This window comes from Ruegeria sp. O5, assembly GCF_056535105.1.
On record NZ_JBQERN010000015.1, the window covers coordinates 1 to 56,512 of the forward strand.

The window sequence follows — 56,512 nt, forward strand, 5'->3', positions numbered from 1 at the left end:
CGCAACCAGAACCAACAGGCTGAGAGGAATAAATCGACTGCTTTCGGCTTCGCCAACCGGCAGTTCAAACGTCGACTTCTTCAACACTATCTCCGCAGACCGTATGTTCGAGCGGTCGTCGGTTATGCGATCGCAGCGAATGGCCGGTCTGGTGAAGCCGCGCTGCGGCGTAGTCTGACACGATGAATGGTTGGTAAGGGCCGTCCCTGTTTGGGTTTGTGGTTCTCGATGGGTAGAATGCTGCAACTGACCCAATGACCGCGAAGAGCCCAGAGTGCAAATTGCTGCGGTCGGCCCAAATACGTGCGAAGCGTGCGTCGCTGCCGTTGGTCCTACAATGGACGGCCCATTCCGGACGTTGACCGCCACTCGAAGTGCCGCAACGCAGAGTTCTTCACAATCATATTTGATCCTATTGCATGTTCTTTCTGCTCACTCAGACGCGACGGGCTGTTAACGGACCATGGACGCATCTCTTTTTCGTTGTGCGTCTCGGACCAGCGCCGCAAGCCGATAGAAGCCGTGTGCCATTTTTGTGTAGGGCGTCAGCAGGAAGAAGGTCAGGACCGATCCGAGGTGGATGGCCAGCAGTGCGGGCATCAGAGGTGTTGAACCGAGGGCGTAAAGAACCAGCCCGCTGAGCCCCACAAACCCGAGCAACAGGATGAAGCCGATATCCCCGCCCCAGGCCGACGGATCGCCGAGGTCTCGGTCTGACTTTAGCTTGAGCAGCGCCATCGCACCGCACCCCACCGTCAGCAGAAGCCCCCCGGAAATCCCGAACAGTTTCGGCAACGACCAGAACCCGTAAGGCGCGTACATTCCGAAGACATAGTGCATGATCGTCGCCACCGAGGTCGACGCAAAGCACAGCAGAAAACCATACATAACAGCGTGGTGGATGTGACGTCGGCCCTGACTGAACCGGTCTTCGTCCTCGAAGTTACAACCCTCGCCATGGCCTGCGGCCAGATCCTGCATCTTGCCCGCGCGTTTGAGCGCAACCGTCAGATCAGACATCTGGATCGGTTTGCCACCAACCTCTGCCCAATAGCGCCTCAGGCTGAAGGCGATACTGAACAGAGGAAGCAGGAATGCAGGCGCAAAGATCGCGACCATCGCGTTGTGGGGCAGGACGGCATAAAACCCTTCGCCTCCACTGGAACCGATGGCGCGGGTCGCCCAGAACAACAGGGCAAATCCGACCACCAACGCCAGGGCGATGGCTCCGCCATGGGTGTGGAACCGGCGTGCCAGCGGCTGCGGCCAGGCGAAGCTTTCCCAACTGTCGCGCCGCACTTCAGCCAGCGCCTTGGGCAGGTTCAGGTCAAACGCGTGCGGGGCGGTGTACTGACAGGCGTAGTAACAGCCCCGGCAGTTGTGGCACAGGTTGGCCAATTGCGTGATGTCCCCATCCGAGAACGCGCGCGCTGCGCGCAGCGACGGGAAGACCGAGCAATAACCCTCGCAATAGCGGCAGGCGTTGCAGATCTCGGCCTGGCGGCGGGCTTCCTGAATAAGATCAGTTTGCATAAGCGGCGGCCTCTCGTCCTGCGATGCGTCCAAAGACAGTTCCGATGGTCATGCCAAAGCCCGCCAGATAGCCTTGCCCAAGGATGGACCCGGCCATCGTTTCCCCGGCCGCCCAAAGGTTTTTGATCTTGCCGCTTGGGGTCGAGCACTGGGCTGTCTCGTCAACCTTCAACCCAAGATAGGTAAAGGTCACGCCGGTCCGCATCGAGTAGCCGTAAAACGGCGGTTCGGTAATTGGGCGCGCCCAGTTGGTCTTGGGCGGGATCAGGCCCGAGGTCGCCACCCCGTCCAGTTCGGTCGGATGAAACCCGCTGGTGTCACCGCAGGCGGCGTTGAATGCGCTGACGGTTGCTTTCAGTTTCTCCGCGGGCAGGTCCATCATCCCGGCCAATTCGTCCAACGTGTCCGCCTTTAGCGGAGGGAACACGGACGGCATGAACAGGTTCAGCGATTTGGCGTCGATGATGGCATATCCCACCTGATCCGGCTGCGCCGCCACCAAACGGCCCCAGATCGCGTAGCGTTTGGGCCAGACGTCTTCGCCCTCGTCATAGAACCGCTCGGCATGTTTGTTCACGACGATGGAAAACGGAACGCAGTCCAGACGGGTGACGATGCCGCCGTCGAATTTCGGCGCGCGCCCGTCGATGGCAACGGCGTGGCATTGGGTCGGGTCGCCAACGCTTTCTACTCCTTGGTCCAGCAGATCAGACAGGACAACGCCTCGGTTGTAAGGCGTTCCCCGGATCAGGAAGTTCTTGGCAGGTTCACCCCAGGCTCGGGTGAGCCAATCCGTGTCGGCCTGAAAGCCGCCGGAGGCAACGATGACCGCCTTGGGCGCGATGCGATGAGACTGGCCTTCATAGCTATAGTCGACCCACTCGATCCGATCACCATTCAGTTCCAAATGCGTGACGGCGGCTTCGTACAGCACATCTACACCCAAACCTGCCGCCGTGCGGTAATAGGCATTCACCAGAGATTTGCCGCCCCCCATGAAAAACGCATTGGTCTGTGCCAATGACAATGTGCCGGAAAGCGACGGCTGAAACCGGACCCCGTGTTCTTGCATCCAGGGAAGGCATTCTTCCGACGTGCGGATCGCCAACCGGGCAAGATGTTCATCGGTTTTTCCACCGGTGACTTTCAGCAGATCCGAGAGGTATTCGTCTTCGCTATACGCCTCGACGAGCGGACCCAACGGGCCCGAATGCATGCAGCGAAAATTGCGCGTATGGCGTGAGTTTCCGCCGCGATAAGGTTTTGGCGCCGTTTCAAGGATCAGAACACGGGCGCCTGCCTCGGCTGCAGTCATCGCAGCGCAGAGAGCCGCATTGCCGCCACCGATCACAGCGATATCGTAAGCTTCCTTTGGGGTGGCCATATCCTGTCTACCTACTGGCTTTCGTCGATTGAGCGGTCGCGGTCCTGCAACGCGCGGATGCGCATCCGCTGCGCAGCCTGAATATGCGCGCGCATCTCTGTCTCGGCCGCTGCGCCATCGCGGGCCTTCAAAGCCGCCATGATGCGCCGATGCTCGGCCACTGCGGCCTCGGCGCGGTCGCTATCCAGCAATTGCGAAGGCCCCAGGATCAACAGCGCCTTTTGCAAGGAGAGCATGGATTTTGCCAGAAACCGGTTCTTGGTCGCATCCAGAAGTGTTGCGTGAAAGACCCTGTTGATCCGCGCCGCGTCCGGGCCGGTGCCTGCTTCTGCCAGCCGGTCATTCAGAACCTCAAGCTCATCCAGTTCAACATCCGATGCCGCGCGGGTTGCCAGACGGGCCGCTGTCCCTTCAAGCACCGCGCGCATCTCATAGAGTTCCATGACCTCAGCGTAATCCAGGCTGCGCACGGTGGCACCTTGCCGTGGCACATGTGTGACCAGCCCGTCGGCTTCCAACTGCCTTATCGCCTCGCGCACCGGGGTACGGCTGACGCCCAACCGTTCCGAGAGCTCAATCTCGCGCAGCCGGTCGCCGGGCAAAAGAGTGCCCTCGCGAATCTCGCACAGCAGGCGCTGATACGCAGAATTGCCTTGTGGGCCAGGTTGTAACGGGTCGTCCTGAAGGGTCATCGCAGGCTCTCTTGTCATCTTGCGTCCAGTTGTATACACATGGATACATTATAAGTCAACGAAGCTGGAACGCTTACCTTGCACAGCCAAACCGATACCCCCTCTCTTCTGACGAAACGGGCCGTCACGCTCGGCCTGGCGGTGTCGGGCACTGGGGTATTTTGGGCGCTAAACCTGCCGCTACCTTTTCTGTTCGGGCCAATGAGCGCATGTTTGATTGCAGCTCTTGCGCACGCACCGATGGAAGGCTTTGGAAAGGTCTCGGTTGCCGCCCGCACTATACTGGGCGTGGCGGTAGGGGCATCGATTACGCCGGCTCTGTTTGCTGAATTGCCAAAAATGGCCGCGTCAATTGCGCTGATCCCGTTCTTCATCCTGCTAATCGCGCTGGTAGGTGTGCCATTCTTTCGCAAATTCTGGGGCTTTGACTCCACAACGGCTTTCTACGCAGCCATGCCGGGCGGTTTGCAAGACATGATCATCTTTGGCACTGAGGCGGGGGCCAATCCGCGTACCTTGTCCTTGATCCACGGTACGCGCGTGCTGATCATCGTGACGTTGGCCCCCTTGTTCCTCACCGTGCTCTATGATGCCCAACTCACCAATCCGATTGGCGAGCCCGCGCACAACCTGCCAATACATGAATTGGCGCTGATGGTTCTGTCCGCCATTATCGGCTGGAAAGGCGGGGAGCGGATCGGCCTGTTCGGGGCGTCAATCCTGGGGCCAATGATCCTTACGGCCGCCTTGTCACTGGGCGACTTCATTCATACCCGACCGCCTCGCGAGGCCATACTTGCAGCGCAGTTTTTCATTGGCTGCGGAATTGGTGTGAAATTCGTAGGTGTCACATGGGTCGAACTACGCCGGGTAGTGGCAGCGGGCTTCGCCTATGTCATTGTCCTTGCCGTCCTGGCAGCCGCTTTCACCGCCGTTGTCACCACCTTGGGACTGGGCCAACCTGTCGAGGCGTTTCTGGCCTTCGCGCCCGGTGGGCAGGCAGAGATGACGGTGCTGGCCATCGTCTCGGGCGCGGATTTGGGCTTTGTGATCACCCACCATCTGACAAGGATCGTGCTGGTGATCATCGGTGCGCCCATCGCCGCAAATCTTATTCTGCGTTGGTCCAAACCTCGGGGTTGATCATGTGGATCGGAGCGCCTTCGGCATAGGCGTTCACCTGATCGAAAATATCCGCGAATTGCAGGTCGAACTCGTCTTCAGTGACAAAGCCGATATGTGGGGTCGCGATCAGGTTGGGATGTGACAAAAGCGGGTCGGTCGGATCAATCAGTGGCTCGGAATCAAACACATCAATCGCCGCTTTGCCGGGGCGACCGACGTTCAGCGCCTCAAGCAAAGCACCAGGTGCGATCAGCCCGGCTCGCGAGGTGTTCACAAACAGCGCCTCCGGCTGCATCTGTGCGAAATCCGATGCGGTGATGATCCCGCGCGTATCCGGTTTCAAGCGCACATGGACCGAGACAACATCGCTGCTGCCAAAGAACGCTTCACGGCTGGGCGCGACCTGTGCGCCATCCGCCTGCGCACGCGCCCGGCCTTCTACGGATGACCACCAGACCACATTCATCCCAAAGGCCTCGGCATAACTTGCAATGGCGCGAGCAATGCGGCCATAGCCATAGAGCCCCAACTGACGCCCCCGCAGCGTCTTGCCCACGCCCGCCTGCCAGTGCCCTGCTTTGACCGAGGCCATTTGTGCGGGCAAATCCCGCATCCCGACCATGATTAGCGCCCAAGTAAGTTCAGCTGCAGCATAAGACGGCGTTCCGCCGTGCATGTTTGAGCACAGCAGCACGTCTTGATCTGTACAGGCTTCGACATCGACATGCGGATAAACGCTGCGCTGGCTGATAAGTTTCAGGTTTGGTAATTTCTCCAGCAAAGCGCGGGTGACTTTGGTACGTTCGCGGAACAGGACAAGCACCTCCGCGTCATGCAGTCGTTCGGCCAGAGTGTCAGTTTCTTCGACATGATCCGTCCATAACGTCACCTCATGACCGGTGAGTTTCTCAAAACAAGGCAGGCCACGCAGCGTGTCAAACCAGTCATCAAGAATGTGGACCTTCATCGGCTTTCTATACCCTGCTCGGTGTTCAGTTTTCTTGGCGTCGGCACAAAATGACATGTGTTGAGAGCGGAAAGTGCATTGCGGACCCGTTCGCTTTGATCCAGCAGATGGTTGAACTGCTCATCGCAGCCAGCAATCGGTGTCGGGTAGTCCGCGATGTCCCGCCGTAGGGCCAACTGCGCCAACATGAGTTCCTGACGCGCGATATCGAGGCATTCCGAGTAGTTGTCCATCGTGTCCCTCCCACTATGTATACAATAGTATACTATTTGGGTTGCACTTGATCAACTCCCGTTCCAAACAGACTCAGGCACATAAACATGCCCGTCCGCCAACTTGCGCGCGGTCCGCACCAAACCCGCCGCGTTCACTGTGAACCCGTCGGTGGTGGAAAAATCCACCAACACGTCGATATTGCCCGAGGCGTGTTCCAGAACGACTTCAGCCGGGCTGTTCGTGGGGCGATCCAGCAAACCGTCGGCGACGGTTCCGGGAGTCAAAGCGCAAGACGCCATGCATTGCGCGCCGGTGACCGCCATGGTCGGGTGGGTTTTCCACGGCATGAAATACCGCACTGCGAGCGTTCCGCCTTCTCTGGCCGGAGCAACAAGGCCGAACTTAGGGGTGACCGATTTGGACACATCCCCCATACCCATCCGCTGCCCTGCTTCGATCCTAACGGCCTCCATCCGGTCAAAGAACGCGCGGTTTGCGTCCAGCTCATTGGCGCTCTCATAGCCCGTCAATCTGAAGTCTGTGGCGCGGGCGATAGCCATCGGCATAGCGACATCCATGCAGGTCAGTTCGACGCCCTGAACTGCATCGCGCAGGTTGCCCGTAGGCAGGAACGCTCCGGTGGCCGAGCCCACCACGCCCATGAAACTCAACTGCACCGGCGCTGAATGACCGGGAACGCCGGCGATCTCCGCATCACCCTCATAGGTCAATTCGCCCCCGGGTGTATTCACCTTGGCCACGATCCGAGCCCCAGTGTTGACGGCCCGAATGCGAACTTCAGTTTCATCACCCTGCGGTTTGAACAAGCCCATCTCGATGGCAGCAGGGGCAACGCCAGACAGGATATTGCCGCAAGTGGGTTTGAAATCGACCAGCTTGTCCTCGACCGAGACCTGCGCGAAGAAATAGTCGATATCGGCCCAGTCATCCTCGCCGACCGACAGCATCGCGACCTTTGTGGTCACCGCCGCGCCGCCGCCGATGCCGTCGATGTTCAGCGACTGCCCGGACCCAAGAGCGGCGATCAGCACCTCGGCCAGCGCGTCCAGATCCTCAGGCAAATCCGAGCGGCGGAAATACGGGCCTTTCGACGTGCCGCCACGCATCAAGATATAAGGGATTGCGGTTTGAGTCATTTTGAACCCCTCACTTCAACGGCCAGGGCAGGCTGACCATGTCCTGCAACAGACCTGGCGGGAAATCGCGGTTCAGAGCGCCCGCCATCAGGCACATGAACCCGATGCCGCAGGCGGTCAGGATCAGAGTCATCTGCCAGCTGGACCCGGCGCGGATACGGAGAAAGGCGATCAGGAACCCTATCAGGGCGAGGATGAAGCCCACCACCCACGTGGCCGCGATCATACTGGCGAACCACGCCAGAGTGGACCACAGACCGTGGGGTGCGCTGGCGTCTTCACCGGCGATTTCCTTGTCGGAAAAGATCACGTCGCCTTCGGGACGTCGCATCATCTGGATCAGAAGGATCACGCAACAGAATAGCGAGACGCTGCCGATAACCAGCGGGATGATCTTGTCGGTCATATTGTAGTCGGGGATCATGTTGGCGTTGACCAATGCGACGATCAGATAGGCCATGATCACCAGCAGAAAGATAAGCGGCGCGCGTTTGGTACCGGCCTGAACATCACCCTCGGCCATGATCATCTTGGCCTGCCGGATACCCAGAATGACCGAAACAACCGTGACCACGATCAGCACGATGACGATAGGGCTGAAGACATATTCCATCCCCTCGCCAAAGCTTTTGCGGAACCGGAATGAGGCGATCTGGAACGCCTGATTGGTGAACTTCTCAACCGGGTTCGACAGAACGAAACCGATCAGGAAGGCCGGGCGCGACCAGTCGAAACGGCGTAAAAAGATGCCGATCAGGCCGATCACGAACAGGGCCAGCAAGTCTTCGAAGTTTTGGCCGGATTGGAACGCCGCAAAGCTGATCAACATGAACAGGAACGGCGCCAGATAGGTGAAGCGGATCGTGGTCAGCTTGGCGATCCCGCCCGATGCCGCGATGCACAGGATGGTCCCGACGACGTTGGCCAACGCCAGCAGCCAGACGATCGAATAGGTGATGTCGAGATTGTCCTTGAGCATGCTCGGACCGACCTCGATATCGCCTGACCCCAGCAAAGCCACCGCGCCGATGAAGATCGCCATCGAGCCTGAACCAGGGATGCCAAACAGCAGAGTTGGCACCAGCCCTCCACCCTCTTTGGCGTTGTTCGAGCTTTCCGGGCCGATGACGCCGCGCACTTCGCCTTTGCCGAAATTGCTCTTGTCCTTGGTGGATTGCACCGAGTGACCGTAGGCGATCCAGTCGACAACCGAGCCGCCGAGGCCGGGAATGACTCCAACAATCACGCCAATGATCGAACAACGCACCGACAGCCATATATTTGCGAACCAGTCTTTGACGCCGTCCAGCCAACCGGCGCCCAGTGAGGCCCCGTTGGCAATCGACCGATCTTGACGCAGCAGCGATACGATCTCGGGCACCGCAAAGATACCCAGGCCAACGATGACCAGCTTCAAACCGTCCGTCAGATAAGGAATGTCGTAAGTTGCCATGCGCAGCGAACCGCCTGCATCCGCCTCACCAATCGTGCCGACCATCAGGCCCAGACCGGCGGCGGCGACTCCTTTCAGCGGGATCCGCCCGGCCAAAATGGCGACCATCGACAGGCCGAGAATTGTGATCATCAACATCTCGGGCAGGCCGAAGGCCAGAACGATGGGTCGCGCGATAAGTATGAACATGGTCAGGAAGGTCGCGCCGACGAGCCCTCCGAATAGGGACGAGGAAAAGGCTGCTGACAAGGCCCGTGCAGCCTCGCCCTTTTTCGCCATCGGAAAGCCGTCCAGCACGGTGGCCTGCGAAGCAGAACTGCCGGGGATGCCCATCAAGACGGACGCAAACGTGTCCGAGGTCGGCACCACCGCGACCATCCCGATCATCAGCGCCAGACCAAGGATCGGGTCCATTCCGAACATGAAAGGCAACAGCAGGGACAGACCGGCAATACCGCCAAGCCCCGGAAAGACGCCCACAGCCAGCCCCATGACGACGCCGAGAATGAGATACCCCAGAACGATGGGTTGCAGGATCAAACCCCACGCGTCACCAAGCGCAGGTAGAGCGGTGGCGAAAACCTCCATAGCGGCCGCCTTTCATAAACTGTTTTGTATGTAGAGAAACGCGCGCCCTTCGTTGGGCGCGACGACGTGTCAGCTTAGTTCAGCTCGACGCCGTAGGCCTCTTTCAGCCAGTTCAGGACGTATTGCTTGGCATTGTCATCCACATTGGTCGCCGTCTGCAGAGCAGATTTCGAGCCGTCGCCGACGAACACCGGATACTTGCCGACGTGCTTCGAGGAGATATCAGCAAAATCACCCCGCTCGGTCACTGCTTGAAACGCTGCGGTATAGGCGTCGACGACCTCTTGCGGCGTGTCACCGGGCAGGAAGGCCAGCTTTTGAACCGGGAAACCTGCCACGAAGAAGGCTTTCCATGCGTCCCATGCCTCACCACTGGTTTCGCAGCCATCGGTGGCCTCGCAGACCTCCTTGAAAGTCGGAATGCCCGGGAAGGTCGGGTCACGAACGATATTGCCATCAGCATCCAATGCGCCCCAAGTCATCATGGGAACGGCCTGACCGGCTTCGACCAGCGGGACCGAACCACCCAGATAGCCCGAGGACGTCTGGTAATCGATATTGGCTTCACCACGTTCAAACATCAGCCGACCATCCCCGCGGCCTTTGATCCCAAATACCGGTTCCACATTCATACCCAACATCTGCCAGGCCAGCAGAGGCACAAGGTCCAAACGGGTTGCACCCTGCGAGCCGTAGATGAAATTGGTGTCCTTCAGCGCATTGGCAGAGCCGTCAAACTTGGCTCCGTCCTCGGCGTTCAGATACGCAACACCACCCGTTCCAGATGCCATTACCGGAATCCAATCGTTGTATTCATAGCGTACGCGGGGATCGCTCAGCAGATACGGGAACTGAGTAGACCCGGACGTGCCAAACAACAGGGTACCGTCATCATGGCTTTTTTCCTGAAACCAGTTCGCGCCTTTGGTTGATCCCGCGCCCGGCATGAACTTGACCACCACAGTCGGCTGACCGGGCAATGCCTCGGATAATAGTGGCGCGAAGAAGTTGGCCCATTTAGCCGACCCGCCCGTTTCCGAGAACGGAATGACCCATTCGATGGTCTTGCCCGAGAAATCGACCTCGGCAGCGGCAGGTGCAGCGAATCCGGCAGCGGCGATCAGCCCCACGACGGCACGACGAGTGAAGTTGGAAATGGCCATTGGTTCCTCCCTGTTGACCAGACAACCACGTCGGCGCCCTCCGCGCCACCGTGATTGCAATTAGAACTGCGGGGTTGATTCCCCCTCCCATCTGGCAATCATGGGGCGCCAACCTTGCGCGAAACTTGCGGGAGACCTGATGCGGATCGTCATCGTCGAGGATAATGAGACCCTTGCCAACGCCATTGCCTATCGCCTGCGGGATCGGGGCCATGCCGCTGACGTGCTGACAGATGGCGGCGCGGCCGATTTGTATCTGGAGCAAGAAGGCGCAGATCTGATCGTTCTGGACATCAACCTGCCGGGTCGGTCTGGGCTTGAGATTTTGCGGTCCCTTCGCAACCGGGGTGACAGCGCGCCCGTCATCCTGCTGACCGCGCGCACCGAGACCAGCGACCGCGTTTCGGGTCTGGATATGGGCGCCGACGATTACTTAGTGAAACCCTTCGAGATGGATGAACTCGAGGCCCGCATCCGTGCCCTGTCCCGCCGCAAACAACTGGATTACGGTGCGCGCGAAACGATCGGAGACCTGGAATTCGACCGCACCGCCCGGCAGGTGAGCGCAAAGGGCCAAGTTCTCGATGTGCCGCGTCGGGAAATGGCTGTGCTTGAATGCCTGCTGGAACGTCGCGGCAGGATCGTCCCCAAAAGTCAGTTGATCGACTACGTCTACGGCGTGGGAGCCGATGTCGACGATTCGGCCGTCGAGCCGCATGTGTCACGACTGCGAAAACGCCTTCAGAACCTTGGCATCCGGATCAAGACCGCCCGTGGCCTTGGATATCTGCTAGAGGTGCAGAAGTGATCCGGCACGGCTCACTCAGGCTCAGGCTTTTCATTCTGATCCTGACGCCATTGGTGCTGCTCGCAATCCTGCTTGGATACTGGCGCTACACGGTTGCTCAACAAACGGCACAGGAGCTTTTTGACGACAGCCTATTGTCCGCCGGTCTGGCCATTTCTCGCGATGTGGCGGTGTCAGAAGGCGATGCCCTGTCGCCCACCACGCGCAGCTTGATCCGCGACGCATCGGGCGGAGAGATTTTTTATCACGTGACCGGACCCGGTGGCATCTACGTCACAGGGTATGCATACCCTCCGGCCGCTGCAAACCCGTCTGAGCAAGACGCGTACCAGCCGAGGTTTTTCGAGGCGATCTATCGGGATGAGCCGGTGCGCGTACTGAAAATGACCGAGCGCGTCACACTTGATAACCTTGTGGGCGATGCGACAGTAACAGCTTGGCAACGCGTTGCGGATCGCAACGCCTTTGCCAACGAACTGTCGATCCGCGCCGCGATCCTGATGGGTATCCTGCTGGCCACCCTTGCTGTTGTCGTGTGGTTCGGCGTCGCGCGAGGGCTGCGGCCCTTGCTGGATTTGCAGGATGCGATCGACCTACGCTCACCTGACGACCTGAGCGAAATCAAACGCCCGGTCCCGGTCGAGGTTCATGGCATTGTTCAGACCTTGAACCGGCTGTTTGGACAGGTCGAGCACAGCATCAACGCCCATCAGGTGTTTATCTCAGAAGCCGCGCATCAGCTGCGAAATCCGGCGGCAGCGGTCCAGTCCATGGCCGAGGCGTTGCGGGACGCAAAATCGGATGAGGACAAGGACAAACGGATTATCGAGCTTGTGTCGGCAGCGAAAAACTCCGCCACGGTGGCCGAGCAGCTATTATCGTTGGAGCGGTTGCGGCAACCTACGCATCAGGATCAGATGGACAAGATTGATTTCCGTGCGGTTGTGGAAGAAGCCTGCGCTGACATGGGTGTACAGATCCTCGCAAAAGGGATCGAGTTTGATGTTACGATGCCGGACTCGACAATTCCGGTTTCAGGAGATCAGGTTTTTTTAACTGAGGCCATCAAAAACCTGCTGGACAACGCAGTTAAGCACGGTGGGACTAAGTTGAGCCAAATTTCAGTCGCGCTGCGTTCTGATGGCGAGAACGTAAAGCTTACCGTATCCGATGACGGAACCGGCCTTTCACCCGAACAAAGCGAAGCCGTTTTCAGTCGATTTTCGCAGCTGGAATATTCCGAAGGCAGCGGTTTAGGGTTGTCGATTGTCTCAGCTGTAGCGAAGCGCCACGGAGGAGTGGCCGCGATCAACCAAGTCGAAAAAGGAGCAAGCGTCACGCTTCAGCTTCCCATAGCCCTGTAGTTTGTTTCAATTTCTGCTCGGAACCCGAAACCTGTCACAATCAAAGAGAGTTTTTCGATTACAGCGAATGACCGGTTTCCACCCCAGGTGCCGGGCACGGTGGTCTTGATACGTCTTCACCGGACTTTGAAGCCTTTTGCAGCGAAATGGCGCTTGGTCCCGCTGCCCTGCCATCTGAGAAGCGCGTGGGAAGGTCCGGTTTGCGTGGTTTAGAGCCTTCTGCGCGAGCAAAAACTCAAAGTGCAGTTAAGGTCCGGTTGGGGCTCATAGTACCAATTCGGGCTTGTCGCAGAGAAGGGCAGATGCGAGCCTATCGCTGACCGCTAAGTAAACTCCAGGTCTCTGTTTTTGTGAGTGTTCTGGTTTTCGTGTCGGCAGTTCGATAAGTAGCGACAAGTTAAGACAAGAGTAGACAAATCATGGTGCCAACCAGATGACCGAACGTGCTCAACCGTTATTGGCGACGCTGATTGATGCCGACAACGTACCAGCCAAATTTGCGGAAGCAATTCTCAAGGAGGTCGCTTCAATAGGCGAACCCGCGCTTAGACGAGTTTATGGCGATTGGACCAGTAGTCGGTTGAAAGGTTGGTCCGAGGTAATCTTATCGCTGGGTCTTGTTGCACACCAGCAGACCGCCAATACGTCGGGTAAGAACGCATCCGATATTGGTCTTGTGATAGATGCGATGGACATCCTACATGGAGGTCGGTTCGACGGGTTTGTCTTGGTTTCTTCCGACAGTGATTTCACCAGTTTAGCCAATCGTCTCAGAGAGGATGGCTTAATGGTGATTGGCATCGGAGAGAAAAAAACTCCGGAGCCACTTCGGAACGTGTGCAACCGGTTCATTTTTATTGAAAACCTTGTAGCAGACGAAGGCGAAGCCAAGAAACTAGCTTCTGCAAAGGAGCAGCCCCAAAAAGCGGCAAAGTTACTCTTGGATGCCATGGCACGTATCCAACAAGATGACGAGTGGTTTCACCTTGGGCAACTTGGCCAGTCAGTAGTCGCTGCACATCCAGATTTTGATGCTCGGACCTACGGAAAGGGAAAACTGAGCGATCTCGTAGCTGCGATCAAAGGCTTCGAAACGAAGAGACAGGGCAACAGCCTCTTCGTTCGTTACGTCCAGCCAAGGGCAAAGTTCTGAGAATATCCACTTACCTTCAACCAGACTGACCGTTTTGTCCCGCACACTTTCAGTTTCTTGCGTTCTTGATTTTGCGGTTGCAGCGAATGGCAGGAATGGCGGGCCGCACCGCGGCGCAACCGCGGGTGGATGAACTGTGGCTAAGGGCCGTCCACGAGGGCCGAAATATAGTAGGCATTCGATCTGATGTTTAACCACCTCCAACTGCGGTTGTGAGCGGTCTTTGTAGCAGCGCCGTGATATCCCGCCATCGAACCATCTTCCATACGTGAGCGATCATTCAAGACAAAGGGCGACAGTGAAAGCTCGGTCAGGCCTCAGCTATGATGGTTTCATCTGCGAATGCTGCAACTCTCTCAGCAGCTTCCAGGGCACCTTCGAGAAATCCGCCGTACCCGCGTGCGGTTTCGGTTGAGCAGAAATGGACACCTCTTTCCGCAAGGCTGCCAAGGACAGAAGGCAAACCGTAGCTTGGGTGAAAGCGAACCGGGACGTGATCCTGCGCGCGGGAGATTTCCGCGATTGTGGCCCAATCCTGCAGTTCCAGATCAAGGGGCTGCGCCATTTTGGGGCCAAACATGGCCGTGAGTTGCGCCAGGGCCTGATCCATCATGGTGTCCTTGTGTGCCTCGCGCGTGTCGGCGGGATTGCCGACGAAACCGAACAGAGCGTAGGGGCCGCCCTCCATGGGAGACGCGTCGTGGATTTCGACCATGGGGCCGCGATGGCTCATGGCGTCACCTGATAGCCCGGCGTTGCGCCAATGGGGCTCATCGTAAACCGCGAGGATCTTGGCCTCCCCGGCCATCCAGGTCGGGATGTTCTTCAGGGCCTGAAGCTGAGCCGCATCTAGCGCCGGCTCGAATGTGACGGTATCCGCAATCACCCGCGGCGGGATGGCCAGCATGATCTGCCGGGCTTCAACGGTATAGGCCGTGCCGTCATGATCGAGAAGTGCGGTGATCTTACCGGGAGAATGCCGGACCGATCTGAGGCTGGTTTGCGTCAGGATGTGACCGGCATCCAGAGATCCGGCAAGCGCCTTGATCATGGCGCCCATGCCCCCGGCAAGTCGGTAGGACCCCTGCATCGACGCATAGCCGCGGGCGCGGTGAACCGCCCCGGATTGGTCCTGATACATCTGATCGCCGGTTGAAGACTGTTCGAACACCGGGATTCGGAAACGCCGCGCGAGCGCAGCCATGCGCGGCTGGCCAGGCCAGAACCAGGCCGGCCCAAAGTCGAACTTTCCGCCCGAGAGCTCTTTGGTCAGGATGCGCCCGCCAAGGCGATCCTGCGCCTCGATCAGTAGGAAATCTGTGCCCTGGCGTGTCAGGTGATCAGCAAGGGCGAGGCCGGACAGGCCGCCACCAACAATAAGAGTGTCGGTTTGCATCAGAATGCCTCCCCCATGGGTCTGAGATCCAGCTCGTGGGTCCAGGTGGATTGCGGCTGGCTGGCCAGATCAAGATAAACCTTTGCGATATCGGCGGGTTTCATCATCCGCGCCGGATCCATCTTGTGCAGATCCCGACTGGCCCTGGTGTCGACGATCCCGTCCAGGATCACATGCACCACATGCACGCCTTGCGGCCCGTATTCGCGAGCCAGGGATTGGGTCAATGCCCGCAAACCTGCCTTGGCCGAAGCGAAGGTGGCGAAATTCTTGCCGCCGCGCAGGCTGGCCGTGGCACCGGAGACGATGAAAGTGCCGCCCCCGGTATCAACCATTGCGGGCAGAACCCGGTGTGCCAGGTTGACCGTTGACAGGACCATGGCCCGCCAGGTCGCTTCGAAATCCTCGATGCTTGTTTCCTCGAACGGCGCGATCACGAGTTTCGCGGTGTTCTGAACAACAAGTTTCGGCGCGCCATGGGTGCAGATGATGTTGCGCAGCTTGGCCTTTGTGTGTTTCGGATCCGCCAGGTCGACTTGCAGAATTTGGTCGGCACCCGACGGGATCGTCTGGTTCAGGCCGAAAGCCGTGTAGCCTTTCTGGTTAAATTCCGAAACCAGCGTCTGCCCAAGTCCGGGACCCGCACCGGCGACGATTGCAAGTGGTTTGCCCATGGTCCTATCCTTTTCCAGGGATGACCGGCGGTTCTGCCAGGTGGTCGGATTTGACCCATAGACGGGCACCTTCCGGCCCGGCCGTGGCATCGAGCTCCATACCCGGCGGCAGACGCAGCCACGAGTTTTTCCCGAAGACATCTCCGCCTTCGGTAAAGCTGCCGTCGATCACCAGTGCCTCGAACCCCTTGTGACCGGTCACGTTCACATGTGCCGATGCGTCCCAGATCTCGATTCGGACCCGTTCACGGGAATCCTCAAAGAGCGGGATTTCGGATATGCCATCTGCAACCGGGCGCGGGTCCTGCGCGTTTGTGTCGATTGTCAGCTGTGTGCGGTCCTCCGGGTCGAACTGCCAAAGCTTGACCAGGATCGTTGCCCCGTCCGCCGCGCTTGGCGTATGCGACGTGGTCGGCGGGTTGCGCACATAGGTGCCGACGGGAAAATCCCCGTGCTCGTCCTGAAAGACGCCGTCAAGCACCAGAAACTCTTCGCCACCGGTATGGGTATGGGCCGAAAAGGCGCTGCCTGGTGCATAGCGGACAATCGTTGTTGCCCGTGCAACCTCGTCGCCGATCCGGTCGAGCATGCGACGGTCGACACCCTTCATTGGCGAGGGGACCCAGGGCTCGTTCTCCGAGTGGACGACAGCGCGTTCATCAAAGTTTGCATTGATTCCCATGGCTCATTCCCTTTCTCAAAGGTTGATCTTCATGCCGACGGCAATCGGCACAACCCGTTCGCCGTATTGGCGTTCCAGCGCGTTTGTCGCACGCCAACCTGTGCAGTGGCCGGGCATGATCAGGTCGATGTCGAACTGCGCAAAGTCGGCGACGGTCCGGTCGATGATCTTTTCGTTGCCACCGGCAAGGTGAAAGCCGCCGGTTAGGCCATGGATCGGCACTCCGGGGATATCCCTTTGAGCGGCATGAAGGACATTGACGATACCCGCATGGCTACAGGCCGAAAACACCACCAGCCCTTTGCCCGCGATGTTCACCGCCACATAGCGTTCGTCCATGAGCAACGGGTCGTCTTCCCAACCCGCGCCGTCTTCGGTGCGGCGGACATGACCCGGAAATCCGACCTCGTAATCCGTGACACGGGGAATTTCGCCCGAAATATAGAACATATCGTCCAGCACGCTGACCGGTTGATCCGTAACAACGGGTGTAGCCCCCTGCGCAGCCAGGGCTTCGGGCGTGGCGATTTCGCGAATTTCGATCAGTTCCCCCGATGAAAGCGGAAAGGCGCGTTTGCGGAACATCCCGGGATGCAGATAAACCGGTAACTCGCCGGTCTGGCCATCCTTGCGGATCAGGTCGATTGCCGCTGGAATGCCGCCTGCATGGTCCCAATGCCCATGCGACAGGGCGATCGCCTCGATGGCTGCAAAGGATTTGCCAAGGCGTGATGCGTTGAACTCGACGGCAAAATCCACCGGCCCGGCGTCAAAGAGCAATGTATGTTCCGTCACACCGCGCCGGGCTGTGATGATCAACGCCAAGCCGTGATTGGCACAACACTGACCGGCGCCCGAGATTTGCTTCATCCCGACGTTGTGGAGGTTGATCCACTCATGGGTGAACCCCTCGGGCACGCTGGACAGGCTGTCCGTCCGGTTGTCGATGAGAACGAGAATCTCGACACTGTCGATGGGTTGCAGATCGGCGGACATGGGACTTCTCCATTTCGAATTGCCGGGGCGGACAGGTGCCCGCCCCGACGTAAGGCGTCAGGCAGCCAGGCGCTGCTTGAGCGCTTCCGCGAGTGGTGGTGCCGACGCCGGGCTTTGGCCGGTCATCAGGGCGCCATCTTCGACCACGTTGGCCTCCCAGTTGGCTTTGCTGACGTAGGTGGCGCCACGGCGTTTCAGTTCATCTTCGAGAGAGAACAGAAGGTGATGCAGAAGCTCGATCTCACTGTCTTCGTCGTTCTTGAAACCGGTCAGGCTGAGGCCCTCAACCAGGTAGCTGCCGTCTGACTTCTTGATATCCCGCAGTATGGCCGGCGCGTGGCAGACCATCGCGACAGGCCGTTCGGATTCGTAGAACTCCCGGATCATCTTGATAGCATGGCTGTCCGACGCCAGATCCCAGATCAATCCATAACCGCCGGGTACGAAAAGCGCATCGAAGGTCGAATAGTCGATCTCGCGCAGTTTGCGGGTATTCTGTACCGCGAACATGGCCACCGGATCGTTGAAGAAGCGGTCAGTGTTTTCGGTAGTGAACGGAGCCTTCATCGACAGCAGGTCAATCGGCGCGTTGCCGCCTTTGGGCGAGGCAAAGACAACCTCATAGCCCGCTTCCGTCAGGACGTAATACGGGGTTGCGACCTCTTCGAACCAGGTGCCGGTTTGCTTGCCCGAGATGCCCATTTCGTCAACGGACGACATGACCAGCAAGACGCGTTTTTGTTTGTTTCCAGTAGCCATCAGCGTGATCCTTTCATCAATATCTATCTATCACTAGGTAGATAACAGTTAGAAGTTGATTCCTGGGCTGTCAACGTTTATCTATCAATCGGTAGATTGGAGGTAGTCATGCCACTGACAATGAAAGAAAAAATTCTCATCGCCGCCGAGAAACGCGTGCGCAGCGCGGGCTTTTCGGAGATGAGTTTCCGTGACCTGGCGAACGATGTGGGAATCAAAAGTGCCAGCGTACACTACCATTTCCCCACCAAACCGGATCTCGGGGAGGCTCTCGTCACCCGCTACGCCGAGCAATTCAAGGCAGAACTGGACAAGATTGACCTGAACGATCTGCAAACCGCTCTGGACTGCTTCGTTTCGCTCTACTCCAAAGCGCTTGTGCTGAACGAATCGATATGCCTTTGCGCCGTCATGGGCGCCGAGGCCATTGGACTGCCGGAAAACATCAACCAACGCACAAAAGCCTTCTTCGAGATGAACAAGGCATGGCTCCAAAATCTGCTCGTCAAGCATGGGGTCAAGGATGCCGCTGACAAGGCAAACCTCATCGTCGCCGCCCTTGAAGGGGGCATGATCGTCGCATCAGCGTCAAACGATCGATCGATGTTTGAACAGGTTGCCAAAGCTGCAATTCGCGGCGTTGGTACGATTTAGGAACAGAAGCTAGCAGTGCGTCCCATGCGCAGGGGCGGGGATCTGTTGCAAACCTTTGACTGTTGACGCTCATAAGTGCTTCGAGTGAATGGATATCGGAATATTGAAGTCGAAAATTTGCAACAGATCCCAGCGGGGTCTACACCTTCAGAACCGGGGAATACAGATCGCAAGTTTAAGTCCGAGAGGCTTCAAACGCCGCCCATGCTTTTTCGAAGGCATCGAAATCGAACCCGGTTGCGCGGGCGGGATCCAGAATCAGTTTTTCGGTTTCAAGCAATTTGATGATCGCCCGTTCAAGCTTGCCCACGACTTCGGGCGGGATAACCAGCGCACCATGACGGTCCGCGTGCACAAGATCGCCGTTCTGGATCTTCAGACCAAAGATAGAAACCGAGGTGCCGATTTTGCGCACATGTACGAACCCGTGACTGGGCCCGATTGACCCGGCAACAACCGGGAAGTTACCGGGTAGATCGCCCAGGTCGCGCATTACCCCGTTGGTCAGCGCACCACTGATGCCGAAGCCCTTGTGGATCGTCGTATTGATCTCACCCCAAAAGGCGCCGATGCAATCTGGATAATCCAAATCCTCAACCACGGTGACAGCCGGGCCGCTCCCAGTTGCCATATGCCTGTAATAATCCATCCGACGTTGGCGGATCTCCTCAGGCGGTTCTGACGGCGGGTTCACGGCGGCAATCTTCGCGGTACGGGCATATCCAACCATCGCGCCCGCATCGGGATCAGAACATAACATCGTGCCCCGGGTGAATTCATTGAATCCGCGCTTGCCCTGCGCCACTTCGATTGCGTTACAAACAGTCGGCGTGTCGATCTTTTTCAGCAGGTCCAGCAAGGATTGGTTCATATCAACTCCAGCCAGCGGATCAAAGCCGCCGTTGTTTGTCGCGGTTGTTCCAGTGTCGGCAGGTGGCCGGCGTTTTCTATGATTTCCAACCGGCTCTGTGGCATCAGATCGTGCATCAATTCATGCCTTGAAACAGGGCACAGGGCATCGTCGCGCCCGCAGAGAATGAGTGCTGCGTCGGTGAAGTTGCGCAGAGTGTTGCTCTGGTCAGGGCGATCACGCAGAGCTTTAGATTGATTGACAAAAACGTCCGGGCCAAGATCCATGGCCATATCCATGCACAGGTCCAGAATGGCGGCGCGGCGCGGACCTTCAGTCAGGTAGTTCGGTTTCATCTCTTCGGCCATGACCTTGCGTAGGTTGCCACGTCCGACCGCATCGATCTGAGGGCCGCGCCTGGCTTTGACCTCGTCCAAATCAGCAAGCGGGTTCGTGTCCATCAACGCCAAACCAGCCACACGGTCCGGTGCCTGACGCAGGATTTCCATCCCCACAATGCCACCCATCGAGAGTCCCGCCAGAGCAAAGCGTTCGGGCGCATAGGCTAACACATCGGCGGCCAGCGCCTGCATTGTGTCCTGTCCTCCGATTGGTGCGCACAGGATCGGGTATTTGCCTGACAAAGCGTCAATCTGCGGTGCGAACAACCGCGCATCGCACATCATTCCGGGCAGGAGGATAAGCGGCGTCATTTGACCAGGGCAGCCCCTTCGGCAAGCGCGCCCAGCTTGGCGTAGGCGATATCCGGATCTACCGCACCAAAGCCCGCAAAGGTGCCAAAGCCGCAATCTGATCCGGCGATTACACGCTCATTTCCAACTATGTTCGTAAACCGCTCGGTACGCTGAGCAATCAGTTCCGGGTGTTCGACAAAATTCGTCGTGGTGTCCACCACACCGGGCACAAGAACCTTGTCACCCGGAATTTCACCCTTGCGGTCACGGAACACCGTCCATTCATGCGCGTGTCGCGGGTTAGAGGTTTCGAACAGCACATAGCGCGATTTGGTCGACATCAGCGTCGAAAACACCTTGTCCATGCCGATGTCGCAGCAATGCGGCCCCTCGTAGTTGCCCCAGCAGATATGGACACGCACTTTGTCAGATGGGACATTCTGCAATGCGTGGTTCAATGCCTCAACATGCATGTTGGCGATTTTCACGAACTCGTCGTCGGACAGATCGGTGAACAGCATATGGCGCGACAGGGCCAGATCGGGGCAGTCCAATTGCAGATCCAGACCCGCACCAACGATGGTCTCATATTCTTCCTTCATCGCATCGGCCAGCGCGGCCAGATAGGCCTCGCGCGTCGGATAGAAATCATTTTGCAGAAACAGGGAAATAACTCCGGGGCTGGCGGCGTTCATAAAACCGCGCTCGACCCCGTGCTCGGCCATCGCGGCTTTGAGATTGTCGATGTCCTTCTGCAGCTCACCTTGCCCTTTTGAGCGCACCTCGCCCACACACATGGGTCGAGCATACTGGGGCGTTCCACCGTCATCGGCCAATCGTTGCAGAAAGCCCGGAAACATCTTGAGGTCAGCTGGCGCATTGCGCGCGCTGTCACCTGCAAAGCCGGTATAGCGGTCCTTGACGTAAGTGGCGTAAGAGATCTTTGAGGTCTCACCGTCCGAGGCGATATCTACCCCAGCCTTGACTTGTTTCCGCACGGTTTCGGACACGGCCGCGGTCATGCAGGCGTCAAATGCAGCCTGATCGAACGGTTCCTCTCGCTCGCGAGCAAAGATGAAGTCAACGACCTCCTGATTTCGTGGCAGACTTCCCACATGGGTGGTTGAAACGCGGGTCATGTTAGGATCTCCATTCAAATCTAGGTCCATCGCCGGGCCGGAAAGCCGGCGATGGATGTGCTGCGCGCGCCCCGATTGAAACCGGGACGTGTAATTTCGGCGTTATTCTCCTGTCCAAGTCGCCCCAGCAGGGTCGTCGGTTGCGGTGATCCGGTACAGACCCGCTTGCCCGGTCATAGACGGTTCAGCGCTGTAGCTTTCACCGGGCAGAACCAGAGCGGTATCACCGTTGGACAGGGTAACCTCGACCTCATTGATCTTGATGCGCCAATGGCCACTCGCCGGCATCAGAACCACGGGTTTGTCCGCCTTGACCAGTTCAGCCACAGCCGAACCGCGCGTCAAAAAATCAACCTCGAAACCGGGCTTGTCTTTGATCAGGCCATTTTCACCGATCACAACCGCAGGTTTGTCCGCCGCCAGCGCCATCAGGTCCCAGTAGCGAGCGACGTATTTGCCGATCACCGCATCAACGGGAACCTCAGGGTAGGCTTTCAGCTCTTCCTCGGTCAGTAGCGGCATCGGCTGCACATAGTGTGGCAGTTCCTCACCCTTTTTGCTATCGTAAAGGACGCCGTTATTGCCCAACATCAGGCCATGGGCCTGCGCATCCTGAATGACTTGCGGAGCCCAGGTCACGCCGCCACCGGCATCGTCGCCACCAAGCATCGACATGATCATCCCATAGTCCTGGCCGACATTCTCGAAGCCGCGGAAGATCCCGGTCGGGATGTTGAAGATGTCGCCTTCTTCGGCGATGAACTCGCCAGCCGTGCCATAACGACCCCAGAAGAACCGCCATCGACCTTTAGCAACAAAGAACACCTCGGCGGTGGTGTGGCTGTGCAGCGAGTTGCGGCATTTCGGCGGTTGACCCGCTGCACCGATGTTGAACCCGATCTTGTCGGTGATGTGGACGTGCTGATCCGGGCTTTCGCTGACCCCACCGCCAATGATGGTAAAATTTTCTTTCTGGTTCGAGCCCGGAGTGTGCGCGTCGATGAACGCGGTTTTACATGGCTTCAGTTCGCCATAACGGACGATGCGGCTTTCGATGGTACTCATATCTTTTCTCCTTTTGATTTGGGTTTGATCGGATCAAACCAAACCACCCGGCGGACGATTGTTCAGTCGCCGGGCGCGCAGGCTGGCGCGATGGGCGTGGTACCGCCGCAACGCCTGCCCGGCATCCAGATTTGAGATACGGTGCGACATTCTAGAGATCGCCGGTTTTCAGAAGAATCTGTTTCCAGATCGAGGTTTCGTCAAACAAGGTGTATTCCTTGCGCAGACCCCATGGACCGAACTCGGCCTGGCTGATGCCCAGCACAAAGACCTCGGCCCCTGTGGGCACGCCGAACACGCCCCAGCCGTCATGTGTGCCATGCAAAGACCAGCGGATCGCGGCGCGCGGCGGCATCATCGGGTCGTCACGGCCGATCTGGTGGTGGATCTTGAATTCGGCACGTGGGAACGCCGCGCGCAGGCCCATCCAGAACCGATCAACCGGCCCCCAACTGTGGCCGGTCTTGCCCCCGGGATATTCTGACAGAACAGCGCGGTCGTATTCAGCCTCGATCACCCTCATATCGGCATTCATGATCCGGGTCAGGATATCCGCGTATTTCTGGCCCCATTCATTGTCATTGCCACGGCCTTTATAGGGGCCGGGCTTATCGTTCGCCGGTGTGAAAGGTTGCACGCAGGCGTCAGCCCCACCTTCGCGCGCGATCAGATCGCGGGCATATTCCTTGGGGTCCCAACCCATCTGCTGCACGATCGCGCTCTGGTCGCGGATGAGCCACTCATCGTTGATCTGGTTGTTGATGGCGTGGCAGTCGGCTAAAATGCGGTAGACCAGTTTCTTGCCGGTCGCCTTGCCATACACACCGTCACCCAGATGGGTCGCTGTGGACAAAAGGCGATGCGACGACAGCATGCCCTCTTCCGGCGTTCCCGACCAGATCACATCCTCACCCAACAGCGTTCGATCAGGAAACTCCGCCAGAGTTGCCATAGTGGCAGCAATGACATTCTGGTTTCCGACAACCACCGACCCAGGTGACCGCACGACGATGTCCAGGGCGTAATAGTCGTGCAGTGTGGCAATGCCACGATCTTCCCAGATTTCCTTGGTAATCCCGATTATGTAGTCGGGGAAATCTTTGAACTTGGGATCAAATCCCTTCATGTCTTCCATCCTTCAGGTATGCGGGCGGAGCCGCGCACAATTAGCGGTCCGTCAATCTCGACCCGACGAGGACCGGCATCGGGGTCCTCGATCTTGCCGAGCAGAATATCGACAGTTTCGGTGACCATGCGATTGGCGGGCTGTCGAATGGTGGTCAGGTTGTATGCTGGCCATGAGGCGACAGTGACATCGTCATACCCGATGACCGAAACGTCGCCTGGAACATTCAGCCCCAATTCGAACCGCAGCGTGTCCATCACGGAAACGGCCATGTGATCGTTGGCGACAAACACCGCATCAGGCGGATCGGCTTCGAACATCCGCAGCGTGGCTTGCCGGGCTTCTTCCGTCGAAAAGTTTCCTACTTCGCGGGCGTGCAGCGTAACCCCGGCTTTCTGCAAGGTCGCAACAAACCCTGTTTCGCGGTCACGCTGGGTCGAAGCTCCTTCCCACCCGGCGATATATCCGATCTTTTGGTGCCCAGCTGCCAACAAGAACTCGGCAGCCTTTCGACCACCGGCAACGTTGTCAGATGTAACTGACGACATCGCCGTGTCGTCTTGTGCCCGATTGAACAACACCATCGGTATACCGGCCGTTCGGCAGCGGTCTGACAAATCCGAGGACAAAGCCACCGAAGCGGCGATAATCCCTTCGACCTGAAAGTCGAGTATTTCCTCGACCACATTGTCGATGTTTCCAGATTCATGCGAGGCCATGAATATCAGCACGTGGTATCCACGTTCCTGTAACGTGTTTGTCAGCTTCTCCAGCGCCTCGGGATAGAACTGGTTGTTCAGATAGGCCACGACAAGCCCGATGATCCGGCTTTTCCCGGACACTACAGCGCGGGCCAGAACGTTCGGGCGATAGCCCAGTTCCTTGGCCGCCTTGCGCACCTTTTCAACGGTTTTTTTCGACGCAGACGCGCCGGGGGTGAACACACGGCTGACCGCAGATTGGCTGACCCCGGCGAGACGGGCAACTTCCAGTGAGGTAACTTTTTGTGTCGCCATCAGTCTGCCGTCCAACCTCCGTCAACCATCAATGCCGTGCCCGTCACCAGCGACGATGCATCCGAGGCCAGATAAACCACCGCCCCCATGATGTCTTCAACCTCTCCGGGGCGACCCAGTTTAATCTTGTCCAGAATCCAGGCCCGCTTGTCCGGATCGTCAAAAGTCGACTTTGTCAGATCCGTCAGAATGAAGGTGGGACAAATCGTGTTAACCCGGATCTTTGCCGGTCCAAACTCAAGCGCCATCGCCTTGGTGAAGCCTTCGACCGCGAATTTCGACGCACAATAAACCGCGCGTTCGCGACCACCAACATGGCCCATCTGGCTAGAGATATTGATCAGCGAACCGGGGCGGCCAGCGTCGAGAAGGCCTTTGGCAACAGCCTGGGTCAGGAAATAAGCACCTTTGACATTGACGCCTATCACCGCATCGAAATCTTTCGGCTGTGTTTCCACGGCCTTGCTGTGTCGGGCAAGCCCAGCTGAGTTCAGCAGAATATCGAACGGCCCATTTTGCGCCACGGCTTCAGCGGTTGCCGCCACGTCCGAAACATCCAGTTCCAAAACCGTGGCAGACCAACCCTGCGCCGACATATCTTTTGCAATATCCTGAAGCGCACCAGCACGGCGCGCCGCCAAAGTGACCTCAGCACCATGTTCCGCCAGCGCCACAGCGCAGGCCATGCCTATGCCCGACGAGGCTCCGGCGACCAAAGCTCGCTTGCCGCTCAGGTCGAAACTGGGGGTGCTGGGAAAATGCGGCATATCAGACCTCGCCGACCGGGAATGGGATGGTGCCCGGTACACGTGCCTTATTGAACTCACGCAGTCGGGCAAAAACATCTACGCCCAATTGCCGATACACATCCAGCAAATCGACCAACACCCAATTCTCGCGGATCAGCCCACCTTCCAGACGCCAGAAATCAAGTGACTTCAAAGTGATCCGTTTGCCCGAAGGCGCAATCCCCATCCAGCCGTCAAGGGTGACGGTCTGGATCATGTTCGGCCAGCCGGTCACAGCGGCGTAGTCGCCATCACCAAAAAAGTGAAAGGTGATCTCGTCGGCATACTGACCACGATCGGGCATTCCGTTGAGGAAGGGAGTCTGGTGCCAGCTGCGGAATCCCGCGATACCGCGCGCTGTCCCGATCCCCGCGGGACCGTACCAGTTCATGCGCGGATGCCAGAACCGCTCCATCTCCATCACTTCGGGCCCACCCTGGCTGGGGTGTTTCTCAAGATGTTTCAGCATGTCGACGATATGATTGCACGAGGCCAGAGATTTCACCTCATCCCACGGCCCGGACACAACGCCATCCAGCGTCGCCGGGCCGGGAATGCAGAACTCCAGCCCCAGAGACGGGGCCATTGGCCAGGCATTCGCCTGCATCATGACTTCGGGAACGTCCCAGAGTGCCTGAATCTCGACAACCTTGCCATTTTCAAAGCGGTAGAATTCGTGGAACCGCATGTGGGTCAGATGCCCGGTCGGCGGGATGTCCAGCCAGGGGGCGACGAAGGTGCCGAAGTAGTGGCCGCCGCAGCCAACCCAGTCGTTGCCCTGTTCTGTCCGACCACCCATGACGATCCAATCGCGACGCTCAAGATCGGGCATGGATTTCAGAAGTGGCGCGTAACAGGTGTCATAGAGTTCCTGCGGGCCGGTCAGATCTCCGAATGGATACAACATGTGGATGGCAGCATCGGGCGCGATCACCGCCTCCAGCGCCGCTCGTACTCCGGCTTCGTCGAATTTATACATTGCCTCGCGCAGGGGCGCGATCAGGACCTTGTGGGTAGAGTGAGTATCCATTGCGAAATCTCGCATTATTTTAACTTCTTATCCAAAAAATTCTGTAGGGCCCCGGTCGAATCCCTGCGCAAGATTCGTCACGCTTACGAAGTCGCATCGGCCGTCTCGCGGTATGGTGCGCCTTCACCATAGGGCACGTTGATGCCCCCATAACGCCGGACACGGATGTTGCATTGTTCGGCATGGCCGACAAAGCCTTCCAGCATACACAGACGTGAGCCGTATTCGCCGATCATCGCTGCGGCCTCATCAGTGACGACCTTCTGATAGCTGTGGGTTTTCATGAATTTGCCGACCCAGAGCCCGCCGGTATAGCGCCCGGCCTTTTTGGTCGGCAGTGTATGGTTGGTACCGATCACCTTGTCGCCGTTGGCCACGTTGGTGCGCGGACCAAGGAACAGCGCGCCATAGCAGGTCATGTTTTCCAGGAACCAATCGTCGCGATCTGTCATGACTTGAACGTGCTCGGACGCGATGTCATCGGCCACTTGAAGCATCTCGTCATAGGTGTCGCAGACGATGACCTCGCCGTATTCCTCCCAACTGACCTTGGCAGTGCCGGCGGTGGGTAGGATCTCGAGGATACGGTCGATCTCGCTCAGTGTCTCTTCGGCCAGTTTGCGCGAGTTGGTGACCAGAACGCAGGGGCTGTTATAGCCATGCTCGGCCTGTCCCAGCAAATCGGTCGCACAAAGCTCGGCATCTGCAGCAGTTTCATCGGCGATGACCATCGTCTCGGTCGGACCCGCGAACAGGTCGATGCCCACCCGGCCAAACAGCTGGCGCTTGGCTTCGGCCACAAAGGCGTTGCCGGGGCCAACCAGCATGTGAACCGGATCAATGGTCTCAGTCCCTATCGCCATGGCGCCGATGGCCTGGATACCGCCCATAACATAGATCTCATGCGCGCCTCCTAGATGCATCGCTGCGATCACGGCCGCATTGGGTTTGCCTTGGAAGGGTGGGGTACAAGCTATGATGCGCGGAACACCGGCGACCTTGGCAGTTGCCACTGACATATGCGCCGAAGCCACCATCGGGAATTTGCCACCGGGGACATAGCATCCCACTGACTGAACAGGGATGTTCTTGTGACCAAGGATCACTCCTGGCAGAGTTTCAACCTCGATATCCAGCATCGAGTCGCGTTGTGCCTGCGCAAAGTTCGTCACTTGCTTCTGCGCGAATTTGATATCGGCCAGTTCGCGTTCAGTCAGCGAGTTTATCAACTCGTCGATCTGATCCTGGCTCAGGCGGAAGCTTTCCGGCGAGTAATTGTCGAACTTCTCAGACAGCTCGCGCACTGCGGTATCGCCGCGGGTTTCGATATCCGCCAGCGTTTCTTCGACAACAGCTCGGGTTTTGGCATCGTCTTCCGCCCGGTCAGCTTCAGGTTTGCCGCGTTTCAGGTAATCAATAGCCATTGTCTCTATCCTCAGTTTTCGGGCCGGGGTGGAGTTTTTTCTCCCCGGTCAAATGCTTCCCAGCCTTCGCCGTTGAACAGATCAACGCCAAGCTGCGCGGCGACATGGGCGAAATCGACGTTCACCCAGTTGTCAACGATCTTGCCATCGACGACTTTCCAGAAATCCATGTACCGGATCTCGACCCGCTTTCCCGTCGGAGCGATGCCCAGGAACTCGCCCGAATGAGTTGCCTCCTGTCGGCCAAAGGCCGCAGCCCATTCGCCCATGTAAAGCCGGGCCTCATCGATGCAAATCTTATCAGAAAACGCTGCCTGGAACGGGCGTTGCCAGTTGTTCTGAAACTCCTTGAGCCCAGTTTTGGTGCCGCAGCCCCGGTTGCCGATCCAGCGGAACCCTTCTGCGAAGAATTCGCCGATATCGTCGATGCGGTGATCGTTCAAACCATCGACCATCCCCTCGATCACGGCGCGGGTCTCGTCGGTTTTTCTCATGTCCGTGTTACGTGTCAGCACGGCCTGTTCGGGGCGGGAGCCCTTCATGTGTCTTTTCCTTTTATGGTTACCAAGGGGCTTTCTGTCTGGACGGGGAGGGTTGGTCGGCCGTCAGAAAATCCCTTGGCATCCGGTTGAGCGCCGGGTGGCGCGCAATGGCGTTATGTCTGGCGGAACAGCTCATCGGGTCTGTTCAGAAATTTGGGCAAAAAGGTCGTAACCCAGTTGCAACAGCAGATGTGGAATATCGAGCATGCACCAGTTCTCGATGATCTTGCCGTCTGCGCAGCGCCACCAGTCGCAGTCACGCATAAAAACGCGCTTTCCCGTTGGCTCCAGGCCCAGGAAGGATTTGACGTGGACGCCGGTGATCTGCGGCCAGCCGCACAGGAATGCATAGTCGCCATCCCCGGCCTTGCAATTCGAGCCGACCCCGGTGACGCCTGCGTCCCTGCCGTCACCCCAGCCTTCGAACGTGTCCTCGAAGGGGGATTGGAAATCGGCGAAGGCATCGACCGTGGCATAGGATCCCAGCCCGCCGGGACCGTACCACACCATTCGGTCATCCCAATAAGGCCGCCAGCTTTGGTCCTCGGTCGTTAGCTGTTTTAACATGTCCTCGACCAGATCTGCTGTGGCGCGTGACTGCGCTGAGTCTGAAGGCCCAATGACGATGCCGTCATGCGTTGCCGGACCCGGCACGACACCTTCATAGCCCTGCAGTTCCAGCGGCCAGAGGCCAAGCGCGATGATCAACTCGGCAAAGCCGAGAAAGACATAGGATTCGACGATCTTGCCATCTTCCATTCGGTGGAATTCACCAAAGCGCAGAAATGCCAGTTTGCCGCTGGGTGGAATACCACAAAGCGGTCGCTTGAAATGACCGTGGAAATACCCGGTCGAGGTGACCCACTCGCTTCCCAGGTATTCGCCACCCGTGACCACATAGTTCTGACGGGTGAGCCCCTCGAACGCTTCTGATATCGGAAAGATGACAGAGCTGATGTAGCCGTTGCCATCGGGGGCTGCATTGATCGGATGGCTCGCTTCGGTAGTGGCCGTTGCGGCGAAAATCTCGCTGGCGGCCGTCTCCATGGTCTCGCCGAGGCCCTTATCAAAGCTTTCGAGAAACTGACGATAAAGCTGTTTGTTTTCAAACGTGGTTCCGGTAGCAATACCCATCGCTGGGCGATTTGCGCGCTTGTTCATGGCGCTTTCCTTTTTAGGACGTTTTCCTATTCGCTGTGGCGGTGTGCAGGCACGAGGACCCGCGCGCATCATGGCAAATGGAATTCGTCCCGGCCGTCGGGCCCGGCGCGCAGCCAAGTTCAGGCTGGCTGCGTGCGCATGGGCAGATACGGACTGAGGATGAGTGCGCCCCATTTATGTCAGCCTTTCACAGCCCCGGCGGTCAGGCCGCCGACGATCTGGCGCTGGAAGAACATCACCAGTATGAACAGTGGAACAGTGGCTGAAACCACGGCTGCAACAGCGAACATCACGTTGCCCTCGGTTTGCGTTGTACCGAGGAATGCGGCAATGGCAGGCACCATAGTACGGTTGCTTTCAGACAGCAGCATCGCCCCCACGGCAAAGTCGTTATAGGCCAGAAGGAACGAGAACAGCCCGGTCGTGATGACGCCTGGCCACATCACCGGAATGATCACACGTCGGAAAGCCTGAAACTGGTTGCATCCGTCGACCTTGGCACTTTCATCCAACTCGCTCGGGATGTTCTTGAAGAAGGAATGCAACATCCAAAGAGTGAACGGCTGGTTGATCGCCACAAGCACGATAATGGTGGTTGGAAGAATTCCCCAAACATTCCATTCAAAGAAGGGTAACAGATAACCTGAGACCAGAGTGATTGGCGGCATTGCACGGAAAATCAACGCTGTGATCAAAAGCCAGAATGTGTAGTTGTAAGTAGACCGCGAAAGGGCATAGCCCCCTAAAGTCCCGATAGTCAGTGAGATGGTAACAACAAAGAAACAGACGATCCCGGTGTTCAGAACATTGCGCCAGAACTCTTCCTGAATCCATGCGCCCTCATATCCGGTGGTGGTGAACGGCGAGCCATAAACCGCTTCGGTTCGGGCACCGGTCAGGGCGTTGGTCCAGTCAGCGATCGAGAAGAAATCCAGCTCGACCTTGAACGACCCCCAAACCGTCCAGAGGAACGGAAAGGCGGCCAGGATAAACCATAGGAGCACAAACAGGGATGAGGCGATCCGAAGGCTTGTAGGCATTCTTTGCGCGCGGCTGGCCATATTATCTTGCTCCTTTGAAATCGCGCCAGGTGCGGACAAGCACGGGCGACAGAAGAATGGCGACCCCAATTATCGTCATCACAGAGGTAGCGGCAGCGGAAGACAGTTGCCGAGTCTCGCCACCGAGATCGTAAAAGATGAAGGTGCTGAGTGATTGCGCATGCGCTTGTGCGCTGAAGCCGATGATCGGTTCAAACACCTTGAAGTTGTCCATCAACTGGATCAGCGCAACAAATGTGACCAGAGGCATGAGGTGAGGAACAACCACAAATTTGACCTGTTGCCAGCGCGTCGCCCCGTCTATCTGAGAGGCCTCAATCTGGTCTTGGGGCAAGGTTTGCAGTCCAGCATAGAACACGACAAAGGCAAAAGGCGCAGCGTGCCAAACACCATAGACCATCAGAGCTACCCACATCAGCCCTGTTGATGCTTTCAGGCTGAAATCCGGATCTCCAGCCAGATATACGAGGGCGTTGCCGATCACCCCGCGACTGTCAATCATCCAAAACAGGATGAGCGAGCCGATCAGCGGGGTCACGATCATGGGCAGAAGAGAGAAAAAGATCATCAGACCTTTGAGTTGCCTGTGCAGGGAGTTTACTGCCAACGCAATCACCAGCCCCAATACAATTGTGAGCGGTGTCACGACAGCAACGAAGGTCAGCGTGAATGCCATCGCCCGGTAGAAGGGTAGATTACCAAGCTCGGTGAAGAAGCCGCCCCATGTTTCATTCGCGGCCCAGATTTGACCAATTTCCTGTATCGCCAGATGGCCTCGGTTAAAGTAAATGTCCAATCCCACAAATCGGCCCAGAGGTTTCTCGGCGCGAAGTGCTGCAGTGGCCTCTTGATCAACAGTGGTCTCAGTTGTGCATCCGATAAGCGGGGTGCAGTTTTCGACCTCTAACAGAACGGCCGGGTGGGGCGCGAAGATCGATTGAGTCACCACCGAGACAATTGGCATTGCAATGAACAGCAGCATCGCGAGTCCTGTGGGCAGGAAGAACCAAAGGAATGTCTTATGGCGCATGTTGCAATCCTCGCGTGAGTAGGATTGCGCGGGTGGGTATCAAAGGCACCCGCGCAATGGGCTTCTTATTGCAGATAGCCTTGCTCGATGGCGGCGGCACGATAGGCGGCTTCTACATCAGCCAACGCTTGTTCCGCGCTTTCCTTGCCCTGCATGAAATCAGCAAGTTCGTTGCCAAGTGCGCTGTGCATGAGCCCCATGTAGGGTAGCATCGGATAGGGTGGTGTGCCCATTTTGGCCGCAGCAAACACGCCCTCGGCATCTTTTCCCGGCTGGTAGCCTTCAATCAGCCAGACCGCCAACGGCGTGGTTTCATCGTTCAGCATGTCAGGACGGATGCCATGTTTCATTGCAATGAATGTGGCCTCGGCCTCTTCATCTGAGATGTTCTTTCCGACAGTCCAACCGTCCCACCACAGGGTCGTTGCAGGGATATCTCCGCCACCAACTGTCAGCGGCGCGCCAATCGCATGGCCGTCGATTACCTCCTGCAACACACCTTCGGTGGTGGTTTGCTGCGATGCGCGCGAACCCCACATATTCATGATTGCAACGTTGCCAGCACGGTATTCGGCATTGGTGGCGTTGGAGTCATGAGTCAGGAAGTCGGGGTTCATGTATTCCGACAAAGCCTTCATCATATTCAGGGCGTTGACACCGGCCTCAGAATTCACGTTGGGTTCGGCCGTACCGGGTTTAAAATGGCTGCCGCCATAACCAAGGAACATATTGTTGAATTCCTGCGCCAGGTTCCAACCCGATGCATAGGCTCCACCAACCGGGTTTTGCATAATACCCTGCGCACGAATGGCCTCGGCCACCTCGAGCATTTCCTCATAGGTAGTCGGGACTTCCACACCGGCTTGCTCAAGGATATCCTTGCGGTACATCAGATGCTGCGCGTTCGCCATAAAGGCGATAGCCATGATGTTGTCGCCAATCTTGATCAGCTGCCCAGGCTGCAGGTCCTGGCCATACTTTTCCACCAGATCATTGAGCGGACGAATAACGTCTTCGTTCATCAGTGCCACAACCGAACTATTGGCGATGATTGCGGTCGTATATTCCGACGGATTGCCCGACAGGCCAGCCACGTTGATGGTCTGGTGCTCGGATGTCAGGTTGGATTCTACCGACGCCCCGGTGCATTCCTTCGCTCCGGCTGCGACGGCCTGGATGGCCGCAAATTCATTGCCGACTATGTTGACACGTGCGCCGATTTCGCAGGCATATCCCGCGCTTGCGGCAAAGGCGGCTACCGAGCCGGCCAATGCAATTTTCTTCAGAAACATCAATATTCCTCCCTAGATGGATGGGTGCATCTTCGAAGTCTGCACCCTAGTTACCCCGTCCCAACGGGTGTTGTTTGCGGTTCTCAGCCTTCCAGGCGAGCCCCGGTTTTCGCATCAAACAGATGGCAGTGATCGGTATGGATATGAATCGAGACCTGATCGTCGATTTCGGCCCGATAGGTTTTGTCGGCCTTGACAGAGACCAGCGCTCCACCGATCCGAACCGAAACCATGGTGCTGTCGCCCAACAGCTCTTGTGTATAGATCGGTGCATTGATCTCGCCGCCGCTTTCTACAACATTGGCGTCCTCGGCGCGAAACCCCAGCGTGATAGGACCGTCGGGCGCGTTCAACCCGTGTACCTCTGTGCTTTGGGCGCGGAACACGCCACCCTGAACCTCGCCATCGACAAGGTTCATTGCCGGGTTGCCGATAAAGCTGGCGACAAAGGTGTTGGCGGGGGTGTCGTAAATATCGACCGGAGTACCGACCTGTTGCACGACACCCTGCTTCATAATCACCACCCGATCAGCCAGTGTCATAGCCTCGATCTGGTCGTGGGTGACATAGATCGTGGTGACCGCCAATTCGTGGCTGAGGTTCTTGATCTGTGCGCGGGTGGAAACGCGCAGTTTTGCGTCAAGGTTGGATAGTGGCTCGTCCATAAGAAACACGTTCGGCTCGCGCACTATGGCACGAGCCAAGGCAACCCTCTGACGCTGACCGCCAGACAATTCCGCTGGCTTGCGGTGCAGGAAGTCATCCAACTCAACCATCGCCGAAGCGCGCCGCACTTTTTCGTCATGGGTAGCAGGGTCAATACCGCGAACTTTCAGCGGGAAGCGAATGTTCTCATATACATTCATATTCGGATAGAGCGCGTATGACTGGAACACCATCGCAACATCGCGGTCTTTGGGCTCCATGTCATTTACTCGGGCGCCATCGATCAGGATATCGCCCTCAGACGCGTCCTCGAGACCAGCTATCATGCGCATTGTCGTGGTCTTTCCGCAACCTGACGGCCCAAGAAGTACCAGAAATTCCTTGTCGGCTATTGTCAGGTCAAAATTGTCAACTCCGACAAACGATCCCCAACGCTTTCCAACATTGCGAAGTTGAATTTCGGCCATTCTGTCCTCCCTGCTGCACTCGTAGTGCATACGCTTGCAAAACCATAGACAACAAAAGAAACATCTGGCAAGCTTTTTTTGCATGCGTGTGCAAAAGCCGACTTCATCTTCCTCACAATTCGCCCCTTGGCAGCGACTAAAGAACTGAAAGAAAATAATAATGTCCTATGAAATCCAAAAATCGATCATCTTGGATTACTACACGGCGCTCAGCAGCGTAAAAGAATCGGATATCGCCAACGCGTTGTCTGAGTTCTGCGCAGAAGACTACCTGTGGCGCGGTTTCCACCCGTTTGATGAGCTTCGGGGCACCCATGACGTAGCGCAGGCATTCTGGCGTCCCCTGAAGCAAAGCCTAGGGAATATGCAGCGCCGGATGGACGTTTTCATGGCCGGAAAAAACGAGATGGACGGATTCACCTCGGTCTGGGTTGTTTCAATGGGGCACCTGATGGGCCTGTTCGACAATGCGTGGCTGGGCATCGCCCCAACAGGCAAGATGGCGTTTTTGCGCTATTGTGAGTTCAACAAGATCGAGAATGGCAAGATCGCCGAGACGGCGATGTATTTCGACATCCCGCACTTCATGATGCAAGTCGGGTTACAGCCCTTCCCGCCCCAAACCGCAGCCCATCTGGTGCAACCCGGACCGATGACTCATGACGGCTTGATGTTCAACCCGCAGCCTGCCGAAGAAGGCGAAAAAACTCTCGGCACGATCAATGCCATGATTTCCGATCTCGGCCAATGGAAAAGCGGCCTGAGCCTTGAGGAAGAATTGCGCCAGACATGGAGCGAAGACATGATCTGGTGGGGGCCCGCTGGGATCGGCGCGACCTATACGATTGAGCGTTATGCAAAGCAGCACTCAGGCCCGTTCCGCGCATCCTTAACGGACCGCTCGAAGACCAAGCACATTTGCCGCTTGGCTGAGGGTCACTATGGCGGTTTTTTCGGCTGGCCGAATTTTACGGCGCGGCCCACCGGCGGGTTCATGGGTATGCCCGCCACCGACAAGGCCGGTGAATTCCGTGTGATCGACATCTATCGTCGCGCGGGTGACAAGCTGGCCGAGAACTGGGTTTTCATTGACCTGCTGCACTTCTGGAAACAACAGGGTGTCGATATTTTGGGGCGCATGTCGAAAGTACCGCGAACATGACCGGCTGGATCGATGCCCATCACCACCTTTGGGACCTTGAAGCTGTAAACTACCCCTGGCTGATGGCGCGCGGGGTGGAAAGGTTCTTTGGCGACCCGACGCCGATTCAACGGGATTATCTGCTGCGCGAGTTCCGGTCCGAAGCCGCGCCCTGCGGAGTCGGTGCCTCGATCCATATCCAGGTGGGGGCCAAAAACGGTCTGGACGAAGCCCGGTGGGTTCAAGCTGTCGCCGATACCAATCCAGACTGGCCAATGGCGCAGGTTGTGTTCTGTGACCTGACCTCGGCTGACCTACCCGCCCAGCTTGATACGCTTCAGGCCCTTCCAACTGTACGCGGTGTGCGCCAGATCGTCGGGCGCGCACCCGGAGAGGACGCGCAGACGGGCACAAATTCTCTGCTGGATGATCCGCGATTTCTGGACGGACTGAAGGAGGCTGGACGGCGTGACCTCAGCTTTGATCTGCAGCTCATTCCTGATTTGATCGTAAAAACCGCGCGAATTCTCGCTCAAGCCTCGAATACACGAGTCGCTCTATGCCATGCCGGATCACCATATGACCGCACTCCGGCGGGCCTGAAAAGCTGGGCTCAAAGATTGCGCGCGCTGTCCGATCTGCCGCATGTCTCGTGCAAACTCTCAGGCCTGGGCATGTTCGATCACAACTGGACGCCTGACAGTATTCGCCCGATCGTGGAGATTTGCCTTGAACAATTCGGACCTAAAAGGGTCATGTTTGGCTCGAATTTCCCGGTCGACAAACTCTATGGCAATTACACATCGCTGGTAAAGGCTTACCGTGATCTGGTTCCGGCTGAAGCACAATCGGCGGTTTTCAGAGAAACCGCCGCACACTTCTATAATCTCGAGGTGCCCTGAGAGTGATATTCAATGACTCGGCCCCTTGATCCGGGCCGATCGGATGTAGAATCCGTTCCCGTTTCTTTCTCGTGATTAGGTTGCGGTCAAGGCCTGCTGAGCGGAACCGTTGCGCAGCTCAAGCGAAGCAGGCCGGGCGGTACGGTTAAGATTAGCGTAAACGGCTGGTGCCAGTCCGCCGAGAGAAATGTGCGGTCGCTGTGTATCGTAGTCAATCCTCCAGTTTTTGATGATCTTTCGGGCTTCAGCCAGGTTGCCGAAGATATGTTCGTTTGAGCGCTAGCAGAAATGCGCTCGAACTGACAGGTAGGGGCGAAGTTTGCGACAGAACCTGGAACGGTTGTGTTGCAAATTTTTGGAACGATCAAAGTAAGCGTCTTACCAGGCACACATATCCTACGATCTCAGCAAACACCCGAAAGCCAGAGGTGGCTGCGCTGAAGAATTGCTGTTTCCGGATCATGTTGACGACTTTGATGCCATCCAACGTAGCGGACGCGGATGCGAATGATTTGAACCCACACATATGTCGAACACGCCGTTTTATGAACCGATGATCCTGCTCGATCATATTGTTCAAAAATTTGGACCTGATTGTCTGCACCTTGGCTTGGCAACCAAACCGCTTCAGAATCCTGTTCACTTCTCGAATGCCGGCTGCGTTGGCTCCGCTCTTATCGATGACGACTTTGTCTGGGATTCCGTTTGATGACAGCGCTTTGGTAAAGAACCTGGTTGCTGCGGGACCGTTTCTTCGCTCAGACAGCATAAAATCAAGGGTGTTCCCTGCTTTGTCGACGGCCCGATAGAGATACACCCACTTACCGCGCACACGGAGGTAGGTTTCGTCCATTCTCCAAGATTTCTGTGTTGGACGCTTTTTCGATTGCGCCCGCGCAGCGATCATCGGCAAATATTTTACAACCCATCTATTCAACGTGGCGTGATCGACGGAAACGCCCCGTTCAGCCATAATTTCTTCAAGGTCGCGATAGGAAACAGTGTGGCGCAAATAGAAAAACACAGCGTACAAAACCACATCCTTCGGGAAGTGGCAGCCTTTCAAAGAAACCATTCTGAAACCTGCTCGCGATTGATTTGAAAGCAACAAGCACCAGGGCACGCGATTTCGTCAACCTCGGTCAAAATTCGCGACACAACCAAATTTCCTATCGACAACTGCGTTCCGGAAAGACATCCCAAATTTGAGCTCTGCAAGGTCTCTACCCGGCTCTCCAGTTTCAAAAAACCAATCCAAGGGGATTGCTAGGCGCTTTCCAAACATGAGCTAAAAGCTCGGCCCTGGGCACCGAAGTTCCGGCCAAGTATCGGCTCATTTGCGTACGGTTCACACCTGCAACATCAGTCAAGAATTTCACTGACCCAACCTGTTTGGCGAGGTGGTTTAGTCGTGCTGCCAGCGCGTCCCGCATATCTGATTGGCTGGCCGTACCCCTTGTCATTTTCAACCTCTTTTCCAGCGAGAGCAGGGGAAAAGTTTACTCATCAACACGCTGTGTGTCTCCTATAATCTGAAACCAGTTTCAAACGCTTGCCCGGCATCGCAGGCCTAGTGGTTCAGAATCTTGCTCAGAAAATCCTGCGCTCGATCACTTTCCGGGTTGCCAAAAAACTGCTCGGTGGGACGGTCTTCAATTACCAGACCGGCATCCATGAACACCACCCGATCCGCCACCTTGCGTGCAAAGCCCATCTCGTGCGTGACAACCATCATTGTCATACCGTCCTTTGCCAGTTCGACCATCACATCCAGAACCTCATTGATCATTTCCGGATCAAGGGCCGAAGTCGGTTCATCAAACAGCATCGCAATCGGGTCCATAGCCAGCGCCCGGCTGATGGCGACCCTCTGCTGCTGTCCACCTGAAAGCTGCCCGGGAAATTTTTCGATATGTGGCAGGAGCCCAACCCGATTGATCAGAGCTTCAGCTTTGGCGTTGGCCTCGTCACGTGACCGGCCCAGGACTTTCTGCTGACCCAGACAAAGGTTCTCGCGCACGCTCATATGTGGGTAAAGCTCAAAGTGCTGGAACACCATACCAATGCGCGAGCGCAGCTTGGTAAGATTGGTGCCTTTTGCGGTGACATCCACGTCTTCAACCTGAATGCGGCCCTGCTGCACCGGCTCCAACCCGTTAACGCATTTGATAAGGGTGGACTTTCCTGATCCGGACGGACCGCAGACCACTACAACCTCGCCTTTTTTGACGTTGGTGGTGCAATCGGTCAGCACCTGAAAGTTGCCGTACCATTTAGAGATGTTTTCAATGCTGATCATGCTGTTTTGGCCTTCTGAAGGTGCCGGACAACAAGTGAACCGGCGAAGCAAATGCTGAAGTAGACAAGGGCGGCGAAGATATACATCTCAGCAAGCCGGCCCTCGGTTCGGGCGACAATAGATGAGGCGGTCATGAAGTCGCGCAAGCTGACAACAAAGACAAGGCTGGTATCCTGGAACAGAATGATGCCCTGCGTCACAAGGATCGGGATCATGTTCCGGAACGCCTGTGGCAGGACCACATAGCGCTGGATCTGCCAGTAGCTGAGGCCAGTGGCCTGTCCGGCATGCACCTGTCCTTTGCGGACTGACTGAATGCCTGCCCGGATAATTTCTGAATAGTAGGCCGCCTCGAACATGACAAAGGCGATCAGCGCTGAATAGAAGCCGCCAATCGGCCGACCCAAAGCAAGAGGCACCAGGAAGTAGAACCAGAAGATCACCAAGATCAGCGGCACCGAGCGGATCAGGTTCACATAACCTGCGGCGAGGAGAGCCAATGGCGCGATACCAGATAGCCGCATCAAGGCAAGGCCGGTCCCCAAAATGATACCGCCGATCACAGCAAGAAAGGTAAGCCATAGCGAGAGCTGCAAGCCCTGCCACAGAAATGGAAGATTGTTCCAGATGACGGAAAGATCAAAATCACCCATAATTCAGCCTTTTCCGACAAAACCCGGGATGCGGGTGTATTTTTCAAGAGTCTGCGCGATGACTGTCGCACCAAGAGCGATGACGACGTAGATGACCGTCGCTGCGGTAAAGGCCTCAAATCCCTGAAAAGTGTATTCCGCGATCTGCTGGCTTTGCGCCGTCAGTTCAAGAAGGCCGATGGTCAGCGCCAGTGAGGAATTCTTGAAGATAGTCAGGAATTCAGAGGTCATCGGCGGCACGATCAACCGGAAGGAAATCGGCAACAACACGTAGCGATATGTCTGCGCAGTCGAGAAGCCATTGGCATAGGCTGCGCTGGTCAACCCGTGACCGACGGCATTGATCCCGGCACGAACCTGTTCGGCAACGCGGCTTGCGGTGTAAAGTCCTAGACCGATAACAGCCGTAACATACTCGGGATTTGGCATGTCCCGCTTCATCCAACGACCCAGGTCGTCCGGAACGATCTCAGGCATGACGAAGTACCACAGGAACAGTTGTACAAGAAGCGGCACATTACGAAAAAGTTCAACGTAGGTGGTGCAAAGTAAGGCAACAGGCCGCGATGGCAGTGTGCGCCCGACGCCAATTAGAACACCGACGGCCAGCGCAAGAACCCAGGCCACAAGCGCGACCGCAAAGGTCCACCCCAGCCCCGATATCAGCCAGCCAAGGTATTCCTCTTCAAAGAGGACACCCCAGTTCCAGTTGTAGTTCATGCTTTCTACCCTGATAAGAATGGTGCCGGGCCTCCCGCGCACGGTGCAGGCCCGACAGTGTTGCTACAGGAGGAGGTTATTCCGGCAGCGCATTAAGCTGGAACGCAGCCTTCAGCAGGTCTGTCTGACCGACACCCAGCGGATCGAACCACTTGGCATAGATGTCGTTGATCTCACCCGAGCGGAACACATCTGCCATAGCCTTCTTGCCGATCAGTTCAAAGGCGCTGTCGTCGCGGCGCACCATCAACGCATAGGGATCGAAAGACAGGAAATCACCGACCACCGCGAAATCTTCGGGGGTCTTGGATTTTGCAATGAGCCCGAACAGAAGGATGTGATCCGTGGCATAGACATCCACACGATCAGTTTCCAAAGACAACATGCCCTCGGCATGATCCCGCACCGGAAGAACCTTCACGTCCAGCCCCAGCTCTTCAATTGCCGCCTTGACGGCACGCTCGTTGGTGGTGCCCTGCGCCAACGCAACGGCCTTGCCGCCCAGATCTGCAACCGAATTGATGCCGGAGTCTTTACGGACCATCAGTTTGGTACCGGTGATGAAGGTCGTGGGCAGATATTCGACCTGCTCCTGACGGGTCAGGTTGTTCGTGGTCGAGCCGCATTCAAGGTCAATCGTGCCATTGGCCATCAGTGCAATCCGGGTCTTGGGGTTCACCGGCACATATTTGATCGTCAGTTCCTTACCCAGTTCGGCGGAAACCGCTTCGACCACCTTCATGCAAAGGTCGATCGAATACCCAACCGGATTTTGGTTCTCGTCCAGATAGGCAAACGGAACAGAGCTTTCCCGGTGTCCAATGACAATTTCGCCCGAGGCGTCAATCTTGGCCAGAGTTCCCGTGCGATCCTCAGCCACAGCCGGAGCAGAAAAGGCCAAGGCAAAAGCCAATACGGCCGCTGGTTTCATATATTTCATGGTTTTCTCCCTTAGTTTCTGTTGCTTTTGTTAGTCCTGATAGCCCGGCAGATCGAAAATGCCGGAATATCCAAATAACGCTGCACTTCCACCGGTGTGCAGAAACACAACATTATCCATTCCTTCGAAGTAGCCTTTGCGAACCTGATCAATCAGGCCATCGAGCCCTTTGCCCGAATAGACCGGGTCAAACAAAAGCCCTTCGAGTTGAGCCAGTTTCAGAAGCGCCGCACGCATGCCGTCGGTCGGCAGGCCGTAGCCTGGGCCAACATAATCACAGTTCGCGCGCACCGAGTTACGTTCAATCACGGCCCCCATTCCAAGGTAATCCATGGTCTTGCAGGCCAGGTCATAGACCATGCCTTCCTGTTTCCCCTGAGGTGCCCGAACACCGATCCCAAGCAAGTGAATGTTGCTGCCAAGGGCAGCAAGTCCAGCCACCAGCCCTGCTTGGGTTCCCGCACTGCCGGTGGCATGGACCAGGGCGTCAATCTTGAGACCGATGTTTCCGGCTTGCTCTTCCAACTCGGCGGCACAATTCACATAACCCAACGCCCCAACGCGATTGGAGCCGCCGCCCGGGATGATGTAGATCTTGCGGCCCTGATCTTGCAGCGTGCTGGCCAAGGCTTCCATTTCAGCGTTCATGTCGGCACCACCTGCTCGTTTGGAAACGGTTGCGCCATGTAGCTGATCCAGCAGAACATTACCGTTGAAGTTATAAGTCTCGTCATTCGACCCGGTGCGATCCTCAAGCAGGATATGGCAGTTCAGCCCCAACCGGGCTGCTGCGGCTGCTGTCTGTCGTGCATGATTGGACTGGGTGGCGCCTTGCGTGATCACTGTGTCAGCACCCAGCTTCATGGCGTCGGCCATCAGAAATTCCAGTTTGCGAGTCTTGTTGCCGCCCGACGAAAGGCCCGTGCAGTCATCGCGCTTGACCCAGATGCGCGGCCCGCCCAGCTCGTCACTCAACCTTTCCAGCGGCTCCAACGGGGTCGGAAAATGACCAAAACGCACACGTGGAAAGTTCTCAAGCGCGCGCCTTACAAGCGCGAGGTTGCCGCCCACTGCCATAGCACCTTCTGCCGCTGCGGTTTGCATTGTGTACATTCCCTTTACGTATTCTAAGTAAGGCTAAACGCAAAAAATCGTGTTGGATAATGCCAATATTGCAGTGTACCCGTACATAAGGTATGGGTAAGCATGGATACACGCCTTCTAGAAGACGCTCTGATCCTGTTGGAAGAGCGCAGCTTGACCGCCGCTGCCGCGCGTAGGAATGTAACACAACCCGCCTTTTCACGGCGCATTAGATCACTGGAACATTGGATCGGAAAAAGCTTGCTGGTCCGTGAGGCCAACCGGGTAGAGCTGTCTCCGACGCTACTACAAAGCGAACCTCAAATCCGGTCGCTGCTCGCGCATTTGCGGCAATTGCATGGGCATCTTAATAACCCGGAAGGCATCGGAGAACCGCTGGTGATGGCGACGCAGCACTCGCTTTCGGTGTCCGTCGTTCCAGAGATTCTTCGCAAACTCCGCGCACGCAGCGGATTGCCGCAAATCCGATTGCGCACGCAGAACCAGGTGACAGCAATGTCCACATTCCTGCGCCATGAATGCGACATTCTGGTGAGCTATGAATTCCGTGAGCTGCCCCAGGTGCCTTTCGATGACACCGTTGATCGTTACATTTGGCGGCGGGACACTTTGCTTCCGGTCGTCGGAGGCGCATTAAAATATGAGCTGCTGGAAGGTCAGATCCTACCACCGGAAGCCCCCTGCATTGATTTCCCCGCAGACAGCTTTTTTGGGCAGATTGTGTTACTGCATCAAGCTAAAGCGGACCGTGCCTGGACGGGAAGATCGGCTGTGGAAAGCGCGTTTTCGGTGGGGATCTCCCAGATGGTTTTAGAAGGAAGCGGCGCTGCCTGGGTTCCTCACTCGCTCATCCAGAATCACATAATTACTGGCGATGCTGTCATCCTCTCTCCGGAATACGGCCGCCTGCCGCTGGATATTGTTCTATACACCCACGTTTCCAACCCGCGCGGTACGAACTTCAGAAAGATGGTCGCCGAAACAGAGTAAGGGCCAGGAAACCCGCCGTAAGCATCACCCTTCTCCATTACAGACTTGCGATGTGCCTTACAGGTTTTGAGCCATCATCCAAAAGCGTTCCAACTCTGCTCGGGACCTCTCGATCGAACGGTAGAGTTTGATGTCGATTGAAAGCTCGAATTCTGGTTGGCTGATCTTCTGCAAACTCCCGTCTTTCAACTCTCGATCCGCCGCGCTTTCGGGAAGGAATGCAACGCCAATTCCCGCAAGACAAGCGGACTTAAGCGCCTCGGCAACGGAGTTTTCATAGATGGGGATCACAATGTGACTCAGACCTCCGCGATCCAGACAAACCTGGGACACGCGGCCCAGAAAACTGTCAGGAGTGTATGACAGGAACGGAACCGGGTTTTTCCCTTCGAGGCTGTATTTGGCACGCCCATCAGCATTGACAACGCTGACGGCTATGATCCGGTCTTTTGCAATGGTCGAAGACGGGTATCGGTTTTCATCTGAAATAGTGGGCACTGTCGGATGGGAATAGCACAACATAAAGTCTGCGCTTCCGGATAAAATTGCCTCGGCGCAGCCGGAGAAGTTTTCCGCGACCAGCCTGGTTTTGGTGGGACCAAGATGGCTGGACATTCGTGTCAGCCAGTTCGGGAAGAAGGAAATTGCCAAAGAATGAAGCGCGACGAAATCAAGCACCGATGCTTCCTGGCGAGATAAGCCACGGATATCGCTTTTGGATTGTTTTAATGCGGCAACCGTGTCGATTGCGGTTTGCTTGAATGCATGACCTGCTGACGTAAGCTCAACCGGGTGTACGCTCCTGTCAAACAATGGGGTACCGGTCCAGTTTTCCAAGTTTTTGATCCGCCGCGTGAAAGCCGACTGGCTTATGTTTCGCGCATCCGCCGCGCGGGCAAATACCCCAGCAGTTGAAAGTGCCAAGAAGTCTTCCAGCCAATCGATCTCCATCAAAATTCTCCAATTGCAGAAACTTCACACGGTAGAAGCATGTTGCAAAATTCGCAACACCTTTGCGAAAGTTGTCATGGGTGGACGGACTTGATGGCGGTACGGTCAGACCAACACACTCACAGAGTCTCGGCCCCTCGCATTTGATGCAGGCCGCAAGACCACAAAAAGGTCTCAGATCATGAAACAACACAGAACAGAATCCGACAGCCTTGGCCCGGTAAAGATCCCGCTGGCAGCGACCTGGGGCAGCCAGACCCAGCGGGCACTGGAAAATTTCCCGATTACGGGGGTGGCGATCAGCCACTATCCGGAATTGATTGTCGGACTGGCGTCGGTCAAAAAGGCCTGTGCTATGGCCAACAAGGACCTGGGCGTCCTGCCCCACCGGAAAGCGTCGGCCATTACGGATGTCTGTGACAAGATCATTGCCGGGGGCCATCACGATCAGTTTGTTGTTGATGTCATGCAGGGTGGTGCTGGCACATCGACCAACATGAATGCCAATGAAGTCATTGCAAATCTTGGGCTGGAAAAGCTTGGGGCAGATCATGGCGATTACAGCCAGCTTCATCCGAATGATGATGTGAACCGGTCACAATCCACAAATGACGTTTACCCCACAGCAATCCGTCTGGCTGTTCTGTCCAGGATCGCGCCTATGATTGAAGCAATGCATCTTCTAACCAAATCCTTCGACCAAAAGGCATGTGAGTTTCAGCATATTATGAAGGTCGGGCGTACCCAACTTCAGGACGCTGTACCCATGCCACTTGGTGCGGAGTTCCGGGGGTTTGCCACAACAATCAACGAGGATGCCGACCGGTTGAGGGACCTGTCGCGCCTTCTGACAGAAGTGAACCTTGGAGGCACGGCCATTGGCACCGGCATCAATGCCCCCGAAAGGTTTGGCGAAGTCGCTTTGGCGCATTTGCGCGACATTACCGGCGAGCCACTTAAACTGGCCCCGGACCTGATTGAGGCTTCATCTGATCTGGGTGCCTTTGTGATGTTCTCAAGCACGCTCAAGCGGGTTGGCATCAAACTGTCTAAGATCTGTAATGATTTACGCCTAATGTCCTCTGGGCCGCGGGCTGGGCTTGGAGAAATCATTCTGCCCGCGGTTCAGGCAGGATCGTCCATTATGCCCGGCAAGATAAACCCGGTTATTCCCGAAGTTGTAAATCAGGTTTGCTATCAGGCAATCGGAAATGACCTGACCGTCACAATGGCCGCCGAGGCCGGCCAGTTCCAGCTCAACGCGATGGAGCCGGTCATCATCCATAAAGTGTTGGAAACCATGGGGTCTCTGACCAATGCAATGAATGTGCTGCGCACCCGCTGCGTGGACGGTATCGTTGCGGATGAGAAAAGATGCGAGATGTTACTGAGCAACAGCCTTGTACATGTCACCGCACTGGCCCCGGTGATCGGATATGAGGCTGCCACCAAACTTGCAAAATATGCACAGGCGCATGGCTTGAACCTGCAAGAGGCCGCAAAACCCGCTTTGCCAGGAGAGCTTGCCGAGACTGCATTGCAGCACATTCACGGCAGGGCTCCGGAGATTGCCCAATGAACAAAAACCAATCTTTACGCATAGGAATCGTTGGCGGCCTGGGCGCCCTTGCCGGAGCCGACCTGCTGAACAGAATTGTTCAAGGGACACCGGTCAGGTCGGAAGAAGACCACAGGGAATTGATATTTCACCAGAAACCGCTGCGCGAACCAGCCTCCCCCAAAGAGCTGAGCTACAGCCCAACACACCGAAAACTCTATGTTTTTGACACACTGTCCCGCATGGAACGGGATGGATGTGACGTGGCGCTGCTTCCATGTTTTGTCACCCATAGCTTTCTGCATGAACTTGAGGACGAGCTTGAACTGAAGCTGATCAGCATGACAGAGGCGATCGCCGCCGCCGTTAACAGACTGCGTCCCGGGCCGACAAAGATTGGTGTCATCACGACGCCTTTTGTCAGGAAAACTGGTTTGTTCGAGAACCTGTTTGGCAGGGAAATACAGATCCTCCATCCCCGGGAAGATCTGGAAAGTGCCGTCATGGAGGCCGTATATGGACGCATCGGTTTCAAAGCGGGACACTGCAATGAAGACGTTCTGAGACCCATAAATGCCGCCCTGACCAACCTATTCGAACAAGGCGCGACCGTGTTTGTGCCCGGTCTTTCTGAGCTTCCCTTGTTGCTCAACCAGCTTGACTTGCCAGACAACATGACGGCCATAGACACGGCAGCGGTTTACGCGGATTACGCCCTGCAAGAGACCCAGCCAGACCGCCGTCACCGGTTCAAAGTTGGAGTGGTCGGCGGTGTCGGACCTGCCGCAACCGTAGATTTCCTTGCCAAACTGGTCAAAGGGACCGAGGCGACCCGCGATCAGGATCACATAAAAGTCTTGGTTGAACAGAACCCGCAAATTCCTGACCGCACTGAAAATCTGGTCCGCGCAGGCACCGATCCAACTGTCGCCCTCTATTCTACCTGCAAAAAACTGGAACGCGGTGGTGCTGATATGCTGGTCATCCCTTGCAACACCGCCCACGCGTATGTCGATCGGATTCAGCGCCACCTTGATATTCCGATCATCAGTATCCTTGCCGCGACCACTGAACACATTAAAGAAACCGCCCCAGAGACGCGTGTGGTCGGGGTCCTCGGCACGGATGGAACAATACAAAGTGGCTTGTACCAGACAGCACTTGATGAGGCAGGCCTTGCCCACATCATTCCCGATGACGATCATCAAAACCTGGTCATGGATTCAATTTATGGCCCGTTTGGCGTCAAAGCTGGATATACCGACGGCCTCTGCAAAGAACAGATTAGCCGGGCCTTTTCCCATCTGGTTGCGCGCGGAGCCGAGGCAATCATTCTCGGCTGTACGGAATTGCCGCTCATCGTGACTGAAAGCGCAGACGCATTGGGGGCGCTTCCTGTCGACCCGACCGATGTGCTCGCCCGAAAATGTGTACAGCTCGCAAGATTCTAGGCGCCACCGACACTTTATCCGACAGAAGAAACGGCGTTGCAAATATTGCAATGCCGTTTCTCTATTTGCGCGACCATGACCGGCACGACGGTGTTACCTTGCGGCGACTGCAGGCAGCTCATTCCAGTTGACTGCCATGGAAAGGGAGAACCTATTGATGAATACCAGTCGCAAAACAGGGTTTATGGCACCTTGGAGGAATATGCTTCTTTGGAAGCAAATCGTGATCGCGCTTGTTCTTGGGGTGGTTACGGGCGTGTTGCTGAACGCAACCGGAAACGCAGCAATTGCGGGCATGATCAAGAACATTGGAACCCTGTTCCTGTCGCTTATCAAAATGCTGATTGTCCCGTTGATCTTCGTATCGCTCGTTTGCGGTATGACATCGGTCAGCGACATGGCCCGCATGGGGCGAATTGGCCTGAAGTCGATTGTATTCTATCTGGGCACAACTGCATTCGCGATCACGATTGGACTCGCTTTGGGCCTGCTGTTGCAACCCGGCGCAGGAATTGATCTGAGCACCGCAGCCGCAATGGAACCCAAAGCATCTCCGCCTTTCATCCAGCAACTTATCGGGATCGTTCCCAAGAACCCAATCGCCGCTGCCGCGGATGGCAACGTGCTTCAGATCATTTTCTTTGCGATTATGTTCGGTCTGGCCATCAACCTGGTGGGTGACGCTGGAAAGCCGGTCAGGGATTTCTTTGAAGCCCTAAATTCCGTCATCTTGAAGCTGACTGAGATTGTGATCAGTTTTGCACCATATGGTGTGTTTGCACTAATGGCCTGGGTCGCCGGAACCTATGGTTTGGATCTACTGTTGCCTTTGGGAACCGTGATTGCTGCGCTCTATATTGGTTGCGTTCTGCATGCCGTCATTGTTTATGGCGGGCTTGTTTCGATCTTTGCGCGCTTGAACCCAATCCGCTTCTTCCAAGGCATCATCGAGCCGCAGATCGTGGCCTTCACCAGCACGTCCTCTTCGGGGACACTGCCGGTCACGATGACGGCGGTTCAGCAGAACCTTGGCGTGAACCGGTCGGTTGCAAGCTTTACGCTGCCGCTTGGCGCGACAATCAACATGGACGGAACCGCCATGTACCAAGGCGTTGCGGCTCTTTTCGTGGCACAGGCCTTTGGGATAGAGCTGGGCATGTCGGAATATGTCACAATTATTCTGACGTCGACACTTGCCTCCATCGGCACCGCTGGTGTGCCGGGTGCCGGGCTGGTGATGCTGTCGCTTGTTCTGAGCTCGGTCGGCCTGCCTTTGGAAGGTGTAGCCATCATCGCAGGCATCGACCGCATTCTCGACATGGCACGTACATCGCTCAACGTTACCGGCGACGCTGCCTGCACCGTCATTATTGCGAAATCCGAAGATCAACTGGATCTGGATGCCTACGATACGCCCCATGTGCTAAAATCACCCGACGTTTCGCGGGCGTAAGTGACAAAGCACATCACTGCGGCCGCCCCGAAAAGGGCGGTCGTTTTCTGCTCAGGACGTCGCCTGGTTAATGCCGTCACCCTCCGCCCTTATCCCAACGCGTAAATTCAATTAAGTTGATCCCCGTTAATGACACAGGTTGGCGGGGAAAATTGGCCGGCCACGCTGACCCTGTCCTTGTTCTGCTCGCTTGAGCGTCTGGACAAAACCGGCGAGCAGGTCTGGAACGCGCTATAGTCCCACGGACGGTTCGGGAATATTTGTCAGATCAGACCAGATTTGCGCGGTCCCCTCGCCCTGTTGATCAGAGAGGCGGATCAGCATGATGCCCAGATCCTGATGCGGCAGGTCATGTAACCGCCGCAGCCGCCCTTCGGTTAAATGCCGCTTGACCAGGGTCAGCGGCAACCACGCCACCCCAATGCCATCCAGCGCGTATTCACAGGCGGCAAGCGTCAGTGCAGTTTCCGCCTTTGGGGACAGCATCACGCCTTCGGGCAACAGGGGCAGAATGCTTTGGCTGAACAGGCGCCCCAGGAAAACATCTGGGGGATATGAGATGAACGGGATCTCGGGGTCATCAACGTGGAGCGCAAGATCGGGTGACGCCACCGGCACCAATGTATCGCCGCCCAGCCGACGCATTTCAAACGCCTGTGGCACCGCAGGGCCGGGGGCCTCCGGGCGTTCATATGTCATTGCGAAATCGGCCTCGCCGGACAAAAGCAGCATCAGGCAATTGTCCCGATTTCCGGATCGCACCCGCACGGAAATGTCCTGCGATTGGGTCAGTTGCCGCACCACCCACGGCGAGATTGTGGTGGTGATGGCGTGCTGGCACACAAAAGTCACATCCCGCTTTGCGCCCTCTGCGGCCGCTTTCAAGTCGTGTTGCAGGCGACGCAGCCGCGCGCCAAGCTCTCGCAGTTCTGGTTCCGTCGCCTGCACGCCGGGCAGGATGGTGACCGGCTTGCAGGACCGGTCAAACAGGGGTGCACCGATGCGCTCTTCGATCAATCGCACGCGCCGCGTGAACGCCGATTGGGTCAGAAACCGCCGCTCTGCCGCCCGTGTCAGGGACCCCGTGTCGATCACCGCCAGGATGTCATCAATCCAATCCAACTGCATGATGTCACCATAGCGGCACACTGATATTATGCAAGATGTGCATTTTATAGCGCATATTTCGAATTAGAATAGTGGGAATGACCTCCATAAAATGCGAGAAAACCAATTTAGGAGTTTTCCGATGCATCTCTCCCGTTACCCCCGCCGCTTCATCGCCCACCTGCCCACCCCGCTTGAGCGCCTGGACCGTCTGACCGCAGAGCTCGGCGGCCCGGAAATCTGGATCAAACGTGACGATTGCACCGGCCTGTCCACCGGCGGCAACAAGACCCGCAAGCTGGAATTCCTGATGGCCGAGGCCGAGTTGCAGGGCGCAGAGATGGTGATGACCCAGGGGGCAACCCAATCAAACCACGCGCGCCAAACGGCTGCTTTTGCGGCGAAACTGGGCATGGAGTGCCACATCCTTTTGGAGGATCGCACCGGCTCCACCAACCACAACTACAATTACAACGGCAATGTTCTGCTGGACCATCTGCATGGCGCCACCACCGAAAAGCGCCCCGGTGGTCTGGACATGAATGCCGAGATGGAAGCGGCTGCCGACAAGCTGCGCGCAGATGGCAAAAAAGTGTACACCATCCCCGGGGGCGGGTCGAACCCGACCGGTGCGCTGGGCTATGTGAACTGCGCGTTTGAGATGCTGGCGCAAGCCAATGATCGCGGGTTGAAGCTCGACCACATCGTTCACGCCACCGGCAGCGCAGGCACGCAGGCCGGTCTGATTGTGGGTTTGAAAGCAATGAACGCACAGATTCCTCTTCTGGGCATCGGCGTACGTGCGCCCAAACCGAAACAGGAAGAAAACGTCTATAACCTCGCCTGTGCCACCGCCGAAAAGCTGGGCTGTGCCGGTGTCGTGCAGCGCGAAGATGTGGTCGCCAACACCGATTACGTCGGCGAAGGTTATGGCATCCCGACCGACAGCGGCATCGAGGCGATCCAGATGTTTGCCGAGCTGGAATCGATCCTTCTCGACCCGGTCTATTCCGCCAAGGGGGCCGCGGGTTTCATTGATCTGATCCGCAAAGGTCACTTCAAGAAAGGCGAACGTGTCGTCTTCCTGCACACTGGCGGGTCGGTCGCGCTCTTTGGTTACGACGCGGCCTTTGATCACAGCAATCGCTGGGTCGGCTGACGCCAGACAGTACCAGGTGTGTGCGGCCTGACACAGGCTGCGCGCGCCAATTTCACATTCCCGCAGTCAGGAGCGAACCATGGTGTCGCTGATCAGGTCCCGCTTGGACACCCACTTTGGTGGCATTCTTCTGGTGTGCGTGATTGCCGCCGCCGCGACCTTTCTGTCCGAACATTACGGCGCGCCTGCGATGCTGTTTGCACTGCTGATCGGCATGGCGTTCCACTTTCTTTATGACGATCAGAAATTCACCCCGGGGCTGGAGTTTTCCGCCAAAACGCTGTTGCGATTCGGGGTCGGCCTGTTGGGCCTGCATCTAAGCATTGGGGATGTGGAAAGTGTCGGGCTGGGCGCGGTGGGCGCGGTTGTCGGCTTTGTCATGGCAACACTGGCCTGCGGGGCAATCCTGTCCTTTCTCTTCGGTCGCAAACTGGCCTTTGGCCTGTTGGCGGGCGGGTCTGTGGCGATCTGCGGGGCCTCGGCCGCCCTTGCCATCACCTCGGTTCTGCCCGCGAAAGATGACCGCGAACAGGATACGCTGTTTGTTGTGATCGGCGTCACCGCCCTGTCGACCATCGCAATGATTGCCTATCCGGTCTTGTTTGCGGCCCTGGGGATGAGCGATCTGGAAAGCGGATTTCTGATCGGGGCGACCATTCACGATGTGGCCCAGGTTGTTGGTGCCGGATATTCGATCAGTGACGAGGCGGGGGTGATTGCGACCTTCGTCAAGATGGTGCGCGTGGCCTTGTTGCCGGTGGTGATGATTGTGGTCATGGCGAGCTTTCGCGGCGCACAATCCCAGAAGATCATCCTGCCGTGGTTCCTTGTCATGTTTGTCGCGCTGGCGATTTTGACAAATACCGGGCTGGTGCCGCAGGTGATCACCGATGCAATCGCCACCCTGTCCGGCTGGTGTCTGGTCATCGCGATTTCTGCCCTTGGGGTGAAAACCAGCCTTGCCACCATTCTGCGCGTCAAGCCCAGCTATGGCCTTATTCTTGTCGTCGAAACCCTCTTCCTTCTTGCGATTGCCGTGGCATTTGTCATGGGCTTTGGCTTTTAAGACTGTGTTGCACGAATAGCGGCTGGGCCGCATTTGCCCCTTTCCCCGGTTCGTTATGCGACACGTTCATAGGTCGCACGACCGAGATGGGTCATGCGGTTGAGAGCTTTGACAGCGATCTTGGTTTCGGTTGTCTGACTCTCCATTTTGCGGCTGCGCAGCTCCGGTCCGATGACCTGTTTGTAGCGCCCGATCTGGGCCTCGCCGCGTGATCTTTGGCCATAGCCAGTGGCCTTCTTCCAGGCCATACGACCTCCCTTGGCGATCATGTCGATATGGGCGTTGCGTGTTTTGCAATCACCTGGGACGGCATTCTTCGGCGGCGGTACGATCAGTTCGACATCCGATCCCAACGCCTGCCGGATCGTCGCTGTGGTCGGCGCACCATCATAGGCGCCGTCGCCGATGATACGATGAACAGGACCTGCCACATCAGCCAGCAATTCGGGCAGTGCGCCGGCGTCTCCGATGTGCTCGGTTGTCAGGCAGGAGGCCAAAAGCTCCGCGCTCTCGGGAACGAAGCCGATGTGCAGTTTGCACCATGTTTTACGGGCCTTCGGTAACCCGTGTTTCTTCTGCATCCAGTCTCGACCGCTGTGAACGCGAAGCCCTGTGCTGTCTACGATCAGCGTCACTGGGCCGTTCGTGGGCCGGGTGTTCGGTGTGATCCGAAGCAATTGTGCGCGCCGGCAGAGCGTGGAAAAATCCGAAACGGGAACGTCGATCTGCATGAGCCGTAGTAGGCTTCGTACAAACCCTTGCGTTTGCCGAAGCGGCAGGCCGAAGACGGCGCGCAGGGTCAGGCAGGTCTCAATCGCCAGGTCAGAATACTGCCGCTGACCACCACGTTTCCCCGACCTTGGGGCGTACCACCCGGATACCGCATCCTCGCTGAACCAGACCGTAACATCACCACGCTGGCGAAGCGCCTCGTTGTACTCAGGCCAGTTCGTGACCCGGTACTTGGCCTTCTCAAACTTGTCCCGCCGCGTCGCGTTGTGCTTGAAAGGCATCCCGCCATCCCGTCATTAAATCAAGCAACTGGCTACGCCGATGAAACGATCCGTGCAACACGGTCGGATGAACCGCAGGCATCCATGCCTACGACGCAGGGCGGAAGCGTCTCAAAAAAGGCCAGTAGCTTCGCGCGCTTGATCGGCTTGTTGAAAATAACCCGGCCGCTCTCAGAAATGCCGTGCACTTGAAAAACGTCCTTGGCCAAATCGAGGCCGACGGTCTTTACTGTCATTGGGTGGCTCCTTTCCTAGCAGTCGTTGATAACTGCACTTTGGCACATTCGATGCCGGTGGAGCAGGAGCCACCCACCTCATCCGCTTTGGTGGGCGCACTGCAGCATCTGTTAGGAATGGTGAAGGTCAGCAATGGGCCGTCCCCGATGTATCATCTCGCCGTGCGACAGCTAATACAGCGTTGCCTCTGATGTCGGCACGGATGAATGAAAAGCCCAAAGGGTGGAGCATTCAGGTCAACGGAACTGACTTCTCACTCTCGCGGCAGCGAACGATTTGCATATCATTCGCCCTGCGGGACGACGACGAAAAGGGCCTTCGCAGCAGTCGCTCCAATGTCCGCTGCCTGGAAGCACGTCAAAACCACATGTCCTTTACAGTTCGGCTGTCACGAGGAAGTTCTAGAAAGCTGTCGTGCCCCTCGAAGTGACGGATTGGAATCTCACTGATTGGTGACGGATCAGACATTCGAACATTAACCGCAGACAGTTTGCGGCCGTTTTCGTCCGAGAAACACGCAACGTAGTGCGTCACACACCCGCAATTGGCGCAGAAGTGGAAATGGATATCCCCGCTATCGCGACGCAGATATGTATTTGTTTTCCCGGTAGTTTGAATGTCATAGCCAATGTGCCCGTAGGCCCAAAGGGCACCGTAACGCCGACAGATTGTGCAATTGCAGGCCATGACCGACTTTGGCACAGCATCGAGAGTCCAGCCAACTTCGCCGCAGTGGCAAGTTCCTTTCAGCATGTATCAATCTCCGCTCTCGGCACTGACGGCATCATGACGACCGACTCAAGTGCTTTGGCCCAGGCGCGGATCGCCGCTTGGGTCAAGCTGCACTTGTGGCCTTCCCTTGAACAGCAGTTAGCCGATTTACATTCACGGCGATACACAGCTGGGTCACAGGACCACTGGGCGGCGATGCGTGACTGGCTGGTTCGGAATGACGTTCCTGCTCCAAAAAATCTGCCGGGGTGGCCAGAAAAGGAATAAGGGCTGGCTGAGGGGGTCGAGGCCAGCCCCTATCTTCGTCACGAGGGGGTAAGTGGTTATTCTGATCCCAAACTACCCAGTTTGCATGCTGCCCGAAATTGGGGGATTCCCGTAACACTGCAAACTTCACCGAAAAAGTTTGTTTCCAATGAGCGAACAGTGAGTTTCAAAACGAGATGTGGACACAATTTTGCCGCAATGCGATCCTCTGTCCGTGGGTGGCGCGTGTTGATTTTAGAACGTTCCAGTTTTTCCATCTGGATTTGAGGGGGTTGTTGAGTTCGGCGCGCCGCCCCACGAGTACTTCATCGAACCGCCAAAGTATTGAACTGCACTTTCCGAGTGCCGGAGCGCCAACGCACTTTTCATCTCATGGACGCAATTTGAACACTCTCCGCAAATATCAGTGCGGAGCGGCGCGCCTTGATGGGGATTATGATTTCAATGAGGGGGTACGAGTTCGGCGCGTCGTACCACCACCGCCGGACATACTCGTTGTCCTTTGATTTGTTTAAATACTATCTTTTGATCCGGTTTGCGATTTTTGTGAATGGGTGATTAGTGGAAGAGAATGAAGGCGTCTGGTTTAGCCAGGTCATGTATGACACAACGTTGATGAAGCCCATTACCTCCGAGCAGGCTTTAAGCAACTTGCCGACTGCTGGTGCAGTAGACAACAAAAACAGGGCTGGATCGTTCAATCCCGTGAGGCCTTTCCTAAATTAGTTTTTGGAATGTATCCGAACAAAAAGCTTCAGGCGCTGCCCGAAATTTTCAATGGGCCATATGGTCCAGTCGTATCTCGCGCGGTAGCGAATGTACTTCGCGAAGCAGAACTGGGAAAAACGAAAATCTATCCTTTGAACGTTTGCCAACACGACCGTGTGACACCAGTTGAAGGCGAGTATTTTACACTCGCCCTTGGTGAACAAAAAACGGCGTTTGTTCCGGATCGGTCGAATATGGTCAAACCTATGGGGAATAAACCAGATACTTGGATGAAGCGGGGCATGAAACCCAAAGACTTCGACATTGTTGTTTCAGGTATAGCCTTGGAGGGACCCGATTTGTGGGTTGATCCGCGCTTGTACTGGAGCCTGTTTTTTAGCGCCCGCTTGGTAAAAGCGCTGAAGGCAGCGAAGCTCACACGCCGCTTCGGACTGAGTAAATGTAAGGTTGTTTCCATTCGCTAAAGGGGTACGAGTTTGGGGGTGACGCATTATCGATACCGGCCAAGTCATGGGAAAATCTGGCTGGTTGTAAGTGTCCTTCTGGAGGCGGTTTGAAGTCTATTTCGGTGCAGAGTAGCGGCCCGGATTTTTGGCTCATCGCCGGAATACTTCTGGGCGTCATCCTACTGTATTTGACCTTGCGATTGATGCTCCGCGTATTCGGGGCAAACAAAGAGAAAGTCTCGTGCCGCTGGAAGAGAGAAACCGCGCAGGACAAGGAAACTCTGTGCGCTTGGAATTGTCGGGCATGCGGCGTTACAGCATATTCTGGAAACGGACGGAAACCCACAGGCTGTCGCAAGTCCGCCAAACCACAGAGCTTATAGTCAGGATGGCACGGACATGAATGTAGATGAACCGAAGCTGGTGATGTCAGACAGGTGCAAGGCTGTGCTTTTAGACGGGTATCGGTTTGAAATCGAAATCTACCGCTTGGACAACCAGGACAAATGGACGTTGGAAGTGGTGGACCATGAAGACGCCAGTTATGTCTGGGACGACAAGTTCAATTCGGACCAAGCGGCCCTTGATACAGCAATTGAGGTTTTGAACAACGAAGGCGCGTTGGGCTTCATGGGGAAAGAGTAGAAACCTTAGGGTAATCTTAGTGTGGCTAGTGCCGAAACCAAACCAGATATCCAGTGGATCTTTACACTTCCTGAGTTCTTTTCCTGACTTTCCTGCGCGCCCTCGCCGACCGTTTTCTACACCCCTCAGAGCAATACCGCGCATCAGTCCTGCGATAGTCGGGCAGGTCATCCCCACACCACCGACAAACCCAAGTGCCTTGCTTCACACAGCATAGCATCGCCTTTGCCCGCTTTAAAACCGGAAAGCGGTCCATCTCTGCTACCGCGAACCTGTCAGCGCGAAAAGCTGGAAGCGGACATTCAATCCGACCCAGTTACTGTCTCCGCTTTGCATTACCGCGAGGCGCCTAGTACCCGACGACTTCCCCCAACACTTCTCCTGCGCCGCCGTCGGGTGGGCGCGTATCTGCGACCGCGGCAAGCGTCAGCGCCAGATCGACTGTATGCACTCGACGCGAGACCCGCTGTGGCGCGAGGCTGAAACCGGCAAAAGCTATGGGCACGTGGGTGTCATAACGCCAGGGCGAGCCGTGGGTGACTGTGACCGAGAGACCGTCGAAATCGTTGATGAACCAGCCGGGGCTGGCCACCAGATAGATGTCGCCCGAGCGGTCGGGGTTGTAGTTGTTGGCCACGACGCGCATCAGCGCATTGTCGGGCAGGGCGCCCGTACGAATGCGGGACGAAGGCACAGCGAAGGCGATACCTTCGAAGGTCGACAGTTCTTCGGCGATGGCGGTTTCCAGCGCGACAAGGTCGATGTCGTCGCGACTGTGCACCTCTTCCGAGAGGGTGAGGTAGGGGTGGTCATAGCCCGCTATCAGCGGATCG

57 protein-coding genes (1 of these 57 cut by a window edge) are annotated in these 56,512 nt (G+C 56.7%); 16 read left to right on the top strand and 41 right to left on the bottom strand.

Annotation, left to right across the window (positions count from 1 at the left end; translation table 11 throughout):
• The coding region (locus ACR0M3_RS15900; RefSeq protein ID WP_480911648.1) for a hypothetical protein at nt 1-186 on the top strand (186 nt) is incomplete at its 5' end.
• 267 nt (nt 187-453) lie between these two features.
• Here ACR0M3_RS15900 and tcuB read toward each other — a convergent pair.
• Genes tcuB through ACR0M3_RS15915 form a run of 3 tightly spaced genes read right to left on the bottom strand, consistent with a single transcriptional unit; the run spans nt 454 to nt 3,609 of the window.
• Nucleotides 454-1,533 carry a tricarballylate utilization 4Fe-4S protein TcuB gene (tcuB, locus tag ACR0M3_RS15905; protein WP_480911649.1) on the bottom strand — a complete coding sequence of 360 codons (1,080 nt, stop codon included), beginning with the start codon at nt 1,531-1,533 and terminating at the stop codon, nt 454-456.
• A complete protein-coding gene (tcuA, locus tag ACR0M3_RS15910) occupies nt 1,523-2,917 on the bottom strand; it encodes an FAD-dependent tricarballylate dehydrogenase TcuA (RefSeq protein ID WP_480911651.1) in 1,395 nt (464 codons plus the stop codon). Before tcuA ends, tcuB begins: the two co-directional genes overlap by 11 nt.
• Nucleotides 2,918-2,928: 11 nt before the next feature.
• Nucleotides 2,929-3,609 (bottom strand): GntR family transcriptional regulator, encoded by a 681-nt coding sequence (locus ACR0M3_RS15915; RefSeq protein WP_480505573.1) that lies wholly within the window; start codon nt 3,607-3,609, stop codon nt 2,929-2,931.
• Between the two features lie 78 nt (nt 3,610-3,687).
• Between ACR0M3_RS15915 and ACR0M3_RS15920 the strand changes: the two genes are divergently transcribed.
• Nucleotides 3,688-4,752, top strand: coding sequence for an AbrB family transcriptional regulator (locus tag ACR0M3_RS15920; protein WP_480773492.1), 1,065 nt, complete (start codon nt 3,688-3,690; stop codon nt 4,750-4,752).
• On the opposite strand, the gene ACR0M3_RS15925 is transcribed toward ACR0M3_RS15920, so the two are convergent.
• The 5 genes from ACR0M3_RS15925 to ACR0M3_RS15945 form a co-directional block, all read right to left on the bottom strand.
• On the bottom strand, nt 4,721-5,701 hold the full coding sequence (locus tag ACR0M3_RS15925; protein ID WP_480554978.1) for a D-2-hydroxyacid dehydrogenase family protein: 981 nt from the start codon (nt 5,699-5,701) through the stop codon (nt 4,721-4,723). The genes ACR0M3_RS15920 and ACR0M3_RS15925 overlap by 32 nt on opposite strands.
• On the bottom strand, nt 5,698-5,934 hold the full coding sequence (locus ACR0M3_RS15930) for a hypothetical protein (RefSeq protein WP_480623713.1): 237 nt from the start codon (nt 5,932-5,934) through the stop codon (nt 5,698-5,700). The genes ACR0M3_RS15925 and ACR0M3_RS15930 overlap by 4 nt, the downstream gene beginning before the upstream one ends.
• Nucleotides 5,935-5,985: 51 nt before the next feature.
• On the bottom strand, nt 5,986-7,074 hold the full coding sequence (locus ACR0M3_RS15935; RefSeq protein WP_480623714.1) for a 4-oxalomesaconate tautomerase: 1,089 nt from the start codon (nt 7,072-7,074) through the stop codon (nt 5,986-5,988).
• 10 nt (nt 7,075-7,084) lie between these two features.
• The gene (locus ACR0M3_RS15940) at nt 7,085-9,115 is read right to left on the bottom strand and encodes a tripartite tricarboxylate transporter permease (protein WP_480623715.1); all 2,031 of its coding nucleotides are present in this window, start codon (nt 9,113-9,115) and stop codon (nt 7,085-7,087) included.
• Between the two features lie 74 nt (nt 9,116-9,189).
• Entirely contained in the window at nt 9,190-10,278 is a 1,089-nt protein-coding gene (locus ACR0M3_RS15945) for a tricarboxylate transporter (RefSeq protein WP_480505561.1), read from the bottom strand.
• 139 nt (nt 10,279-10,417) lie between these two features.
• Between ACR0M3_RS15945 and ACR0M3_RS15950 the strand changes: the two genes are divergently transcribed.
• The 3 genes from ACR0M3_RS15950 to ACR0M3_RS15960 all read left to right on the top strand — a co-directional run bounded on the left by ACR0M3_RS15950 (nt 10,418) and on the right by ACR0M3_RS15960 (nt 13,603).
• Nucleotides 10,418-11,086, top strand: a complete 669-nt coding sequence (locus ACR0M3_RS15950) for a response regulator transcription factor (RefSeq protein ID WP_480505559.1) — start codon at nt 10,418-10,420, stop codon at nt 11,084-11,086.
• Nucleotides 11,083-12,450 (top strand): sensor histidine kinase, encoded by a 1,368-nt coding sequence (locus tag ACR0M3_RS15955; RefSeq protein WP_480911654.1) that lies wholly within the window; start codon nt 11,083-11,085, stop codon nt 12,448-12,450. The genes ACR0M3_RS15950 and ACR0M3_RS15955 overlap by 4 nt, the downstream gene beginning before the upstream one ends.
• Nucleotides 12,451-12,883: 433 nt before the next feature.
• Nucleotides 12,884-13,603: an NYN domain-containing protein gene (locus tag ACR0M3_RS15960; RefSeq protein ID WP_480911656.1), complete on the top strand. Its 720-nt coding sequence runs from the start codon at nt 12,884-12,886 to the stop codon at nt 13,601-13,603.
• 310 nt (nt 13,604-13,913) lie between these two features.
• Here the strand turns inward: ACR0M3_RS15960 and ACR0M3_RS15965 are convergent, their stop codons facing one another.
• From ACR0M3_RS15965 to ACR0M3_RS15985, 5 genes are read right to left on the bottom strand one after another with little or no spacing between them, the layout of a single operon-like run.
• On the bottom strand, nt 13,914-14,999 hold the full coding sequence (locus tag ACR0M3_RS15965) for a flavin monoamine oxidase family protein (protein ID WP_480911657.1): 1,086 nt from the start codon (nt 14,997-14,999) through the stop codon (nt 13,914-13,916).
• Nucleotides 14,999-15,673, bottom strand: a complete 675-nt coding sequence (locus ACR0M3_RS15970; protein ID WP_480911659.1) for an SDR family NAD(P)-dependent oxidoreductase — start codon at nt 15,671-15,673, stop codon at nt 14,999-15,001. Before ACR0M3_RS15970 ends, ACR0M3_RS15965 begins: the two co-directional genes overlap by 1 nt.
• Nucleotides 15,674-15,677: 4 nt before the next feature.
• The gene (locus ACR0M3_RS15975) at nt 15,678-16,355 is read right to left on the bottom strand and encodes a cupin domain-containing protein (RefSeq protein ID WP_480911661.1); all 678 of its coding nucleotides are present in this window, start codon (nt 16,353-16,355) and stop codon (nt 15,678-15,680) included.
• Nucleotides 16,356-16,370: 15 nt separating this feature from the next.
• Complete coding sequence (locus ACR0M3_RS15980) at nt 16,371-17,351, bottom strand: MBL fold metallo-hydrolase (protein WP_480474286.1); 981 nt, start codon at nt 17,349-17,351, stop codon at nt 16,371-16,373.
• A 57-nt stretch (nt 17,352-17,408) separates the two neighbouring features.
• Nucleotides 17,409-18,110, bottom strand: a complete 702-nt coding sequence (locus tag ACR0M3_RS15985; RefSeq protein ID WP_480474287.1) for a type 1 glutamine amidotransferase domain-containing protein — start codon at nt 18,108-18,110, stop codon at nt 17,409-17,411.
• Between the two features lie 108 nt (nt 18,111-18,218).
• Here ACR0M3_RS15985 and ACR0M3_RS15990 point away from each other — a divergent pair, with 108 nt between their 5' ends.
• Complete coding sequence (locus ACR0M3_RS15990) at nt 18,219-18,764, top strand: TetR/AcrR family transcriptional regulator (protein WP_480484710.1); 546 nt, start codon at nt 18,219-18,221, stop codon at nt 18,762-18,764.
• 175 nt (nt 18,765-18,939) lie between these two features.
• Here the strand turns inward: ACR0M3_RS15990 and ACR0M3_RS15995 are convergent, their stop codons facing one another.
• The 15 genes from ACR0M3_RS15995 to ACR0M3_RS16065 all read right to left on the bottom strand — a co-directional run bounded on the left by ACR0M3_RS15995 (nt 18,940) and on the right by ACR0M3_RS16065 (nt 34,116).
• Nucleotides 18,940-19,635, bottom strand: a complete 696-nt coding sequence (locus tag ACR0M3_RS15995; protein ID WP_480900629.1) for an RraA family protein — start codon at nt 19,633-19,635, stop codon at nt 18,940-18,942.
• Nucleotides 19,632-20,327: an alpha/beta fold hydrolase gene (locus tag ACR0M3_RS16000; RefSeq protein WP_480773467.1), complete on the bottom strand. Its 696-nt coding sequence runs from the start codon at nt 20,325-20,327 to the stop codon at nt 19,632-19,634. The genes ACR0M3_RS15995 and ACR0M3_RS16000 overlap by 4 nt, the downstream gene beginning before the upstream one ends.
• Nucleotides 20,324-21,448, bottom strand: a complete 1,125-nt coding sequence (locus tag ACR0M3_RS16005; protein WP_480773468.1) for a cobalamin-independent methionine synthase II family protein — start codon at nt 21,446-21,448, stop codon at nt 20,324-20,326. Before ACR0M3_RS16005 ends, ACR0M3_RS16000 begins: the two co-directional genes overlap by 4 nt.
• Before the next feature lie 102 nt (nt 21,449-21,550).
• Complete coding sequence (locus ACR0M3_RS16010; protein ID WP_480539873.1) at nt 21,551-22,513, bottom strand: cupin domain-containing protein; 963 nt, start codon at nt 22,511-22,513, stop codon at nt 21,551-21,553.
• 151 nt (nt 22,514-22,664) lie between these two features.
• Entirely contained in the window at nt 22,665-23,639 is a 975-nt protein-coding gene (locus ACR0M3_RS16015) for a nuclear transport factor 2 family protein (RefSeq protein ID WP_480911663.1), read from the bottom strand.
• Nucleotides 23,636-24,655: a LacI family DNA-binding transcriptional regulator gene (locus ACR0M3_RS16020; RefSeq protein WP_209599322.1), complete on the bottom strand. Its 1,020-nt coding sequence runs from the start codon at nt 24,653-24,655 to the stop codon at nt 23,636-23,638. Before ACR0M3_RS16020 ends, ACR0M3_RS16015 begins: the two co-directional genes overlap by 4 nt.
• Nucleotides 24,655-25,422: an SDR family NAD(P)-dependent oxidoreductase gene (locus tag ACR0M3_RS16025; RefSeq protein ID WP_480911664.1), complete on the bottom strand. Its 768-nt coding sequence runs from the start codon at nt 25,420-25,422 to the stop codon at nt 24,655-24,657. The genes ACR0M3_RS16020 and ACR0M3_RS16025 overlap by 1 nt, the downstream gene beginning before the upstream one ends.
• Before the next feature lies 1 nt (nt 25,423).
• Nucleotides 25,424-26,473, bottom strand: a complete 1,050-nt coding sequence (locus ACR0M3_RS16030) for an ester cyclase (protein ID WP_480911666.1) — start codon at nt 26,471-26,473, stop codon at nt 25,424-25,426.
• 83 nt (nt 26,474-26,556) lie between these two features.
• Nucleotides 26,557-27,897, bottom strand: a complete 1,341-nt coding sequence (gene hisD / locus ACR0M3_RS16035; protein ID WP_480911668.1) for a histidinol dehydrogenase — start codon at nt 27,895-27,897, stop codon at nt 26,557-26,559.
• A gap of 11 nt (nt 27,898-27,908) precedes the next feature.
• On the bottom strand, nt 27,909-28,439 hold the full coding sequence (locus ACR0M3_RS16040; protein WP_480773471.1) for an ester cyclase: 531 nt from the start codon (nt 28,437-28,439) through the stop codon (nt 27,909-27,911).
• Nucleotides 28,440-28,571: 132 nt separating this feature from the next.
• Nucleotides 28,572-29,600: an ester cyclase gene (locus tag ACR0M3_RS16045; protein WP_480911669.1), complete on the bottom strand. Its 1,029-nt coding sequence runs from the start codon at nt 29,598-29,600 to the stop codon at nt 28,572-28,574.
• 179 nt (nt 29,601-29,779) lie between these two features.
• A complete protein-coding gene (locus ACR0M3_RS16050; protein WP_209507350.1) occupies nt 29,780-30,661 on the bottom strand; it encodes a carbohydrate ABC transporter permease in 882 nt (293 codons plus the stop codon).
• Between the two features lies 1 nt (nt 30,662).
• Entirely contained in the window at nt 30,663-31,691 is a 1,029-nt protein-coding gene (locus tag ACR0M3_RS16055; protein WP_480833447.1) for a carbohydrate ABC transporter permease, read from the bottom strand.
• Nucleotides 31,692-31,756: 65 nt separating this feature from the next.
• The gene (locus ACR0M3_RS16060) at nt 31,757-32,983 is read right to left on the bottom strand and encodes an ABC transporter substrate-binding protein (protein ID WP_209507352.1); all 1,227 of its coding nucleotides are present in this window, start codon (nt 32,981-32,983) and stop codon (nt 31,757-31,759) included.
• A gap of 83 nt (nt 32,984-33,066) precedes the next feature.
• Entirely contained in the window at nt 33,067-34,116 is a 1,050-nt protein-coding gene (locus ACR0M3_RS16065) for an ABC transporter ATP-binding protein (protein ID WP_480911671.1), read from the bottom strand.
• 160 nt (nt 34,117-34,276) lie between these two features.
• On the opposite strand from ACR0M3_RS16065, the gene ACR0M3_RS16070 reads away from it, so the two are divergent.
• Nucleotides 34,277-35,278, top strand: a complete 1,002-nt coding sequence (locus tag ACR0M3_RS16070; RefSeq protein WP_480911673.1) for an ester cyclase — start codon at nt 34,277-34,279, stop codon at nt 35,276-35,278.
• Nucleotides 35,275-36,159, top strand: a complete 885-nt coding sequence (locus ACR0M3_RS16075; RefSeq protein ID WP_480911674.1) for an amidohydrolase family protein — start codon at nt 35,275-35,277, stop codon at nt 36,157-36,159. Before ACR0M3_RS16070 ends, ACR0M3_RS16075 begins: the two co-directional genes overlap by 4 nt.
• A 75-nt stretch (nt 36,160-36,234) precedes the next feature.
• Here ACR0M3_RS16075 and ACR0M3_RS16080 read toward each other — a convergent pair whose 3' ends face one another.
• The 7 genes from ACR0M3_RS16080 to cuyA (ACR0M3_RS16110) form a co-directional block, all read right to left on the bottom strand.
• Complete coding sequence (locus ACR0M3_RS16080) at nt 36,235-36,423, bottom strand: integrase core domain-containing protein (RefSeq protein WP_480484748.1); 189 nt, start codon at nt 36,421-36,423, stop codon at nt 36,235-36,237.
• A gap of 100 nt (nt 36,424-36,523) precedes the next feature.
• Nucleotides 36,524-37,234, bottom strand: a complete 711-nt coding sequence (locus ACR0M3_RS16085; RefSeq protein WP_480911675.1) for an IS6 family transposase — start codon at nt 37,232-37,234, stop codon at nt 36,524-36,526.
• 495 nt (nt 37,235-37,729) lie between these two features.
• Nucleotides 37,730-38,458, bottom strand: coding sequence for an amino acid ABC transporter ATP-binding protein (locus tag ACR0M3_RS16090; protein ID WP_480484725.1), 729 nt, complete (start codon nt 38,456-38,458; stop codon nt 37,730-37,732).
• Nucleotides 38,455-39,111: an amino acid ABC transporter permease gene (locus ACR0M3_RS16095; protein ID WP_480484726.1), complete on the bottom strand. Its 657-nt coding sequence runs from the start codon at nt 39,109-39,111 to the stop codon at nt 38,455-38,457. Before ACR0M3_RS16095 ends, ACR0M3_RS16090 begins: the two co-directional genes overlap by 4 nt.
• 3 nt (nt 39,112-39,114) lie before the next feature.
• Complete coding sequence (locus ACR0M3_RS16100; protein ID WP_480484727.1) at nt 39,115-39,831, bottom strand: amino acid ABC transporter permease; 717 nt, start codon at nt 39,829-39,831, stop codon at nt 39,115-39,117.
• A gap of 76 nt (nt 39,832-39,907) precedes the next feature.
• On the bottom strand, nt 39,908-40,771 hold the full coding sequence (locus ACR0M3_RS16105) for an amino acid ABC transporter substrate-binding protein (RefSeq protein ID WP_480484728.1): 864 nt from the start codon (nt 40,769-40,771) through the stop codon (nt 39,908-39,910).
• A gap of 30 nt (nt 40,772-40,801) precedes the next feature.
• On the bottom strand, nt 40,802-41,848 hold the full coding sequence (gene cuyA, locus ACR0M3_RS16110; RefSeq protein ID WP_480911708.1) for a D-cysteate sulfo-lyase: 1,047 nt from the start codon (nt 41,846-41,848) through the stop codon (nt 40,802-40,804).
• Between the two features lie 129 nt (nt 41,849-41,977).
• On the opposite strand from cuyA (ACR0M3_RS16110), the gene ACR0M3_RS16115 reads away from it, so the two are divergent.
• Complete coding sequence (locus ACR0M3_RS16115; protein WP_480484729.1) at nt 41,978-42,865, top strand: LysR family transcriptional regulator; 888 nt, start codon at nt 41,978-41,980, stop codon at nt 42,863-42,865.
• A 57-nt stretch (nt 42,866-42,922) separates the two neighbouring features.
• Here ACR0M3_RS16115 and ACR0M3_RS16120 read toward each other — a convergent pair whose 3' ends face one another.
• Nucleotides 42,923-43,816, bottom strand: coding sequence for a LysR family transcriptional regulator (locus ACR0M3_RS16120; RefSeq protein ID WP_480911677.1), 894 nt, complete (start codon nt 43,814-43,816; stop codon nt 42,923-42,925).
• 181 nt (nt 43,817-43,997) lie between these two features.
• On the opposite strand from ACR0M3_RS16120, the gene ACR0M3_RS16125 reads away from it, so the two are divergent.
• From ACR0M3_RS16125 to ACR0M3_RS16135, 3 genes are all read left to right on the top strand, one after another.
• Nucleotides 43,998-45,395, top strand: a complete 1,398-nt coding sequence (locus tag ACR0M3_RS16125; RefSeq protein ID WP_480911679.1) for an aspartate ammonia-lyase — start codon at nt 43,998-44,000, stop codon at nt 45,393-45,395.
• Nucleotides 45,392-46,825, top strand: coding sequence for a cysteate racemase (cuyB, locus tag ACR0M3_RS16130; RefSeq protein ID WP_480911681.1), 1,434 nt, complete (start codon nt 45,392-45,394; stop codon nt 46,823-46,825). Before ACR0M3_RS16125 ends, cuyB begins: the two co-directional genes overlap by 4 nt.
• 202 nt (nt 46,826-47,027) lie before the next feature.
• Nucleotides 47,028-48,278 carry a dicarboxylate/amino acid:cation symporter gene (locus ACR0M3_RS16135; protein WP_480529164.1) on the top strand — a complete coding sequence of 417 codons (1,251 nt, stop codon included), beginning with the start codon at nt 47,028-47,030 and terminating at the stop codon, nt 48,276-48,278.
• 231 nt (nt 48,279-48,509) lie between these two features.
• Here the strand turns inward: ACR0M3_RS16135 and ACR0M3_RS16140 are convergent, their stop codons facing one another.
• Nucleotides 48,510-49,406, bottom strand: a complete 897-nt coding sequence (locus tag ACR0M3_RS16140) for a LysR family transcriptional regulator (protein WP_480484734.1) — start codon at nt 49,404-49,406, stop codon at nt 48,510-48,512.
• A 121-nt stretch (nt 49,407-49,527) separates the two neighbouring features.
• On the opposite strand from ACR0M3_RS16140, the gene cuyA (ACR0M3_RS16145) reads away from it, so the two are divergent.
• Both cuyA (ACR0M3_RS16145) and ACR0M3_RS16150 read left to right on the top strand, forming a co-directional pair.
• Nucleotides 49,528-50,544 (top strand): D-cysteate sulfo-lyase, encoded by a 1,017-nt coding sequence (cuyA, locus tag ACR0M3_RS16145; protein ID WP_480484735.1) that lies wholly within the window; start codon nt 49,528-49,530, stop codon nt 50,542-50,544.
• 79 nt (nt 50,545-50,623) lie between these two features.
• A complete protein-coding gene (locus tag ACR0M3_RS16150) occupies nt 50,624-51,610 on the top strand; it encodes a YeiH family protein (RefSeq protein WP_480911683.1) in 987 nt (328 codons plus the stop codon).
• A 53-nt stretch (nt 51,611-51,663) separates the two neighbouring features.
• On the opposite strand, the gene ACR0M3_RS16155 is transcribed toward ACR0M3_RS16150, so the two are convergent.
• The 3 genes from ACR0M3_RS16155 to ACR0M3_RS16165 all read right to left on the bottom strand — a co-directional run bounded on the left by ACR0M3_RS16155 (nt 51,664) and on the right by ACR0M3_RS16165 (nt 53,613).
• Nucleotides 51,664-52,623, bottom strand: a complete 960-nt coding sequence (locus tag ACR0M3_RS16155; protein WP_480911684.1) for an IS5 family transposase — start codon at nt 52,621-52,623, stop codon at nt 51,664-51,666.
• A 32-nt stretch (nt 52,624-52,655) separates the two neighbouring features.
• Nucleotides 52,656-52,859, bottom strand: a complete 204-nt coding sequence (locus ACR0M3_RS16160; protein WP_480484738.1) for a hypothetical protein — start codon at nt 52,857-52,859, stop codon at nt 52,656-52,658.
• A 358-nt stretch (nt 52,860-53,217) separates the two neighbouring features.
• The gene (locus ACR0M3_RS16165; RefSeq protein WP_480911686.1) at nt 53,218-53,613 is read right to left on the bottom strand and encodes a GFA family protein; all 396 of its coding nucleotides are present in this window, start codon (nt 53,611-53,613) and stop codon (nt 53,218-53,220) included.
• Between the two features lie 980 nt (nt 53,614-54,593).
• On the opposite strand from ACR0M3_RS16165, the gene ACR0M3_RS16170 reads away from it, so the two are divergent.
• Together ACR0M3_RS16170 and ACR0M3_RS16175 are read left to right on the top strand one after the other, a co-directional pair.
• The gene (locus tag ACR0M3_RS16170) at nt 54,594-55,052 is read left to right on the top strand and encodes a hypothetical protein (RefSeq protein WP_480773485.1); all 459 of its coding nucleotides are present in this window, start codon (nt 54,594-54,596) and stop codon (nt 55,050-55,052) included.
• Nucleotides 55,053-55,433: 381 nt separating this feature from the next.
• The gene (locus tag ACR0M3_RS16175; RefSeq protein ID WP_480560612.1) at nt 55,434-55,679 is read left to right on the top strand and encodes a hypothetical protein; all 246 of its coding nucleotides are present in this window, start codon (nt 55,434-55,436) and stop codon (nt 55,677-55,679) included.
• 349 nt (nt 55,680-56,028) lie between these two features.
• Here ACR0M3_RS16175 and ACR0M3_RS16180 read toward each other — a convergent pair whose 3' ends face one another.
• Nucleotides 56,029-56,512, bottom strand: partial view of an alkaline phosphatase family protein gene (locus tag ACR0M3_RS16180; protein WP_480911688.1) — the 3' portion only. The gene runs 1,235 nt beyond the window's last position; 484 of the gene's 1,719 nt are visible here — the last part of the coding sequence; the start codon falls outside the window, past its right edge; the stop codon is at nt 56,029-56,031.

Coding starts and splice junctions, on each gene's coding strand:
- hisD (WP_480911668.1), bottom strand. CDS start 27,897: ATGGCTATTGATTACCTGAAACGCGGCAAACCTGAAGCTGACCGGGCG.
- ACR0M3_RS15925 (WP_480554978.1), bottom strand. CDS start 5,701: ATGAAGGTCCACATTCTTGATGACTGGTTTGACACGCTGCGTGGCCTG.
- ACR0M3_RS15980 (WP_480474286.1), bottom strand. CDS start 17,351: ATGTCCGCCGATCTGCAACCCATCGACAGTGTCGAGATTCTCGTTCTC.
- ACR0M3_RS16165 (WP_480911686.1), bottom strand. CDS start 53,613: ATGCTGAAAGGAACTTGCCACTGCGGCGAAGTTGGCTGGACTCTCGAT.
- ACR0M3_RS16090 (WP_480484725.1), bottom strand. CDS start 38,458: ATGATCAGCATTGAAAACATCTCTAAATGGTACGGCAACTTTCAGGTG.
- ACR0M3_RS15935 (WP_480623714.1), bottom strand. CDS start 7,074: ATGACTCAAACCGCAATCCCTTATATCTTGATGCGTGGCGGCACGTCG.
- ACR0M3_RS16115 (WP_480484729.1), top strand. CDS start 41,978: ATGGATACACGCCTTCTAGAAGACGCTCTGATCCTGTTGGAAGAGCGC.
- ACR0M3_RS16010 (WP_480539873.1), bottom strand. CDS start 22,513: ATGAGTACCATCGAAAGCCGCATCGTCCGTTATGGCGAACTGAAGCCA.
- ACR0M3_RS15945 (WP_480505561.1), bottom strand. CDS start 10,278: ATGGCCATTTCCAACTTCACTCGTCGTGCCGTCGTGGGGCTGATCGCC.
- ACR0M3_RS16070 (WP_480911673.1), top strand. CDS start 34,277: ATGTCCTATGAAATCCAAAAATCGATCATCTTGGATTACTACACGGCG.
- ACR0M3_RS16160 (WP_480484738.1), bottom strand. CDS start 52,859: ATGACAGTAAAGACCGTCGGCCTCGATTTGGCCAAGGACGTTTTTCAA.
- ACR0M3_RS16125 (WP_480911679.1), top strand. CDS start 43,998: ATGAAACAACACAGAACAGAATCCGACAGCCTTGGCCCGGTAAAGATC.
- ACR0M3_RS15975 (WP_480911661.1), bottom strand. CDS start 16,355: ATGGGAATCAATGCAAACTTTGATGAACGCGCTGTCGTCCACTCGGAG.
- ACR0M3_RS16065 (WP_480911671.1), bottom strand. CDS start 34,116: ATGGCCGAAATTCAACTTCGCAATGTTGGAAAGCGTTGGGGATCGTTT.
- ACR0M3_RS16040 (WP_480773471.1), bottom strand. CDS start 28,439: ATGAAGGGCTCCCGCCCCGAACAGGCCGTGCTGACACGTAACACGGAC.
- ACR0M3_RS16100 (WP_480484727.1), bottom strand. CDS start 39,831: ATGAACTACAACTGGAACTGGGGTGTCCTCTTTGAAGAGGAATACCTT.
- ACR0M3_RS16085 (WP_480911675.1), bottom strand. CDS start 37,234: ATGGTTTCTTTGAAAGGCTGCCACTTCCCGAAGGATGTGGTTTTGTAC.
- ACR0M3_RS15965 (WP_480911657.1), bottom strand. CDS start 14,999: ATGCAAACCGACACTCTTATTGTTGGTGGCGGCCTGTCCGGCCTCGCC.
- ACR0M3_RS15970 (WP_480911659.1), bottom strand. CDS start 15,673: ATGGGCAAACCACTTGCAATCGTCGCCGGTGCGGGTCCCGGACTTGGG.
- ACR0M3_RS16135 (WP_480529164.1), top strand. CDS start 47,028: ATGCTTCTTTGGAAGCAAATCGTGATCGCGCTTGTTCTTGGGGTGGTT.
- ACR0M3_RS16015 (WP_480911663.1), bottom strand. CDS start 23,639: ATGAAGGGATTTGATCCCAAGTTCAAAGATTTCCCCGACTACATAATC.
- ACR0M3_RS15985 (WP_480474287.1), bottom strand. CDS start 18,110: ATGGCTACTGGAAACAAACAAAAACGCGTCTTGCTGGTCATGTCGTCC.
- ACR0M3_RS16155 (WP_480911684.1), bottom strand. CDS start 52,623: ATGCCTTTCAAGCACAACGCGACGCGGCGGGACAAGTTTGAGAAGGCC.
- ACR0M3_RS16000 (WP_480773467.1), bottom strand. CDS start 20,327: ATGACGCCGCTTATCCTCCTGCCCGGAATGATGTGCGATGCGCGGTTG.
- tcuB (WP_480911649.1), bottom strand. CDS start 1,533: ATGCAAACTGATCTTATTCAGGAAGCCCGCCGCCAGGCCGAGATCTGC.
- ACR0M3_RS16175 (WP_480560612.1), top strand. CDS start 55,434: ATGAATGTAGATGAACCGAAGCTGGTGATGTCAGACAGGTGCAAGGCT.
- ACR0M3_RS15930 (WP_480623713.1), bottom strand. CDS start 5,934: ATGGACAACTACTCGGAATGCCTCGATATCGCGCGTCAGGAACTCATG.
- ACR0M3_RS16050 (WP_209507350.1), bottom strand. CDS start 30,661: ATGGCCAGCCGCGCGCAAAGAATGCCTACAAGCCTTCGGATCGCCTCA.
- ACR0M3_RS15960 (WP_480911656.1), top strand. CDS start 12,884: ATGACCGAACGTGCTCAACCGTTATTGGCGACGCTGATTGATGCCGAC.
- ACR0M3_RS16105 (WP_480484728.1), bottom strand. CDS start 40,771: ATGAAATATATGAAACCAGCGGCCGTATTGGCTTTTGCCTTGGCCTTT.
- cuyB (WP_480911681.1), top strand. CDS start 45,392: ATGAACAAAAACCAATCTTTACGCATAGGAATCGTTGGCGGCCTGGGC.
- ACR0M3_RS16055 (WP_480833447.1), bottom strand. CDS start 31,691: ATGCGCCATAAGACATTCCTTTGGTTCTTCCTGCCCACAGGACTCGCG.
- ACR0M3_RS16170 (WP_480773485.1), top strand. CDS start 54,594: ATGTATCCGAACAAAAAGCTTCAGGCGCTGCCCGAAATTTTCAATGGG.
- ACR0M3_RS16075 (WP_480911674.1), top strand. CDS start 35,275: ATGACCGGCTGGATCGATGCCCATCACCACCTTTGGGACCTTGAAGCT.
- ACR0M3_RS15995 (WP_480900629.1), bottom strand. CDS start 19,635: ATGAACCAATCCTTGCTGGACCTGCTGAAAAAGATCGACACGCCGACT.
- ACR0M3_RS16005 (WP_480773468.1), bottom strand. CDS start 21,448: ATGACCCGCGTTTCAACCACCCATGTGGGAAGTCTGCCACGAAATCAG.
- ACR0M3_RS16120 (WP_480911677.1), bottom strand. CDS start 43,816: ATGGAGATCGATTGGCTGGAAGACTTCTTGGCACTTTCAACTGCTGGG.
- ACR0M3_RS16025 (WP_480911664.1), bottom strand. CDS start 25,422: ATGCCGCATTTTCCCAGCACCCCCAGTTTCGACCTGAGCGGCAAGCGA.
- ACR0M3_RS15950 (WP_480505559.1), top strand. CDS start 10,418: ATGCGGATCGTCATCGTCGAGGATAATGAGACCCTTGCCAACGCCATT.
- ACR0M3_RS15940 (WP_480623715.1), bottom strand. CDS start 9,115: ATGGAGGTTTTCGCCACCGCTCTACCTGCGCTTGGTGACGCGTGGGGT.
- ACR0M3_RS16060 (WP_209507352.1), bottom strand. CDS start 32,983: ATGTTTCTGAAGAAAATTGCATTGGCCGGCTCGGTAGCCGCCTTTGCC.
- cuyA (WP_480911708.1), bottom strand. CDS start 41,848: ATGGCAGTGGGCGGCAACCTCGCGCTTGTAAGGCGCGCGCTTGAGAAC.
- cuyA (WP_480484735.1), top strand. CDS start 49,528: ATGCATCTCTCCCGTTACCCCCGCCGCTTCATCGCCCACCTGCCCACC.
- ACR0M3_RS16095 (WP_480484726.1), bottom strand. CDS start 39,111: ATGGGTGATTTTGATCTTTCCGTCATCTGGAACAATCTTCCATTTCTG.
- ACR0M3_RS15915 (WP_480505573.1), bottom strand. CDS start 3,609: ATGACCCTTCAGGACGACCCGTTACAACCTGGCCCACAAGGCAATTCT.
- ACR0M3_RS16030 (WP_480911666.1), bottom strand. CDS start 26,473: ATGGATACTCACTCTACCCACAAGGTCCTGATCGCGCCCCTGCGCGAG.
- ACR0M3_RS16020 (WP_209599322.1), bottom strand. CDS start 24,655: ATGGCGACACAAAAAGTTACCTCACTGGAAGTTGCCCGTCTCGCCGGG.
- ACR0M3_RS16150 (WP_480911683.1), top strand. CDS start 50,624: ATGGTGTCGCTGATCAGGTCCCGCTTGGACACCCACTTTGGTGGCATT.
- tcuA (WP_480911651.1), bottom strand. CDS start 2,917: ATGGCCACCCCAAAGGAAGCTTACGATATCGCTGTGATCGGTGGCGGC.
- ACR0M3_RS16140 (WP_480484734.1), bottom strand. CDS start 49,406: ATGCAGTTGGATTGGATTGATGACATCCTGGCGGTGATCGACACGGGG.
- ACR0M3_RS15990 (WP_480484710.1), top strand. CDS start 18,219: ATGCCACTGACAATGAAAGAAAAAATTCTCATCGCCGCCGAGAAACGC.
- ACR0M3_RS16045 (WP_480911669.1), bottom strand. CDS start 29,600: ATGAACAAGCGCGCAAATCGCCCAGCGATGGGTATTGCTACCGGAACC.